The 44,858-nt window shown below is 64.1% G+C and carries 32 protein-coding genes; 26 read left to right on the forward strand and 6 right to left on the reverse strand.

Translation table 11 applies throughout. The features are described 5' to 3' along the window. The first annotated feature begins 159 nt into the window (after positions 1-159). From PJK54_RS05720 to PJK54_RS05745, 6 genes are all read left to right on the forward strand, one after another. Entirely contained in the window at positions 160-1,908 is a 1,749-nt protein-coding gene (locus PJK54_RS05720; protein ID WP_077379266.1) for an AMP-binding protein, read from the forward strand. 221 nt (positions 1,909-2,129) lie between these two features. Further along, on the forward strand, positions 2,130-6,296 hold the full coding sequence (gene hrpA / locus PJK54_RS05725; protein WP_271302429.1) for an ATP-dependent RNA helicase HrpA: 4,167 nt from the start codon (positions 2,130-2,132) through the stop codon (positions 6,294-6,296). A 289-nt stretch (positions 6,297-6,585) separates the two neighbouring features. Then, the gene (locus tag PJK54_RS05730; RefSeq protein WP_271302430.1) at positions 6,586-7,830 is read left to right on the forward strand and encodes a beta-ketoacyl-ACP synthase III; all 1,245 of its coding nucleotides are present in this window, start codon (positions 6,586-6,588) and stop codon (positions 7,828-7,830) included. Between the two features lie 142 nt (positions 7,831-7,972). Then, the gene (locus PJK54_RS05735) at positions 7,973-8,728 is read left to right on the forward strand and encodes an MlaA family lipoprotein (RefSeq protein WP_240499592.1); all 756 of its coding nucleotides are present in this window, start codon (positions 7,973-7,975) and stop codon (positions 8,726-8,728) included. 107 nt (positions 8,729-8,835) lie between these two features. Then, positions 8,836-9,987, forward strand: coding sequence for a PP2C family protein-serine/threonine phosphatase (locus PJK54_RS05740; RefSeq protein WP_084209291.1), 1,152 nt, complete (start codon positions 8,836-8,838; stop codon positions 9,985-9,987). After that, entirely contained in the window at positions 9,980-10,534 is a 555-nt protein-coding gene (locus tag PJK54_RS05745) for an STAS domain-containing protein (protein WP_084209290.1), read from the forward strand. Before PJK54_RS05740 ends, PJK54_RS05745 begins: the two co-directional genes overlap by 8 nt. A gap of 116 nt (positions 10,535-10,650) precedes the next feature. Here the strand turns inward: PJK54_RS05745 and tal are convergent, their stop codons facing one another. Then, on the reverse strand, positions 10,651-11,589 hold the full coding sequence (tal, locus tag PJK54_RS05750; RefSeq protein ID WP_077379279.1) for a transaldolase: 939 nt from the start codon (positions 11,587-11,589) through the stop codon (positions 10,651-10,653). 428 nt (positions 11,590-12,017) lie between these two features. Here tal and PJK54_RS05755 point away from each other — a divergent pair, with 428 nt between their 5' ends. The 5 genes from PJK54_RS05755 (at position 12,018) to pstB (ending at position 17,860) form a co-directional block, all read left to right on the forward strand. After that, on the forward strand, positions 12,018-13,235 hold the full coding sequence (locus PJK54_RS05755; protein WP_077379283.1) for a Bcr/CflA family multidrug efflux MFS transporter: 1,218 nt from the start codon (positions 12,018-12,020) through the stop codon (positions 13,233-13,235). Between the two features lie 124 nt (positions 13,236-13,359). Further along, positions 13,360-14,376: a substrate-binding domain-containing protein gene (locus PJK54_RS05760; RefSeq protein ID WP_077379285.1), complete on the forward strand. Its 1,017-nt coding sequence runs from the start codon at positions 13,360-13,362 to the stop codon at positions 14,374-14,376. 129 nt (positions 14,377-14,505) lie between these two features. After that, positions 14,506-15,762 (forward strand): phosphate ABC transporter permease subunit PstC, encoded by a 1,257-nt coding sequence (gene pstC, locus PJK54_RS05765; RefSeq protein WP_077379287.1) that lies wholly within the window; start codon positions 14,506-14,508, stop codon positions 15,760-15,762. A gap of 14 nt (positions 15,763-15,776) precedes the next feature. Then, positions 15,777-16,943, forward strand: coding sequence for a phosphate ABC transporter permease PstA (gene pstA / locus PJK54_RS05770; RefSeq protein WP_077379289.1), 1,167 nt, complete (start codon positions 15,777-15,779; stop codon positions 16,941-16,943). A gap of 113 nt (positions 16,944-17,056) precedes the next feature. Then, positions 17,057-17,860: a phosphate ABC transporter ATP-binding protein PstB gene (pstB, locus tag PJK54_RS05775; protein WP_077379425.1), complete on the forward strand. Its 804-nt coding sequence runs from the start codon at positions 17,057-17,059 to the stop codon at positions 17,858-17,860. Between the two features lie 139 nt (positions 17,861-17,999). On the opposite strand, the gene PJK54_RS05780 is transcribed toward pstB, so the two are convergent. Continuing rightward, a complete protein-coding gene (locus tag PJK54_RS05780) occupies positions 18,000-19,220 on the reverse strand; it encodes an acetyl-CoA C-acyltransferase (protein ID WP_077379291.1) in 1,221 nt (406 codons plus the stop codon). Positions 19,221-19,337: 117 nt separating this feature from the next. On the opposite strand from PJK54_RS05780, the gene PJK54_RS05785 reads away from it, so the two are divergent. From PJK54_RS05785 to PJK54_RS05805, 5 genes are all read left to right on the forward strand, one after another. Further along, the gene (locus PJK54_RS05785; protein WP_077379293.1) at positions 19,338-19,940 is read left to right on the forward strand and encodes a TetR/AcrR family transcriptional regulator; all 603 of its coding nucleotides are present in this window, start codon (positions 19,338-19,340) and stop codon (positions 19,938-19,940) included. 283 nt (positions 19,941-20,223) lie between these two features. Then, a complete protein-coding gene (locus PJK54_RS05790) occupies positions 20,224-21,882 on the forward strand; it encodes an AMP-binding protein (RefSeq protein WP_077379296.1) in 1,659 nt (552 codons plus the stop codon). Between the two features lie 100 nt (positions 21,883-21,982). Next, positions 21,983-22,747, forward strand: a complete 765-nt coding sequence (locus tag PJK54_RS05795; RefSeq protein ID WP_077379298.1) for an SDR family NAD(P)-dependent oxidoreductase — start codon at positions 21,983-21,985, stop codon at positions 22,745-22,747. A 323-nt stretch (positions 22,748-23,070) separates the two neighbouring features. Then, positions 23,071-24,882 (forward strand): acyl-CoA dehydrogenase C-terminal domain-containing protein, encoded by a 1,812-nt coding sequence (locus tag PJK54_RS05800; RefSeq protein ID WP_077379300.1) that lies wholly within the window; start codon positions 23,071-23,073, stop codon positions 24,880-24,882. A 376-nt stretch (positions 24,883-25,258) separates the two neighbouring features. Further along, complete coding sequence (locus PJK54_RS05805; RefSeq protein WP_240499591.1) at positions 25,259-26,491, forward strand: AI-2E family transporter; 1,233 nt, start codon at positions 25,259-25,261, stop codon at positions 26,489-26,491. 142 nt (positions 26,492-26,633) lie between these two features. Here PJK54_RS05805 and trxA read toward each other — a convergent pair whose 3' ends face one another. Both trxA and PJK54_RS05815 read right to left on the reverse strand, forming a co-directional pair. Further along, a complete protein-coding gene (trxA, locus tag PJK54_RS05810; RefSeq protein ID WP_043333971.1) occupies positions 26,634-26,957 on the reverse strand; it encodes a thioredoxin in 324 nt (107 codons plus the stop codon). Positions 26,958-27,208: 251 nt separating this feature from the next. Then, positions 27,209-27,985 (reverse strand): sulfite exporter TauE/SafE family protein, encoded by a 777-nt coding sequence (locus PJK54_RS05815; RefSeq protein WP_077379302.1) that lies wholly within the window; start codon positions 27,983-27,985, stop codon positions 27,209-27,211. 176 nt (positions 27,986-28,161) lie between these two features. On the opposite strand from PJK54_RS05815, the gene cysB reads away from it, so the two are divergent. Continuing rightward, complete coding sequence (gene cysB / locus PJK54_RS05820) at positions 28,162-29,133, forward strand: HTH-type transcriptional regulator CysB (protein ID WP_077379304.1); 972 nt, start codon at positions 28,162-28,164, stop codon at positions 29,131-29,133. Positions 29,134-29,230: 97 nt separating this feature from the next. Here cysB and PJK54_RS05825 read toward each other — a convergent pair whose 3' ends face one another. Both PJK54_RS05825 and pabB read right to left on the reverse strand, forming a co-directional pair. After that, complete coding sequence (locus tag PJK54_RS05825) at positions 29,231-29,857, reverse strand: phosphoadenosine phosphosulfate reductase domain-containing protein (RefSeq protein WP_077379306.1); 627 nt, start codon at positions 29,855-29,857, stop codon at positions 29,231-29,233. 215 nt (positions 29,858-30,072) lie between these two features. Continuing rightward, positions 30,073-31,524 (reverse strand): aminodeoxychorismate synthase component I, encoded by a 1,452-nt coding sequence (gene pabB, locus PJK54_RS05830; protein WP_077379307.1) that lies wholly within the window; start codon positions 31,522-31,524, stop codon positions 30,073-30,075. A gap of 242 nt (positions 31,525-31,766) precedes the next feature. Here pabB and PJK54_RS05835 point away from each other — a divergent pair, with 242 nt between their 5' ends. The 9 genes from PJK54_RS05835 to PJK54_RS05875 all read left to right on the forward strand — a co-directional run bounded on the left by PJK54_RS05835 (position 31,767) and on the right by PJK54_RS05875 (position 44,717). Beyond that, positions 31,767-32,639 carry an alpha/beta fold hydrolase gene (locus PJK54_RS05835; protein WP_077379309.1) on the forward strand — a complete coding sequence of 291 codons (873 nt, stop codon included), beginning with the start codon at positions 31,767-31,769 and terminating at the stop codon, positions 32,637-32,639. A gap of 370 nt (positions 32,640-33,009) precedes the next feature. Then, positions 33,010-33,789 (forward strand): GntR family transcriptional regulator, encoded by a 780-nt coding sequence (locus tag PJK54_RS05840; RefSeq protein WP_077379311.1) that lies wholly within the window; start codon positions 33,010-33,012, stop codon positions 33,787-33,789. A gap of 73 nt (positions 33,790-33,862) precedes the next feature. Beyond that, the gene (prpB, locus tag PJK54_RS05845; RefSeq protein WP_077379313.1) at positions 33,863-34,774 is read left to right on the forward strand and encodes a methylisocitrate lyase; all 912 of its coding nucleotides are present in this window, start codon (positions 33,863-33,865) and stop codon (positions 34,772-34,774) included. A 182-nt stretch (positions 34,775-34,956) separates the two neighbouring features. Continuing rightward, positions 34,957-36,114, forward strand: coding sequence for a bifunctional 2-methylcitrate synthase/citrate synthase (gene prpC / locus PJK54_RS05850; RefSeq protein ID WP_077379315.1), 1,158 nt, complete (start codon positions 34,957-34,959; stop codon positions 36,112-36,114). A gap of 67 nt (positions 36,115-36,181) precedes the next feature. After that, entirely contained in the window at positions 36,182-38,884 is a 2,703-nt protein-coding gene (gene acnD / locus PJK54_RS05855) for a Fe/S-dependent 2-methylisocitrate dehydratase AcnD (protein ID WP_271302440.1), read from the forward strand. Continuing rightward, positions 38,881-40,149, forward strand: coding sequence for a 2-methylaconitate cis-trans isomerase PrpF (prpF, locus tag PJK54_RS05860; RefSeq protein ID WP_077379317.1), 1,269 nt, complete (start codon positions 38,881-38,883; stop codon positions 40,147-40,149). The genes acnD and prpF overlap by 4 nt, the downstream gene beginning before the upstream one ends. A gap of 204 nt (positions 40,150-40,353) precedes the next feature. Further along, positions 40,354-41,967: a bifunctional 2-methylcitrate dehydratase/aconitate hydratase gene (locus PJK54_RS05865; RefSeq protein ID WP_271302431.1), complete on the forward strand. Its 1,614-nt coding sequence runs from the start codon at positions 40,354-40,356 to the stop codon at positions 41,965-41,967. 189 nt (positions 41,968-42,156) lie between these two features. Continuing rightward, positions 42,157-42,750 (forward strand): LemA family protein, encoded by a 594-nt coding sequence (locus PJK54_RS05870; protein WP_077379321.1) that lies wholly within the window; start codon positions 42,157-42,159, stop codon positions 42,748-42,750. A 71-nt stretch (positions 42,751-42,821) separates the two neighbouring features. After that, positions 42,822-44,717 carry a M48 family metallopeptidase gene (locus PJK54_RS05875; RefSeq protein WP_077379323.1) on the forward strand — a complete coding sequence of 632 codons (1,896 nt, stop codon included), beginning with the start codon at positions 42,822-42,824 and terminating at the stop codon, positions 44,715-44,717. Positions 44,718-44,858 lie beyond the last annotated feature (141 nt).

The following is a 44,858-nucleotide window of genomic DNA, read 5'->3' on the forward strand; positions in this document are numbered from 1 at the left end:
CCCCGTCATTTCCTGCGTGTCCGTCCAGCTGCGGACACCACGTCCCGATAAAAACAAGTGTTGCGATCACTCGCGAGGGCTGTCGTCAAGCAGCCGCCAGCGGTCTCCACCGCCTCTCGGGGAATGCACCAGACGAACGATGCCATGGAGCCAAGTGCCATGCGTGATGCCAATCCTGCCGCCCCTGCGGCAGCCCATGATCCGCACCAGTCAGGCTCGGCAGAGGCCGCCGATTCCCTGATTCTCAGCGGTGAGCCGTTGTCCGGTCTCGAGGAGTACCCCTCGATTCTGGAGGTCTTCGAGGCCAGCTGCGCCAATTATGCCGAGCGTCCGGCCTTCAGCTGCATGGACAAGACGCTGAGCTACGCCGATGTGGATCGCCTGTCGCGCGACTTCGCCGCCTGGCTTGAGCATGAGACCGGCCTTGAACCCGGGGATCGTATCGCCATTCAGCTGCCGAACCTGCTGCAGTTTCCGGTGGCCGTGTTCGGGGCGCTGCGCGCCGGTCTGGTGGTGGTCAACACCAACCCGCTCTATACCGAGCGCGAGATGCAGCACCAGTTCCATGACTCCGGCGCACGCGCCATCGTGATTCTGGCCAACATGGCGGACAAGCTCGAGAAGGTGCTCAAGCGCACGTCCATCGAGGAGGTCATCATCACCGAGATCGGTGACCTGCATGATTTCCCCAAGCGCCCGTTGATCAACCTGGCCGTACGCTACGTCAAGAAGATGGTGCCGAAGTACCATCTGCCCGACGCCCATTCGCTGCGCAGCGTGCTCAAGCGCGGCGCGGGGCTCTCGCACACGCGTGTCACGCGAGAGGCCGACGACATCGCGGCTCTCCAGTACACCGGCGGGACCACCGGGGTCGCCAAGGGCACCATGCTGACCCATCGCAATCTGGTGGCCAACATGCTGCAGGCGCGCGGTGTGATCAGTGATGTGCTCAATGAAGGCCAGGAGGTGCTGATCGCGCCGCTGCCGGTCTATCACATCTATACCTTCACGGTGAATTGCCTCTACAGCATGGAGAGCGGCAACCACAGCGTGCTGATCACCAATCCCCGTGACATCGATGGCTTCATCAAGACGCTGGCCAGGACACCGTTCACCGCCTTCGTCGGCCTCAATACGCTGTTCTCGGCGCTGTGCCAGCGCGATGATTTCAAGGCGCTGGACTTCTCGAGCCTCAAGCTGACCATCTCCGGTGGCATGGCCCTGACGCGCAGCGCGGCTGAACGCTGGGAAGCCGTCACCGGCTGCCCGATCGCCGAGGGCTACGGCATGACCGAGACTTCGCCCATCGTCAGCTTCAACCCCCCGCGTGAGCTGCAGCTGGGGACCATCGGCAAGCCGGTGCCCGGCACCGAACTCAAGGTGGTGGATGCCGAGGGCGTGACGCTGGGGCGTGACGCGCCGGGTGAGCTGTGCGTGCGCGGTCCCCAGGTGATGAAGGGCTATTGGCAGCGTGATGACGCCACGCGTGAGGCGATGGATGACGAGGGCTTCATCCGCACCGGCGATATAGCGGTCATCCAGCCGGATGGCTTCGTGCGCATCGTCGATCGCAAGAAGGACATGATCATCGTCTCCGGCTTCAATGTGTTCCCCAACGAGATCGAGGACGTGGTCAGCGGGCATCCGGATATCGTCGAGGCCGCGGCGGTCGGTGTGCCGGACGAGCAGAGCGGTGAGGCGATCAAGCTGTTCGTCGTGTCCAGCAACCCGGATCTCGACCGCGACAGCCTGCGCAGCTGGTGCAAGGAGCAGCTGACCGGCTACAAGGTGCCGCGTTTCGTCGAATTCCGCGATGAGCTGCCCAAGACCAACGTGGGCAAGGTGCTGCGCCGTGAACTGCGTGACAGCGACGACGAAGGAGGCAATACCCCGGTGCGCGAGACCTGAAACCCGGCGTTGAGACGGGCCGCCGGCATGAGCGGGCGGCCACCAAGGTTGGGCGTGGCTACGCGCGGGGCTACAATGGACGGCCCGTCACTCGTTGGCGGGCCGTTTCGTCATTCAGGTCTCGTGGCTCGCTGCCCTGTGCAGTCGGGCGAGAGGCTGAGTTCCCGAGAGTATCCGGCTGCGCGCGTGGCGTGTGGTCGCTGGTTGAGAAGAGGCAGTCCTTGAGCGACACCGCTACCGCACCGTCCGAACATGCGCGTCTTGAAGCCCTTGCGGCTCGCCTCGAACGCGCCCTGAGCCGTGATCAGCGCGAGCTGGGCAAGCGCCTGGCTGGCCTGCGTCGGCGTCTCAAGGAAGGCAAGCCGGTCGATCGTGCCATCAACGATATCGAGAGCCGCCTCGAGGCGAGCATCGCCCAGCGTGCCGCGCGCGAGACGGCGCTGGCGCGCTGGCAGACACCGGCCGCACTCAACTATCCGCCGGAGCTGCCGGTGGTGGAGCGTCGCGAGGACATCCTCGCCGCGCTCGCCGAGCATCAGATCGTGGTGGTCGCCGGTGAGACCGGCTCGGGCAAGACCACCCAGCTGCCCAAGCTGTGTCTGGAGATGGGACTGGGGCGCAATGGCTTGATCGGCCACACCCAGCCACGCCGGCTGGCGGCGCGCTCTGTGGCGGCGCGTCTGGCCGAGGAGCTCGAGACGACCCTCGGCGAGACGGTCGGCTATCAGGTGCGCTTCAACGACACCACTGGCCCGTCGACGCTGATCAAGCTGATGACCGACGGTATCCTGCTGGCGGAAACCCAGCATGATCCGGACCTGAGCCGCTACGAGGCGATCATCATCGATGAGGCCCACGAGCGCAGTCTGAACATCGACTTCCTGCTCGGCTATCTCAAGCGCCTCACCGCGCGCCGCCCGGACCTCAAGATCATCATCACCTCGGCGACCATCGACGTGGAGCGCTTCAGTCAGCACTTCGCGGCCCAGGATGGCACGCCGGCGCCCATCGTCTCGGTCAGCGGGCGCAACTTCCCGGTCGAGACCCAATACCTGCCGCTGGTGCGTGATGCCGAGGATGAGGAAGACCTCAGCCTGCAGGAAGGTATCCTGCGCGCGGTGGAAGAGCTGTCGCTGATCGAGCGCGAGAAGGGCTGGATGCAGGGCCCGCGTGACGTGCTGATCTTCCTGCCCGGCGAGCGCGAGATCCGCGCCACCGCGGATACCCTGCGTCGCGCCCAGCTGCGCGATACCGAGGTATTGCCGCTGTACGCGCGGCTCTCGAACGAAGAGCAGAATCGCGTCTTCCAGCCGCATCGTGGCCGGCGCATCGTGCTGGCCACCAACGTCGCCGAGACCTCGCTGACCGTGCCGGGCATCCGCTACGTGATCGACCCGGGGCTGGTGCGCATCAGTCGTTACAGCTATCGCTCCAAGATCCAGCGACTGCCGGTGGAACCGATCAGTCAGGCCAGCGCCAATCAGCGCAAGGGCCGCTGCGGGCGTATCGCCGAAGGCCTGTGCATCCGTCTCTACAGCGAGGAGGATTTCCTCGCGCGCCCGGAATACACCGAGCCGGAAATCCAGCGCACCAATCTGGCCTCGGTCATTCTGTCGATGCTGTCGCTCAAGCTGGGCGACATCGAGAAGTTCCCCTTCGTCGATGCGCCGGATTCGCGCTTCGTCACCGATGGTTTCCGCCTGCTGCGCGAACTGGGCGCGGTGGATGAGCACAACCGCCTGAGTCGTGATGGTCGCACCCTGGCACGTCTGCCCATCGACCCGCGTCTGGCGCGCATGGTGCTGGAAGGCGCCTCGCGCGGCTGTCTGCGTGAAGTGCTGATCATCGTCAGTGCACTGTCAATCCAGGACCCGCGCGAGCGTCCCGCCGACAAGCGCCAGCAGGCGGATCAGATTCACCACGAGTGGGACGATGACAGCTCCGATTTCGTCAGCTGGCTGAATCTGTGGGAAGGCTTCGAGCTGGCGCGTGATGCCCTGGGAGCCAACCCGCTGCGTCGCTGGTGCAAGGCGCGCTTCCTCAACTATCTGCGTCTGCGCGAGTGGCATGACACCTTCCGTCAGCTCAAGCAGCTGACGCGGGATCTCGGGCTGGAGATGACCAGCAGCCAGCATGCGCGTGACGCCGAGGCACAGGCCGAGGTCACCGCGCGAGTGCTGGCGTCTCCGGGCCAGGGCCGTCGTCCGTCGGTGGCCATTGATCATGAAGCCCTGCATCGTGCGCTGTTGACCGGGCTGCTCTCCAATCTCGGCCTCAAGCAGGAAAATCGCGAGTATCTCGGGGCGCGCAACCGACGCTTCTTCGTGCACCCGGGCTCCGGTGTGGCCAAGAAGTCGCCCAAGTGGGTGATGGCGGCCGAGATGGTCGAGACCACCAGGCTCTACGCGCGACAGGTCGCGGCGATCAAGCCCGAGTGGGTCGAGCCGCTGGCCGAGCATCTGGTCAAGCGCAGCTACAGCGAGCCGCACTGGGAAATGAAGCGTGCCCAGGTGGTCGCCAGTGAGCAGGTCACGCTGTTCGGACTGCCCATCGTCACCGCGCGCAAGGTGCATTACGGCCCGCTGGCGCCACAGGAATCCCGCGAGCTGTTCATCCGCCGCGCGCTGGTCGAGGGTGAATTCCAGACCCGCGCGCCATTCTTCGCCCACAATCGTGGCCTGATGGAGGAAGTCGGGGAGCTTGAGGATCGTGCGCGCCGGCGTGACATTCTCGTCGATGAGGAGACGCTGTTCGCCTTCTATGCCGAGCGGATTCCGGAAGGCATCTACAACGGGCGCGGCTTCGACAAGTGGCGCAAGGATGCCGAGCGCGACAATCCGAATGTCCTGCATCTGGATCTCGATGACCTGATGGCGCGCGATGCCGAGGAAGTCACCGCCGCACGCTATCCCGAGCAGCTGCATCACAATGGCGTCGCCTACCCGCTGAGCTATCACTTTGCGCCCGGCGCGGTGGATGACGGCGTGACCATGACGGTCCCGGCGGCGATGCTCTCCCAGCTGCCGCGCTATCGCATCGAATGGCTGGTGCCGGGACTGCTGCGGGACAAGGCCATCGGCCTGATGAAATCGCTGCCCAAGCAGTATCGCAAGCAGGTGGTGCCGATTCCCAACTGGGTCGATGCCGCGCTTGAGGCGTTGACCCCGGACGACGTGCCGCTGACCGATGCGCTGGCCGAGTTCATGCGCGTCAAGACTGGCCTGCGCCTGCCGTCGGATGCCTGGGCGCCGGAGACGCTGGAGCCGCACCTGAACATGAACCTGCGCATCGTCGATCAGGACGGCAAGGTGCTGGGGGAGGGGCGTGATCTTGAAGTGCTCGAGGCGCGTTTCAAGGACTCGGCGGCCGCCGCGGCACGCGCCATGGCCAGTCGCAGCCGCGATGCCGACAGTGAAGTGCTGGAAGACCTGCCGGAGGCGCCGATCGCGACCTCCCACAGCACCACCCAGGCAGGCATTCGGGTCGAGGCCTATCCGGCGCTGGTGGTGAAGGCGGCGGCGCCCGCCGAGGGCGGCATGAGTGCCAAGGAACGCAAGCTGGCACGCAAGACCGGCAGAAACAGTGCACCGTCAAGTCACTCGCCCGCGAATGCTGCCGCCTCAAGCGAGCAGCAGCTGAGCGTGGAGCTGTTCGATCATCCGGCCAAGGCCGCCGCCGCGCATCGTGATGGCATCACGCGTCTGGCGATGGCGCGCCTGCCGGACCAGGTGCGCTATCTGGACCGGGAGTTCAAGGCACTGGAGCGCTGCGCGCTGCTGTTCGCCAAGGTCGGCACGCGTCGCCAGCTGGCGGATGACTTCCTCTACAGCGTCTTCGAGCAGGTGATGGCCGTCGAGCCGCTGCCGCGTTCGCGCGGTGAGTTGCAGGCGCGTCTGGATGACAAGCGGGCCGAGCTGGTGCCCCACGCCGAAGCACTGATCAAGCCGTTGGAGGCTGCGCTCACGCAGCATCTGGAGCTTTCCAAGCGCCTCAAGGGCAAGATCGACTTCTCGATGGCGCTGGTGGTGGCAGACCTCAAGGCCCAGCAGGCCCGCCTGGTGCACCCGGGCTTCCTCCAGGAGGCGGGTGCCTGGCTGCATCAGCTGCCACGCTATGTGGAGGCGATGCTGATCCGTCTCGACAAGGCCCCGCGTGAGCGCATGCGTGATCAACGTGACATGGAGGCGGTCAAGAGCTTCGAGACACGCCTTGATGCCCGCCTGAGCAAGGCCCGCGAGCAGGGCCTGCCCGATGCGGAGCTGGAGGAGTTCGGCTGGTGGCTGCAGGAGCTGCGCGTCTCATTGTTCGCTCAGCAGCTCGGCACGCTGGAGACCGTCTCCCCCAAGCGGCTGGAGAAGCGCTGGCAGGAATTGATGGCGCGGCGCTGAGTCGAGCCGCCATCCGCTTGCGTGACTGCTGCGTGGAGGCGTGATGCTCGCGTATGGCTCAAGCTGCATACAGAGAAAGCTGTTTAAGAGACGGCTGTTATCATGGGACGGATGCCAGGTTCAGGCGTCCGCCTGGCGCGAGACAGCGTACACTGAAGACAAGGGGGTGACGCTGTCTCGCTGCCGGCGCGGACCTGGAGGCTCGGCATCCGCCGCATGGGATGTCAGCCGCGACGTCACCCGATCAATCGGTGGTCTCCGACGAGAGGCCACTGTCAGGAGTGGATGCATGCCCAACAACGACAATCAGCACGCTGCCGACCCTCGCGCCACCACGGCGGAGCGCCAGCTGGACGCCACTGGCAATCACCGCGTGCTGATCACCGGCACCGGCCTCTACACGCCGGAACATGCCGTCAGCAACGAGGCGCTGGTCGCCTCCTTCAATGCCTGGGTGGCGGCGGACAACGCCGCCAATGCCGAGGCCATCGCTCGGGGCGAGCGCGAGCCGCGTACCGAGTCCAGCGCTGAATTCATCGTCAAGGCCTCGGGTATCCACAGCCGCTACGTGCTGGATGCCGAGGGCATTCTCGACCCTGAGCGCATGCGCCCGCGGCTGCCCGCGCGCGACAATGATCAACCCTCGGTGCAGTGCGAGATGGGCGTGGCGGCCGCGCGTGAGGCGCTGGCCGCGGCGGGCGTGAAGGCCGAGGAACTTGATCTGGTCATCGTGGCCTGCTCCAATCTCGAGCGCCCCTATCCGGCCGTGGCGGTGGAGCTGCAGGCGGCGCTCGAGGCCGGTGGCTATGCCTTTGACATGAACGTGGCGTGCAGCTCCGCCACCTTCGGGATCGAGACCGCGGCCAACGCCATCCGCAGTGGCAGCGCGCAGCGGGTGTTGATGGTCAATCCCGAGATCTGCAGTGCGCATCTGAATTTCCGTGATCGCGACAGTCACTTCATCTTCGGCGATGCCTGCACGGCCGTGGTGCTGGAAGCGGCGGATGTCGCCACGCGCACCGATGGCTTCGAGGTGCTCGGTACGCGACTGGTGACCCGTTTCTCCAACGCGATACGCAACAATTTCGGCTTCCTCAATCGCACCGCGGTGCTTGAGGATGATGTGGCATCTGCCACGACGCTGGAGAGCGCCACGCACCGTGAACAGGCCGATGACAAGCTGTTCATCCAGGAAGGTCGGCGCGTCTTCCGCGAAGTCTGCCCGATGGTGGCCGAGCTGATCACCACGCATCTGGGCGAGCTCGAGGCCGATGGCGGTGATCTTGATCGCATGTGGCTGCACCAGGCCAATCGCCACATGAACGACATGATCGCTCGTCGCGTGCTGGGGCGTGATCCGTCGAGCGAGGAAGCGCCGATCATTCTCGACCGCTACGCCAATACCAGCTCGGCGGGGTCGGTGATCGCCTTCCATCTGCATCATGCGGATCTGCCCGCTGGCAGCCTGGGTGTGCTTTGCTCCTTCGGGGCCGGCTACAGTGCGGGAAGCGTGCTGCTGAAACGCTGTGGATGATACGCGCTGATGGCGTGCTTGAGCGGATGGTGCACTGGCTCCTGGCGTGAGCGGAACGTATAAAGAAGACCGGACCTGACAGCCATGGATGTGGCAAGGACCGCTGCAGGATTCCAACAGACTTACAGGTGATGCGATGCACATGATCAAGACTTCCCTGCCGGCACTGCTGGCCATGTCTCTGCTGGCCGGTTGTGCCAGTACAGGTGACAGCGAGCCGAATCCCCAGGACCCGTGGGAGGGCTTCAACCGCAACGTCTACACCTTCAATGACACCCTGGATCGCTATGCGCTCAAGCCGGTGGCTCAGGGCTACGATTACGTGACGCCGGAGCTGGTTCAGGATGGCGTGGGCAACTTCTTCTCCAACCTCGGGGAAGTGCGCACCATGTTCAACTCGGTGCTGCAGTGGAAGTGGGCGAATGCCGGGATTTCCACGGGGCGCCTGCTGCTCAATTCCACCGTCGGTATCGGCGGGCTGTTCGATCCGGCCAGCGAGCTTGGCTGGACGGTCGACGAGGAAGATTTCGGTCAGACACTTGCCGTGTGGGGCGCCGGCCAGGGGCCTTACCTCATGTTGCCGCTGTTCGGTCCGAGCACGCTGCGTGACACTGCCGGCATGCCGGTGGATTACTTCAATGATCCGATCAACTACCTCGAGGAAGACAAGGTGCGCTATGGCCTGAAAGCACTGGATCTCGTCGATACCCGTGCCGGTCTGCTCGAGCAGGAGAAGTTGATTCAGGGAGATCGCTACAGCTTCATCCGCGATGCCTATCTGCAGCGTCGCAACTTCGAGATCAACGATGGCAAGCTCGGGGATGATCCCTTCGCCAGCGACAGTTTCGATGATGCGGATCTCGATGGTGCCTTTGCACCGGAAGATGACAGCCAGTAAGGGCTGCCGAGTGTCCTGGCGGCACGTCGAGGCACGCGGATAGTGCGATGGCGAGGCGCCAGGGTCTGGCAGTGGATTGCGGCACGGGACGGGCATGAGAGGTTGGCATGGCGGATGAGCAAGGCAAGCGTCTGTTGATCGGTCTGATCGATCTGGTCGGTTCGCGGCGTGATGCGCTGGCGACGCTGTTGACGGATGAGCGTTGTGCAGTGGCGGCCTGTGACAGCATTGCAACGCTGCCCAGTGGGGTCGCGGTGGTGGTGGCGCATGTCGAGGCCGTGGCCAGTCAGGAGTGGGCGCGTCTCGCCGAGTGCCTGCCCACGGTGGTCGTGGCCGAGAGTCGCGGCGATGAATGCCTGTTGCCCGCGGTGGAGGCGGGGCTGGTGGATTATCTGATCGCCCCGCGTGAGCATGGCTCGGTGTTGCGCAGTCTGCTCAAGCGGGCGGCGGAGCATCACCAGCTCGCGCATGAACACGCCAAGGCCCGCGCGCGCCTCGAGGAGCTCAATGAGCATCTCGAGACGCATCTGGCGATGCTGCGTCAGGACCAGCTGGCCGGTGGGCAGATCCAGCAACGCTTGTTGCCGGAAAGTGGGCAGAGAATCAATGGCATCCGCTATGACTATTGCCTGTCGCCCTCGTTGTATCTGTCGGGAGATTTTCTCGAGTATCAGGCGATCGATGAGCGTTTCAGTCTGTTCTATTTCGCCGATGTCTCCGGGCATGGGGCGTCTTCGGCCTTCGTGACGGTGCTGCTCAAGCTATTGTTCGCGCGTGCGATTCGCCACTGGGAGGAACATACGCCGGAAACCTTCGGTCCTGAATGGCTGGCGTTGCTCAACCGTGAGCTGCTGGACAGTGGCATCGGCAAGCACGCGACCGTGCTGTGCGGCGTGATTGACCGTGAAGCGGCCACGCTGCATTACACCCTGGGAGCCCAGCTGCCGATGCCGGTCCTGGTGACTCCGGAGGGTGGGATTCAGGTACTGGAAGGCAGCGGGCGCCCGGTAGGCCTCTTCCCAGGCACCCGCTATCCGGCGTATCGTGTGGCGCTTCCCGCGCGTTTCCGCCTGTGGCTGGCCAGTGATGGTGTGCTGGAGTGCCTGCCGGGCGAGGCGCTGGAGGAACGAACTCAAGCACTGCATCAACGGATACTGAGCAGTGAGGATGTGCAGGGATTGCGCCGCGGTCTGGCACTGGATGGTGAGCTGCCGGATGACCTTACCCTGATGACGCTGACAGGATTCCATGATGGATGAAGGACGTATCCAGGCCGTGTTCGATGACGGCCTGTTCGTGCTCAAGCTGTCGGGTGACGTACGCCTGACACTGTGTGCCACGCTGGACCAGCAGGTTCAACGCGTGGCAGCGGTCGATGGTCTGGAAAGCGTGATCATCGATCTGCGCGAAGCCACCAACATTGACTCCACTGCACTGGGCTTTCTGGCCAAGCTGGCACTGGCCGTGCGGGATCGTCTGATCCTGCCGGCCCAGGTGGTAGCGGCTCACCCTGATGTGATGACCATGCTCAAGGTCATGGGGTTCGATGAGGTGGCCAGTGTCGTGGATGCCAGTCAGCTGGCGGAGGCGGAGCAGGCCGAGCTGGACAGCTCGGGCTGTGATGACGCCACGGCGGAGGTGCCGGTCGAGGGTGGGGCAGAGGCCTCGGCGAGTCAGGAGCAGGCACTGCGCGGCCGTATTCTCGAGGCGCATCGTCTGTTGATGTGTCTCAATGGCCACAATCGCCTGCAGTTCCAGCCCTTGATCGAGCTTCTGGAGAGCGAGGAGCAGCGCCAGCCGCATTGACGATGCGGGGTATCGCCTGAACGCAAGAGCGCCTGCCGTGATTCACGGCAGGCGCTCTTCGTTGCTGCGCCAGAAACACGCCCTTGCTCGACAAGGGCGTGTTCTCGACGTCATGCTCAGTGGCTGCGCAGTTCGGCCAGCAGTGACTCGAGCTTGCGCTGATCCGCCATGAACTTGCGGATGCCTTCGCCCAGCTTCTCGGTGGCCATGGCATCTTCGTTCATGTCCCAGCGGAAGTTGGACTCGGTCAGCACTTCCGGCACGTTGCGCTCGGCATCGGCGGCCTGCAGGCGACGCGCCAGCGGGCCCGTGCTTTCGGCCAGCTCACCCAGCAGCGCCGGAGAGATGGTCAGGCGGTCGCAACCGGCCAGGGCTTCGATTTCGCCGGTGTTGCGGAAGCTGGCGCCCATCACGATGGTCTTGTAGCCGTGACCCTTGTAGTGCTCGTAGATGGCCTTGACGGACTTCACGCCCGGGTCGTTGTCGCCGCTGAAATCGGCATCCGGCTGGTTGGCCTTGTGCCAGTCGAGGATACGGCCGACGAAGGGCGAGATCAGCGTCACGCCGGCATCGGCGCAGGCCTGGGCCTGGGCGAAGCTGAACAGCAGCGTCAGGTTGGTACGGATGCCTTCACGCTCGAGCTTCTCGGCGGCACGAATGCCTTCCCAGGTGGAGGCGGTCTTGATCAGGATGCGCTCCTGACCGACGCCATTGGCGGCGTAGCGCTCGATGATGCGATGCGCGCGACGGATGGTCTCGTCGGCATCGAAGGACAGGCGGGCGCTGACTTCGGTGGAGACATAGCCCGGTACCAGACCGGCGATCTCGGTGCCGATATCCACGGCCACGGCGTCCACGGCATCGTCGATGTCGGTGGCCTTGCGCGCGACCTCGGTCAGGCGCTCGCGACGCGACGGGTCCTGGGCGGCCTGCAGGATCAGCGACGGGTTGGTGGTAGCATCTGTGGGCGCGAAGCGACGAATCGCCTCGAGGTCACCGGTGTCGGCGACAACGGTGGTCATGTCCTTGAGTTGGGAGAGCTTGTCCTGTGCCATGCAAGAGTTTCCTGTACTGAGCGCGGGTCGTCCGATGACGACCTTCATGAAAAGGGAAGACGTGAAGGTCTGGGCTACGAAGCGGGAACGACATGGCCAGAGCCTCGACGATGATACTCCATCGGCCGTACCGCGGGGATGTCGTCGCTGTCGGTGTGAACATGATCACATGGATGTGACAACTTCTTCACGTTCGTTACCTCAACTGTATCAATTGTATGGCGGCGCGCCCACTGTCGCGGTCTACCGGCAGACGTGTCCGCTCATGCCTGCGACAGGCTGGCACCGAGGTGTCGGGGACCCAAGGACGGTGAGGGAGCCGGTGAGCGGGCCGATGCCGGCTCCTGGGTCCATGACGTGCCGCATCGTGAAGGATTCTTCAGCAGGCGCATGATCGCGCCGTTATCGTGAAACTCTCGGGAGGGGATGTGGACAAGCGTCAAACCCGTCAGCTGGCCTTGCTGGTCGCTGCCAACACCGCACTGGCCCCCTTGGCCATCGATGCCTATCTGCCGGCATTGCCGGCCATGGCGGAAGCGCTCGACACCAGCGTCCATCATACGGAGCTGTCGCTGTCGATCTTCCTGCTCGGTTTCTCGCTGGGGCAGTTGATCTTCGGGCCGCTGTCGGACCGCATCGGCCGCAAGCCGGTGTTGCTCTCCGGGATCTTCGTCTTCCTGCTGGCGAGTCTGGCGATCACCCAGGTCGACAGTCTCGAAGGCCTCTATGCGTTGCGATTCGTGCAGGCGCTGGGCGGCGGGGCCTCGGTGGTGAATTCCTCGGCGATCGTGCGTGACTGCTTCAGCGGGCGCGAGGCGGCCAAGGTGCTCTCGACCGTCGCGGTGATCATGATGCTGGCACCGCTGATCGCCCCGGCGATCGGCAGTCTGCTGCTGGGCTTGGCGGGCTGGTGGCTGATCTTCGCCTTCCTGGCCGCCTATGCCGCCTTCCTGCTGGTCGTGCTGCCTTTCCGGCTGCCGGAGACACGCCGCCATCGCGAAGCGGATGAGCCTCCGGCCAGCATCGCGCAGGTCGCTCGCGATTACGTCAGCGTGATGCGCCATGGCCCGGCGATGGGCTATGCCATTACCCAGGCGATGGGCTTCGGTGGCATGTTCGCCTTCATCACCGCCTCCCCGTATGTCTACATGGAGCACTTCGGTGTCACCGCCTCCTGGTACCCGGCGCTGTTCGGGGCCAACATCCTGTTCATGTTCACCGCCAATCGCCTCAACGTGCGCCTGCTGTCACGCATGTCGCCTCCACGGCTGCTGCGCATCGGGATCGGTATCCAGCTGCTCGCGGCCTGTCTGCTGGTGCTGGCATTGGCGCTGGGGCTGGATCATCTGGCGCTGATGGCACCCTTGTTGATGCTCTTCGTCGGGGCCAACGGCATGGTCGCTCCCAATGCGATTTCTTCCGCGCTCGAGTACTTCCCCCGTATCAGCGCCACCGCCAACGCCCTGATCGGCAGCCTGCAATTCGCCAGTGGTGCCTTGATCGGCATGCTGATCGCAGGGCTGGCGCTGGACAGCCTGTGGCCGATGATCCTCGGCATGCTGGGCACGGCGCTGGTCAGCAATATCCTGCTGCGCGTGCTGGCGGGGCGTCGCGCCCTGGCGCGTCATGCCGCCCCCTCGGACTGAGGGTCATTGATCACACGGCGACTCGCGATGACTGTCACACGGTTGTCATGAATGCTTGGCAAAGTGCTCCTCGTAGACAAGAAGCCAACCTCAAGGCTCATTCTTTTCGCAAGGAGTTTCAGGCATGAAGGCGTTCCTCAAGTCAGGTCTCGCAGTCGCTGTTCTCGCCGCATCCGTCGGTGCAGCAGAAGCCCGTGAACAGCTGCGCATCGTCGGCTCTTCCACGGTCTATCCGTTCTCCAGCTATGTGGCGGAAGAGCTGGGTGCCACCAGCGACTTCCCGACGCCGGTCATCGAGTCCACCGGTTCCGGTGGCGGCATGAAGCTGTTCTGTGAAGGGGTCGGGGACAGCACGCCGGACATCACCAACGCTTCCCGCCGCATGAAGACGTCCGAGTTCGAGCGCTGTGAAGAGAATGGCGTGACCGACATCACCGAAGCGATGATCGGCTTCGATGGCATCGCCTTCGCTCAGGCGGTCGGTGATGGCGACATCAACCTGACGCGTGAGCAGATCACCCTGGCGGTCGCCGCTCAGGTGCCGGTCGATGGCAAGCTGGTCGACAACCCCTACACCAAGTGGTCCGAGATCGATTCCTCCCTGCCGGATCGCAAGATCACCGTCTATGGTCCGCCTTCCACGTCCGGTACGCGTGATGCCTTCGAAGAGCTGGTGATGGAAGTCTCCACCGAAGAGATGGAAGGCTACGGCGGTGAGGGTTACACCAACATCCGTCAGGACGGCCACTACATCGCGGCGGGTGAGAACGACAACCTGATCATCCAGAAACTGGTCGAGAACACCGATGCCTTCGGTATCTTCGGCTACTCCTTCCTGGAAGAGAACGCCGACAAGGTCGTCGGTGCCTCCATCGATGGCGTCCTGCCGGAAGCCGATGCCATCTCCTCCGGTGAGTACCCGGTGTCCCGCTCGCTGTTCTACTACGTGAAGAACCAGCACAAGGATGACGTGCCGGCGCAGCAGGCCTACAACGACCTGTTCATGAGCGAGAAGATGATCGGTGAGCTGGGCTACCTGAAGGGCATCGGCCTGATTCCCTTGCCCAAGGATGAGCGTGAAGCCCTGCGTGAGCAGGTGAAGAACCGCACCAAGCTGACCCTGGCTGACCTCAAGAAGTAACTGACGCAGCTGACCCACGACGCGGCCGGTTGCCATTGGCAGCCGGCCCGTTTGCATGACGGTCCGCAGGGATATCGGACAGGCAAGTTGCCTTCACTTTGCGGATAACGCGACTCCGGGACTCGAAAGATGCAGACTCAGCAGATCTTTCTCTTCTTCATTGGCATCGTGGCGCTGTCTGGCCTGATTGCCTTCTTCGTCGGCCGAGGCAAGGCGCAGAAGGTGCGTGCCAGCGGGGCAGAGATGTACGCCCAGCCGGATCAATACGGTTGGTTCACCGCCATCTCCTGTGCCGGCCCGGCACTGCTGGTCGGACTGGCCGCCGTACTGGCGATCGCCACGGCCGGGGTATCCATCGAGGGCGCCGAGCTGCTGGCTGCCAGCCTCGTCGTCGCAGGTGTCGGCATGCTCATCGGTCTGGCGCTGGTGAAGCCTGATTTTCACGCGCGCAATGCGATCGAGACATTGATTCGTTATGTGCTGATCGGGGCGGCGATGATCTCCATCGTCACGACGTTCGGCATTCTGGCTTCCATCATCTTCGAAGCCATCCGCTTCTTCCAGATGGAAAGCTTCTGGACCTTCATCACCGGCACCACCTGGGACCCGGGCAACAGCTTCCAGCTGGCAGCCGGCCGTGGCGAGGGCGTCGAGAGCACCGCCAACTTCGGGGCGGTTCCGCTGTTCGCCGGTACCTTCATGATCACCCTGATCGCCATGCTGGTGGCCATTCCCATCGGCCTGCTGGCAGCGGTCTACATGTCGGAATTCGCCCCGGAGCGCGTGCGTACCGTGGCCAAGCCGGTGCTGGAAGTGCTCGCCGGCATCCCGACCGTCGTCTATGGCTTCTTCGCCGCCATCACCGTGGCACCGCTGATCGTCGACATCTTCTCGCCGCTGGGTATCGAGGCGTCCTACAACAATGCTCTGGCGCCGGGACTGGTCATGGGCATCATGATCATTCCCTTCATCTCCTCACTGTCGGATGACGTCATCACCTCCGTGCCGGACACCATGCGTCAGGGGTCTCTGGCGCTGGGCATGACCCAGGGCGAGACCATCCGCAATGTCATCCTGCCGGCCGCGCTGCCGGGCATCATCTCGGCGTCACTGCTGGCCATGTCGCGTGCGCTGGGCGAGACGATGATCGTGGTGATGGCGGCGGGCATGCGTCCGAATCTGACCGCCAACCCGCTGGAAGACATGACCACCGTGACGGTGCGTATCGTTGCCGCGCTGACGGGAGACCAGGAATTCGCGAGTGCCGAGACATTGTCCGCCTTCGCGCTGGGTCTGGTGCTGTTCGTCGTCACCTTGCTGCTGAACATGGTCTCGGTGGTTCTCATCCGCCGCTTCCGTGAGAAGTACAGCGCCAACAATCTGTGAGGCCGAGACAAGACATGAGCCATTCCTTCGACGATATCTCGGCCCAGCTCAAGGGCCGTCATCGCCGCACTCAGCGCCTGAAGTACATGTCCATGGCGGCGCTGGCCCTGGCGGCAACCTTCCTGGTGGTGTTCATCGGCGACATGCTGATGCGCGGCTATCCGGCCTTCCAGCAGGCGGAGCTCAAGGTACCGGTCACCTACAGCGAGCAGTCACGCGAGATTCCGCTCGCGGCGGTGGAAGAGGATGTGCGTGAGCTGGTCAGCCGCGGCTGGCTGCGTCAGCTGCCACGCGAGATGAAGGCCAACCCGGAGCTGCTGGGCCAGACCCTCGAGACCTGGGTGATCGCGGACGACCGGGTGGATCAGTACCTCAAGGGCCACAAGGCGCATCTCAAGCCCAAGCAGATCGCCGTACTGGATCGCATGGTCGAGAACGGCACGGCCGAGCTCAAGTTCAACATCAACTTCTTCACCACCGGTGATTCCAAGATGCCGGAATATGCCGGTATCTGGTCGGCGGCGATGGGCACGATCCTGACGTTGCTGGTCACTCTGGCCTTCGCCTTCCCGGTCGGCGTGCTGACCGCGGTCTACCTGGAGGAGTTCGCGCCGGACAATCGCCTCACCCAGGCGATCGAGATCAACATCAACAATCTGGCGGCGGTGCCGTCGATCCTGTTCGGTCTGCTGGGCCTGGCGATCTTCATCAACTTCTTCGGCATGCCGCGCTCGTCCCCGCTGGTCGGTGGTCTGACGCTGGGGCTGATGACGCTGCCGGTGATCATCATCACCACCCGCTCCGCGTTGCGCAGCGTGCCGGACACCATTCGTCAGGCAGCCTTCGGCGTTGGCTGCTCGCGCTGGCAGGTCGTGCGGGATCACGTTCTGCCGCTGTCATTGCCGGGTATCCTGACGGGGTCCATCATCGGTCTGGCGCAGGCGATGGGGGAAACCGCTCCCTTGATCATCGTCGGCATGGTGGCCTTCATTCCGGATGCACCGACCTCCATCACCCAGGCGGCCACCGTGCTGCCGGCCCAGATCTTCACCTGGGCAGGTGAGCCGGAACAGGCCTACGTCGAGCGGACTGCGGCGGGCATCCTGGTGCTGCTGTCAGTGCTGATCTTCCTCAACGCCGCAGCCGTCATGCTGCGCAAGAAATTCGAGCGTCGCTGGTAGGTCGATGGATCACGTCCCGCCGAGGCGGGACGCACGACATGACCAGACCCACGACTGAACAAGGAATACGAGACATGAACAGCACCGTCGCCACCCCCGCCAAGCCTGTCGCCATGGCACGCCCCGGCACACCGATCGTGACCAACGAAGAGGCCAATCATGAGCTGGCCATCCGTGTGGAAGACCTCAACCTGTGGTACGGCGAGAAGCAGGCGCTGAAGAACATCAACATCGACATCTTCCAGAAGAATGTCACCGCGTTGATCGGGCCGTCCGGGTGCGGCAAGTCGACCTTCCTGCGCTGCCTGAATCGCATGAATGACCTGATCCGCAGCGTGCGCATCGAGGGTCTGGTCGAGATGGACGGGCGTGACGTCAATGCCCGCAACATGGATGAAGTGGCACTGCGTCGCCGTGTCGGCATGGTGTTCCAGAAGCCGAACCCGTTCCCCAAGTCCATCTATGACAACATCGCCTATGCGCCGACCATGCATGATCTGGTCAGCCGTCGTGCCGACAAGGACGATCTGGTCGAGAGCGCGCTGCGTGATGCCGGCCTGTGGGAAGAGGTGAAGGACATTCTGGATCAGCCGGGCACCTCGCTGTCCGGTGGTCAGCAGCAGCGCCTGTGCATCGCGCGTGCGATCGCGGTCAAGCCGGACGTCATCCTGATGGATGAGCCGACCTCGGCGCTGGACCCGATTTCCACCGCGACCATCGAAGACCTGATGGACAAGCTGAAGACCCAGTTCTCCATCGTGACCGTGACCCACAACATGCAGCAGGCGGCGCGTGTCGCCGATTACACCGCCTTCTTCCACATGGGCGAGCTGATCGAGTACAACGACACCAAGACGATGTTCTCCAATCCGCACACCAAGAAGGCCGAGGACTACATCACCGGTCGCTATGGCTGAGGACTGGCGCCGTCTCGGCGCGAATGATTCCCGAAGATGACAGAAGGCCCGGATCATGGATCCGGGCCTTCTGTCGTGTCTGGCGCTTGTCATGTCAGACGTGCTGGAACGCGAGGTTGGCTCAGCCCCCGTTCCCGGCTCAGCCTTCCAGCTCGACGGCGATCGCGGTGGCCTCACCGCCGCCGATGCACAGTGCCGCGATGCCGCGCTTCTTGCCGCGGCGTTCCAGCGCATTGATCAGGGTGACGATGATGCGTGATCCGGTGGAGCCCACCGGGTGACCCTGGGCGCAGGCTCCCCCGAAGACATTGACCTTGTCGTGCGGGATGTCGTGGGCATCCATCGCCAGCAGTGTCACCACGGCGAAGGCCTCGTTGATCTCGAACAGATCGACATCCTCGGTGGTCCACTCCAGTCGCTTCATCAGCGAATCGATGGCCCCGATGGGGGCCAGCGTGAATTCGCTGGGGTGCTGGGAGTGGGTGCTGTGACCGAGGATACGGGCCTTGACGGCCAGGCCACGACGCTCGGCCTCATCACGTCGGGTCAGCACCAGGGCCGAGGCACCGTCAGAGATGGAGCTGGCATTGGCGGCAGTGATGGTGCCGTCCTTGGCAAATACCGGACGCAGCGTGGGAATCTTGTCGAGGTTGGCCTGGAAGGGTTGTTCATCCTGCTCGACGAGACTCTCGCCCTTGCGGCTCTTGACCGTCACCGGCGCGATTTCCGGGGCGATGTCGCCGGCCTCGGTGGCGGCCATGGCGCGCTTGAGTGATTCGATGGCGAAGTCATCCATGCGCTGACGATCGTAGCCACGCGCATCGGCCACTTCCTGGGCGAACACGCCCATCAGCTTGCCGGTCTCGGCGTCTTCCAGGCCATCGAAGAACATGTGGTCCTTCAGTTCTCCATGCCCGAGGCGATAGCCGCCGCGTGCCCGGGTGAGCAGGTGTGGGGCATTGGACATCGATTCCATGCCACCCGCCAGCATGATGCGGTTGGTGCCGGCACGGATCAGGTCGTGCGCGAGCATGGTGGCTTTCATGCCGGAACCGCACAGCTTGTTGATGGTGGTCGCGCCGATGCTGTCCGGGACTCCGGCCTGGCGCATGGCCTGACGTGCCGGGCCTTGCTTGACGCCTGCCGGCAGTACGCAGCCGAAGATGCCCTCATCGATATCGGCGGGTGTCAGGCCTGAGCGTTCGATGGCAGCCTTGATGGCCACGGCGGCGAGCTGCGGTGCGCTGAGGCTGGAAAGCGAGCCCTGCAATCCGCCCATCGGCGTGCGCGCCCCGGACAGGATCACGATGTCGTCAGCGGCGGTGGTGGGGCTTGGCGTGGTGCGGGAAGCGGTCGTCATGACGGTCTCCAGTGTCTTGTTATTGGAAGATCACCTGTGGCGTTCGGCGTTGTGATCACTGCGTGGCTGTGCTTTGATCCATTCAATCCCATAAACCAAGCAAGCGCTAGTTATACGATGAATGTAGCCACCGCCTCACCCCGTCGCAAGGAGCTGGTACGCATCGCCGCCCGTCTGTTCGTGGAGGAGGGCTTCGATCGCACCACCGTTCGCATGTTGGCCCAGGAAATGGGCATCAAGTCCGGCAGCCTGTTCCATCACTTCGCTGACAAGCAGGAAATCCTGTGCGCGGTGATCGAGGAGGGCATGTTCAGCGCACTGGCCATCGCGCGTGAGCATCTCGCGCGGCTGGAAGCCAGCTCAGCCCCCGCATCACGGCATCAGCAGGCGCGAGAGCGCTTGCTGGCATTGGCGCGGGCGCATCTGGAAACCCTGCTGACGGACCGCAATGCGCATGTCGTGGCGCTCTACGAATGGCGTCGCCTCGAGCAAGCCTCGCGGGAGCATCTCGTGCATCTGCGTGACGAGTATGAAGCCCTGTGGCGCGACGCCATCGAGGTGGCCGTCGCCGCGGGACTGCTCAAGGGAGACGCTCTGCTTCTGCGCCAGTTCATGCTGGGGGCGCTCAACTGGAGCGTACGCTGGTACCGTCCCGAGGGTGAGCGTTCCCCGGATGAGCTGGCCGAGGCGCTGGTCGACAGCCTGTGTCGTCTTCCCTGAGCGAGCGTCCGTTACACGGCGTCTGCTACACAGCGTCTGCAACTTTCGGCCAGTCGAGCGCCACAATGCTTGCCGCACGACAGGCTTGTCGCTAACTTGACGTTTACGTTAACTGTAGATGGCTGGCGCCCAGCCATCTCGATCCGCCCCGGAGCGCCACTCAGGAGCCAGTCACGCCATGACGCCAAGCGATACAACAACAAACCGCACGTCACGCGCCGCCTCTGCTGCATATGTCGCTACATCTGCCGCTACATCTGACGAACCTGCGAATTCATCCGCCATGCAACCCGCTGCCAGCCAGACGCTGAGCGAGTATCTGGAACATTTCGACATCGACGCGTTGCGCGATGAACTCCTGACGTCCTCCGGGCAAGGGCACATGGGCAATGCCTTTGACGCCTGCATCGGTCGGCACCTGCGCGCCGGGCAGGGCGAGCGCATCGCTCTGGTCCACGAGGACGAGCATGGCAAGGTACGCACGCTCAGCTACGCCGAACTGGATCTCGAGAGTGCTCGGATGGCCACGGCGCTGGCTGCGCAGGGCGTCGGACCCGGCGAGCGCGTGGCCTGCATGCTGTCGCGTACGCCTGAGCTTCTGATCGCGCTGGCCGCCACCTGGCGATTGGGCGCCATCTATCAGCCGCTGTTCACGGCCTTCGGAACGGATGCGCTCGCCTACCGTCTGTCGCGCGCCGAGACCAGTGTCGTGATCACCGAGTCCGGTCAGCGTGCCAAGTTCAGGGCGCTTGCGAGCCATCCACCGATCATCTGCGTGCGCGGGGAGGGGGAGGCACTGGATGAGGGGGATCTGGACTGGCAGGCCCTGATGCAAAGCGAGCCCCTGGCGCAACCGCCCGTACAATTGCCGAGTGATGCGCCCTTCCTGCAGATGTTCACCTCCGGCACGGTCGGCAAGCCCAAGGGGGTGGCGGTGGCACTGAATGCGCTGCCGGCCTTCTGGCTCTATCAGCGGCTGGCAGTGGATGTGCGACCCGGCGAGCGCTTCTGGAACATGGCCGACCCCGGTTGGGCCTACGGGCTTTACTACGGGATCACGGCACCTCTGTTGCTGGGTGCCACCACCTACTTCATGCAAGCTCCCTTCAGCGCGCAGGGCGGGCTGGACTTCCTGCAGCGCCACGCCATCGACAACTTCGCGGCGGCGCCCACGGCCTATCGGATGCTCAAGGCCTCCGGGCTCGGGGAGGGGGCCTTCGAGCGCCTGACGCTGCGCGTGGCGAGCTCGGCCGGCGAGCCGCTCAATACCGAGGTGGTGGGCTGGGTCGCCCGTGAGCTTGGCTGCACGGTGATGGATCACTACGGTCAGACCGAAGTCGGCATGGTCTGCTGCAATCATCATGCTCTGGCGCATGAGGTAGTCATCGGCAGCGTCGGCTTCCCCTTGCCCGGCTATCGCCTGGCCGTGCTGGACGCCGAATATCGGGAGCTTGCGCCCGGTGAACCGGGCGTGCTGGCGGTGGATATCGCCAATTCCCCTGCCTATTTCTTCTCCGGCTATACCTGGCAGGAGAAACAGCCCTGTGTCGAAGGCTATTACCTGACCGGGGATGTGGTCGTCGCGGAGCCTGATGGTCGCTTCACCTTCGCCGGCCGTGACGACGACATCATCACCACCTCGGGTTATCGGGTCGGCCCGGCGGATGTCGAGAACGCCATCCTTGCCCATCCCGCCGTCGCGGAATCCGCGGCGGTCGGCAAGCCGGATGACCTGCGCGGCGAGATCATCAAGGCCTACGTGGTGCTGCGCGACGGACATGTCGGGGATGAAGCCCTCGCCGAGGCAATACGCAGCGAAGTACGCCAGCGGCTATCAGGCCACAGCTATCCCCGCGAGATCAGCTTCGTGGACCACCTGCCCAAGACACCCTCGGGCAAGATCCAGCGATTCCTGCTGCGCGCCGAAGCTCGCGAGGAGTGAGACCCGCAGCTGCCGCTACGCCCCTTGCGGGCTGTCGCAGGATGATCGTCATTGAACGACCCGGCAGCGGATGCGCCGGGTGCCATCTGGAGAGTCATGCATGAAGATTGCCGAGCACTGCTTCCTGATCACGGGTGCCGCCTCCGGCCTGGGGGCTGCCACAGCGGACCGTCTGGTGGCCGCCGGTGGACGCGTCGTACTGGCTGACATCTCCGAGGCCGCACGCGAGCATGCCGCGGCACTCGGTGCGTCGGCACGCTTCTGTCATTGCGATATCACCGATTCCGAGAGCGTGAGCGCGGCGCTGGATGTCGCCGAGCAGAGCTTCGGAGCCCTTCATGGCGTGATCCACTGCGCGGGCGTGGTGAGCGTCGCCAAGCTGGTGGATCGCGAGGGGGAACCGGCGCCGCTGGAAGGGTTCGAGAAGACCCTGGCCATCAATCTGAGCGGTACCTTCAACGTGGCGCGTCTCGCGGCGGCCCGCATGGCGCGCAATGTGGCCGAGGGGGAAGACGGAGAGCGCGGCATCATTCTCAATACCGCTTCGGTCGCGGCCTTCGATGGCCAGATAGGGCAATGTGCCTACAGTGCTTCCAAGGCCGGGGTGGCAGGCATGACCCTGCCGATGGCACGCGAACTGGCGCGTCACGGCATTCGTGTGATGGCGATTGCCCCTGGCGTGTTCGAGACACCGATGATGGCAGGCATTCCGGAGCCTGCTCGCGAGGCGCTGTGCGAGGCCGTTCCGTTTCCCAAGCGCCTGGGGCGGCCCGATGAATTCGCTCGCCTGGCCGAACACATCATCACCAACGGCATGCTCAATGGGGAAGTGATCCGTCTCGACGGCAGCATCCGCATGGCCTGAGCCTGCCGTCTCGCGATCACGCACGACGACCTGAAAGCAAGGAATCTCTGGGGGAGATATTGCTCGACCACATGAGTGGTCGGGCTTTTTTGTGTCCGCGTGCCACCAATGTCTCACGGCCACGATCAAACGATCGCTTGACTGACGATCGGGGTGGCGCTAATTTCAAACGAATGTTTGATAGTGGTCGGGTCGATCCCGCGAAAGGATCCCGCTGCCACGCCCCCATTCATGTGCATAGCCACCATTTCCCGCTTTCAGATGCTCGGAAGTGGCTGTGTCAGGTCATCGCCGCCGCGTCGCGACGGCACAAGGAGTACAGCATGCCCGACTATCAGGCGCCCTTGCGCGATATTCGCTTCGTGATGAATGAGCTGCTCGACTACCCCGCGCATTACGCCCGCCTGCCGGGTGGCGAAGATGCCAGTGATGACATCGTCAGCGCGATTCTCGAGGAAGGGGCACGCTTTGCCAACGAGGTGCTGACGCCGCTCAACCAGTCGGGCGATCTCGAGGGCTGTACCTTCGAGGGGGGAGAGGTGAAGGCGCCGCGTGGCTTCAAGGCCGCCTATCAGCAGTATGTCGAGGGCGGTTGGCCGAGTCTGGCAGCCTCACCGGAGCATGGTGGCCAGGGCCTGCCGCCGTCTCTGGCGATGGTGCTCTCGGAAATGGTCGCCTCCGCCAACCTCTCGTGGGGCATGTATCCGGGGTTGTCACATGGCGCGATGAACGCCCTTGAGCACCATGGCAGCGAGGTGCTCAAGCAGACCTATCTGACCAAGCTGGTCGAAGGCCGCTGGACCGGCACCATGTGCCTGACCGAACCGCACTGTGGCACGGATCTGGGGCTGATCAAGACCCGCGCCGTGCCACTGGATGACGCCGATGGCAGCAAGGGGTACGCCATCAGCGGTACCAAGATCTTCATCTCCGCCGGCGAACACGATCTCTCGGAGAACATCGTGCATCTGGTGCTGGCCAAGTTGCCGGACGCGCCGGAAGGCTCACGCGGCATCTCGCTGTTCGTGGTGCCGAAGTTCCTGCCGGATGCCAGTGGCGAGGCCGGAGAGCGCAACGGTGTCAGCTGTGGCTCCATCGAGCACAAGATGGGCATTCACGGCAACGCGACCTGCGTGATGAACTTCGACTCCGCGATCGGTTATCTGGTCGGCCCGCCGCACAAGGGGCTGGCCTGCATGTTCACCATGATGAATGCCGCGCGGCTTGGCGTGGGCATCCAGGGCGTGGCGCTGGCCGAGGCCAGCTTCCAGAATGCGCTGAGCTATGCGCGGGACCGTCTGCAGATGCGAGCTCTCTCGGGGGCCAAGGCGCCGGAGAAGGCAGCCGACCCGATCATCGTGCACCCGGACGTACGGCGCATGCTGCTGACCCAGAAGGCCATCGCCGAGGGCGGACGCATGCTGGTGATGTACGCCGCCCAGCTCAATGATCTTGTCGAGAATGCGTCGGACAGCGAAGAGAAGACTCGTGCCGACACGCTGTTGGGCCTGCTGACGCCCATCGTCAAGGCCTTCCTGACCGAGACCGGCTTCGAGGCGACCAACCATGGGGTGCAGGTGTTCGGTGGCCACGGCTTCATCCAGGAGTGGGGCATGGAGCAGTTCGTGCGCGATGCGCGCATCACGCTGCTCTATGAAGGCACCACCGGTATCCAGGCGCTGGACCTGCTGGGACGCAAGATCCTGATGAGCCAGGGCGAGTCGCTCAAGGTCTTCACCAAGGAGATCCACAAGTTCTGTCAGGCCAGCGATGGCAGCGAATTTTCCTCGCCACTTGCGGAGCTCAACCGCGAATGGGGTGAGCTGACCATGGCGGTGGGCATGGGGGCGATGCAGGACCGCGAGGCGGTCGGTGCTGCCAGTGTCGATTATCTGATGTATGCCGGTTACGTCACGCTGGGCTACCTGTGGGCGCGTGCCGGTGAGACCGCCAGGGCAGCGCTGGCATCTGGCACGGGAGACGCGACCTTCTACCAGGCCAAGCTGGATACCGCACGCTTCTACTTCCAGCGCATCCTGCCGCGTACCCAGGGGCATGCCGCGATGATTCGTGCCGGCGGCGAGACGCTGATGGCACCTGCGGTGGAGGGCTTCGGCAGCGGGTTCGAGATCTGATCTCACGTCCACACGCTGAATTCGGTCTGTTTGTCAGGCAATCATGTGCCTCCAGTCAGTGCGCTCTGACTCGGATTTCTCGGGGAGACTTCGGTCTCCCCTTTTTTGTGGCGGGTCATTCATGCACGGGGTCGCGCCGGTCTGCAGAACATTCTCTTCTCTTTGTGTCCCGCGCTTGGCTTGTGACGGTCAGACGCCCAAGATAGTCGCAGTGACAGCCTGTCCCGCCCAGTGCGCGGGAGATGACATGCGGGTCTCAATTTGCAGTAACTGACAGGATAGGTGGCGCAGGATGCAGGCTAACGATACCCCTGAAGAGGCCGCGCAGGAGTCAGGGCGGTCCTCCCGCTCTGAGCAGGCCTCATCGAGGCCCGAAGTGCCGAGCAGTGAGGGCGGCGACGACGCGCATGACATGATGGTGGGTGAGCCGAGCAGTGTCAGCGAAGGCACTTCCGCCGAGGAGGCCGTGGCACGCATGCAGGTGCCGCGAGACGAGCGTCAGCAGGAAGCGCTGGAGCTTTCCGGGCGTTCTCGCCATGTCCCCAAGGTCCGCAAGGCGCTGGAGATCCATCCGCTGCTGGTCGGCATGGCCGCGCTGGTGGTGATCATCGGTGGCCTCAAGATGGCGGCAGACCTGGTGGTCCCCCTGCTGATGGCGGTGTTTGTCGCGGCGGTCTGTGATGCGCCGGTGCGCTGGCTGGCCCGACACGGCATCGGCCAGCGTTTCGGGGTGCCCATCGTCATCCTGACGGTCTGCATCCTGTTTTCCTCGCTGGCGGCCTTGCTGGTCTCACGCTTCACCCTGTTCAGCGATGAGATGCCCAAGCTGGAGGAAAGTCTGCGGGAGCAGTATCAGAGCATGCTGGAATGGCTGGCAGGCCACGGCGTCTCCATCGCGCCGGCGCGCTTCAGTGAGCTGGTGGATCCGGCATCGCTGACACAATGGGTGCCCAACCTGCTCACCGGGCTGGGCGGCCTGCTGTCTTCCAGTGTCATCATCGTGCTGACGGCCACCTTCCTGTTGTACGAAGCCCTGTCGCTGCGCGACAAGCTGATCACCACTCTGCGTAGCCCGCATGTCAGTCTGCGTCGCTTTACGCTGTTCTCGTTGACGCTGCGACGTTATCTGGCGGTCAAGACGTTGATCAGTCTGGTGACCGGTGCGCTGGTCGGCATCAGCTGTCTGGCACTGGATGTGGAGTTCGCCTTCCTGTGGGCCACGCTGGCCTTCTGCCTCAACTACATTCCCAATATCGGGTCGGCGCTGGCCGCGGTGCCGGCAGTATTGCTGACGCTGGTGATGCCGGAGGGTGGGGCAGTCAAGGCGTTGATGCTGGGCGGCTGCTACCTGGCGATCAATTTCATTCTCGGCAACATGATCGAGCCGCGCGTGATGGGGCGGACGCTGGGGCTGTCGACACTGGCCGCCTTCCTGTCACTGGTGGTGTGGGGCTGGGTGTTCGGCCCGGTGGGGATGCTGTTGTCGGTGCCGATCACCATGACGCTCAAGATCGCCTTCGACTCGCACCCGGGCACGCGCTGGGCGGCACGCCTGCTGGGACCCTCCGCCAGACGCATTCGACGTCGCCGACGCATGGCGGAGGAATAGCGCGTCGGCAAGGCGTTTAGCCCGCGCCCCCTGAATGCAGAAGGGAATGCAGAAGGCCCCGTCACGTTGAGCGTGACGGGGCCTTCTGGTGTTCATCTCGTGCCTGGTGACTGCCGGGGCAGCCAACTTCGAGCGGACCGGTTTAGAGGTTCTGCTCGATGAACTGGCTCAGTTGTCCCTTGGACTGGGCACCGACCAGCGAGGCGACCTTGGCGCCGGACTTGAACAGGATCACGGTCGGCACGCCACGCACGCCTTGCTCGGCGGCGATTTCCGGTGCGTCATCGACATTGACGTTGACGATCTTCAGGCCTTCGCCCTTCTCGTTGGCGACTTCTTCGACGACCGGCGCCATCATCTTGCACGGGCCACACCAGGGCGCCCAGAACTTCAGCAGTACCGGGGCTTCAGCGTTGAGAACTTCCTGTTCGAAGTTGGCGCCGGTGACATCGACGTGATTGGACATCTTGTTTCTCCAGGGGATTCGTTTCGCTGTCTGCGGCATTGCCGGACATGCAGGCTGCGTCCGATGGTAGCGCCACTTTCCATCACTGACAAATGGGCATTGTCCATCGACTCAATAGCACGGGGTTATGATCGTTGGTATTTTTATAGCTGTTTTATTGGTTGGAGGGAATAGCCACGCAGCAGGCAATCACGATTGCCTGCTGCGACATTGGTCTGGATTACGCGTGCAGCAGCAGAGGAAGGGCGGGATCAGAAGAAGGCGTAGCGGATGCCAAGCCCCAGCAGCAGGGTGGTGAGCAGCCCCTGCAACAGGCTGCCGGGCATGTGGCGCGTCAGGCGTGCGCCAAGGCTGATGGCAGGCAGGGAGCCGACCAGCAATGCGCCGAGCAGCAGGAAATCGACATTGCCCAGCCATAGATGCCCCAGGCCTGCGACCAGTGTCAGTGGCACGGCGTGGGCGATATCGGTGCCGACGATGCGTGCGGTACTCAGAAGCGGGAACAGCATGATCAGCACGGCCGCCCCGAAGGCACCGGCGCCGACGGAGGACAGGGTGACGCATACGCCCAGCACGATGCCCGACAGCACGGTCAGCGGTGCCGCATGCCGCACGATGAAGCTTTCCGGACTGATCAGGCCCAACAGGCGTTTCTTGAACAGCAGCACGCCGGCGGTGAGGATCAACATCACGCCCAGCATGCCCTTGATCAGGCCTGCGTAGGCGGTGGGGTCCGTGAAGAAGGCATGCAGCACGCCGATGGTCACCAGCGCGGCGGGGATGGAGCCCAGGGCCAGACGACGGGTGATGGTCCAGTCCACATGCCCCTGGCGATGGTGCGCGAAGGCACCGCCGGCCTTGGTGATGGCGGCGTAAAGCAGATCGGTACCGACCGCGACATGCGGCGGAAAGCCGAACATCAATAGCAGCGGTGTCATCAGTGAGCCACCGCCCACGCCGGTGACACCGACCGCAAAGCCCACTCCGGCGCCTGCCAGTACGTATAGCAGCAGCTGTGTGACATCCATCCCTTGTCTACCCCTTGTCAGGTTACTGCCGTCAATCTACTCTTGACTGTATATTCCCGAAAGGAATCATTGTTCATGATTTTATCGCCCGATCATCTTAGCAGGGTGAACGGCCATGTCCGGGCCACTGTCGCGCTCTCCCGCGTCGACGGGGCTTCTCAGGAGAGTGAAGTCGCATGAAACTCCAGCAGTTGCGTTACATCTGGGAAGTGACCCGACACAATCTGAACGTGTCAGCGACCGCTCAGAGCCTCTATACCTCACAGCCGGGGATCTCCAAGCAGATTCGTCTGCTGGAGGATGAGCTGGGCGTCGAGATCTTCGCGCGCAGTGGCAAGCATCTGACGCGCGTGACGCCGGCGGGTGAGTCGATCGTCGAGCTGGCAAGCCAGGTGCTGCGCACGGTGGAGAACATCAAGCATGTCGCGCAGGAGCACAGCGATGATCGCCGTGGCAGTCTGGCGATCGCCACCACCCACACCCAGGCACGCTATGCCCTGCCGCCGGTGATCGCCGATTTCACGCGCAAGTACCCGGATGTCGCGTTGCACATGCAGCAGGGCACCCCGAAGCAGATCGCCAACATGGTCAGTGAGGGGCAGGCCGATTTCGCCATCTGCACCGAGTCGCTGGAGCTGTTCAACGACCTCATCCTGCTGCCGTGCTACCGCTGGAATCGCTGCGTGCTGGTGCCGAAGGATCATCCGCTGGCCAATGGCGAGGAGCTGACCCTCGAGACACTGGCCAGCTATGCGCTGGTCACCTACACCTATGGCTTCACCGGGCGCAGCCAGCTGGATGATGCTTTCAAGTCACATGGCCTGGCACCCAATGTCGTGCTGACCGCCTCGGATGCCGATGTCATCAAGACCTATGTGCGCCTGGGCATGGGTATCGGCATCGTCGCGCACATGGCGGTGGACGAGGTGGCGGACGAGGACCTGGTGGCGCTGGATGCGACGCATCTCTTCGACAGCTCGACGACCAAGATCGGCATTCGTCGCGGCACCTTCATGCGCAGCTACATGTTCGAATTCGTCGAACGCTTCGCGCCGCACCTGACACGCGATCGTGTCGAGGCGGCACTGGCCGCCGGCCCGCGTCATGAGCACGAGATCTTCCACGATATCGAGCTGCCGGTGCGCTGAGTGCCGGTGGGCTGAGTGCCGCTCGCCTGACCTGCCATTGCGCAAATGAAAACGCCCGCCTCCTGAGAGGCGGGCGTTTTGCGTGTGGCCGACAGTATCAGTGCGCCAGGTGCAGGCCACACTCACGGTTGTCTTCCGCCTTGGTCGGGTCGACGTAGTCGAACTCGTTGGGCAGGTCGTGGGCGACCAGATACTCGTGCATCTGCTTGGAGGACCAGTGGAGCACCGGTGCGACCTTGATCAGGCCATCGCCGTTCAGCGAGACCGGCTGCATGCCGGCACGGAAGGCGGTGTCACTGGCGCGCACGGCGGTGAACCACATCTCGGGGTTCAGCTCACGCAGGGCACGCTCGAAGGGCTCGAGCTTCACTTCACGGGTGAAGGCCTCGTGGCGCGGGTCATCGATATGCGGCGTGAGGCCATCGACGGCTTCACGGTGCGCGCGGGTACGCTGCGGCAGATAGATGATGCGATTCAGGTTCAGCTTGCGCGTCACCTCATCGGCGAAACGATAGGTGGCATCGGTGTTGTAGCCGTTGTCCATCCACACGATGGGGATGTCAGGACGGAAGCGCGTCACCATGTGCAGGATCACCGCCTCGAAGGGGCGGAAGTTGGTGGTGCAGATGGCGTGCTTGTCCAGCGACAGAGCCCAGCGAGTCAGGGCTTCGGGGTCGTTGCCGAATTCGGCATTGATGCGGGCGAGATCGAAGGTATCGGACATGAGGAGTCTCCAGAACGAGGGCACGTCCGATGGAGCGGGGCGCAGGGCTGATCAATGGCCAAAAAAGGCCATCAGCAGAGGCGGGTAGCGCTCAAGGAGACGTGCAGGAATGCGCCTACCCTATCAAAGGCGGGCACTGCTTCCCCAATACGAATTCGTTCGATCGTTATATGCCATCGAGTTATGGCGCTCATGACGCCTTATAACGCAGTCTGTCAGCCGAGTGCTTCCATCAGTCGCTGGATCTTGGCCAGGCTTTCGCGGTATTCGGCCTCTTCCTCGGAATCGGCGACCAGGCCGCCGCCGCCCCACAGGTGTACCTGGCCCTCGGCGATCACCGCCGTGCGGATCGCGATGGAGGTATCCATGTGCCCGCGGATGTCCAGGTAGCCGAGGCTGCCGCAATAGGCGCTGCGGCGAACCGGCTCCAGCTCCTCGATGATCTGCATGGCTCGTATCTTGGGCGCGCCGGTGATGGAGCCACCGGGGAAGGCGGCGCCGAGCAGATCCAGCGCATCGCGCCCTTCCTCCAACGTGCTGGTGATGGTGCTGACGGAATGGTGCACGTTGGCGTAGCTCTCCAACGCGCACAGCGATGGCACCTTGACGCTGCCGGGCGCGGAGACACGCCCCAGATCATTGCGCAGCAGGTCGACGATCATCACGTTCTCGGCGCGGTCCTTGGGACTGGCCAGCAGCTCGGCGGCCAGTCGGGCGTCCTCTTCCGGTGTCGCGCCACGTGCGCGGGTGCCCTTGATCGGCTTGGTCTCGACCGCGCGGTGATTGACCTCGACGAAGCGCTCCGGCGAGACGGAGACGATGGCCATCTCCTCGCCCTTGGCGTCCTGCCAGCTCAGATAACCCGCATAGGGCGTCGGCGTGGCCTGACGCAGGCGCAGGTAGGCATCCCAGCTGTCGCCACTGCAGTCGGCGGAGAAGCGCTGGGTCAGGTTGATCTGGTAGCAGTCACCAGCGTGCAGATACTCCATCACCTGACGGAAGCGTTCGCCGTAGCCCGCGCGATCCAGCAGCGGCGAGAAGGGGGTGTCGAGGGCGAAGTCGGCGCGGCTCGGCGCCGGTTGCTCCAGCCACTCAAGCACCTGCCTGCGCCGTTGGGGCGAGGCGATCAGCCAGCTCTGCTGACGCTGATGATCACTGATCAATGCCCAGTCGTAGAGACCGAGGCGTGACCAGGGCAGGGCGATGTCGTCCTCGGCCGTGGCGGGCAACGTCTCGAGTGCGCGCCCGAAGTCATAGCTCCAGTAGCCCAGCAGGCCGGCGATGAACGGCAGGTCCTCGGCGCTCAGGTCATGCTGGGCGAGCTCTTCGCCTGCCAGCGTCTGCGGCAGCAGGGTCAACAGCTGGCGCTGGGCCTCGATCACCGGCAGGCGGGCGAGGCGCTCCAATGCTTCACTGAACTGGCTCAGGTCACGCATCGACTCCGGCAGTGGGCCGGTGAGCTTGCCGCCATGCGCGCCTTGCTCCAGCACGGCCAGCGGGTCGCTGCTGATGATGTCGAAGCGACCGCCGGCCAGTGAAGGCTGGCCGCTGTCGAGCAGCACGGCGTCGGGGCGCGTACGCAGGCGTGCGAAGCGCGACAGTGTGGAGGCCTCGTCCTCGGCGGAGAGGGCGTAGGGCAGGGCAGTGATTTCGAGCGAGATGGTCATGACAGCTTCCGTTGGCGGACAGGGCATTCTAGGCATCCAGACGCGTTTTGTCCGCCCATGCGTGCGGATTCCGATGAGGGGCTGTCCTTGTTGGCTTGCCGTTCTCCCGTGCGCTGATTAAGGTGCCTGCCTCTGAACGCCCTGCGCCGTCATCGACGACTGCCCCGACGCGTGTGCTGACGTTTGCCCAGTCCTCTTGCCCAGTCGCTTGCCCAGCCCCTGGCACCCTACCGGAGCCCTGCATGCATCCCGAGTTCGAACATGGCCAACATCTGCTGTCACGTCCTGACCAGACCCTCTTCTGGCAGCGTCTGACGCGTCGTGAATCAAATGGTGGGCGTCGCTTGCTGATGCTGCACGGCGCCGGGGTGGCCGGCACGCTGACCTGGGCGCCGCTGGTCGGGCATCTCACGGCCCATGACGAGCTGATCATTCCTGACCTGCGCGGCATGGGGCAGACGGTGTCACCCGATGGCGGTGAACCTCCCTTCACCCTCGAGCAGGTGGTCGAGGATGTGATGGCCTTGATCGAGACGCAGCGCATCACGCATTTCGACCTGATCGGCTACAGCTTTGGCGGGCTGGTCGCCATGCGTCTTGTCCAGCGTCTGCGCGCCGAGCGCCCGGAGGTGAAGGTCGGCGACATCAGCCTGCTGGAACCGGCGCTGCTGGAGCGCGAATGCCACGCCACCATGATCCAGGTGCGCGATGGCTACGCCGAGGCTGCGCATGCGATGCGCGAGGCGGCAAGCCCCGAGGCGGGGATCACCGCGTTCCTCGACCTCATTTCCCCGCATCGCACGCGCAACCCGCGTGCCGAGCGCATGATGGTGGCGCGCCTGGCGCATCGTCATCTGGGCTTCGCCAATGCCCTGGACTGTGTCACGCATGCCGTGCGCGAGATTGACCGCGAGGCTCTGCTGGCTGACGTGCTGGCGGCAGGCGGCGAGGTACGCAGCATGGTCGGTGGCAAGAGCCCCACGATCCTGCGTGACTATCATGCGCTGCTGGCCGAACGTCATCCGGGTTGGCAATCGCTGGAAATCCCCGGCACCGATCATTCGCTGCCCTTCCAGAAACCCCGCCGTATCGGCGCGGAGCTCAGCTTCGGCTAAATCTGAAGGATTGTCGACAAGCCTGCCGATGAAAGGGCGAGTCCCCGAGAGTCGAACGCCCCGTCAGCTTGCGCTGGCGGGGCGTTTTTCGTGCCGTTCATCGTGCCTTGTCGTCCCGCCCGACGGTGCTGGCGGGTTGGCTTGCATGGCGAGGTTCAGGGCAGTTCAGCCTTGTTCTGACAGCAGTTTGTTCAGCAGGGGAGCCGTGTCTAACGCCAAAGGTGTAGAGGATTTGGCGGATTGCATCTTGACCCACACAGGCGCGCTGGCTAGTCTGGCATTCAGTGAATGATTGTCGACAATGGTGCTGAAAGTCCCTCGCCGCCATTGCCTTGCCTCTGTCCCTTGCCAGCCGGATTGCCTGACCGCCATGACCACCGATGCCTTTCACAATGCCACCACCGCTCGAAGCCTTGCGCGCGGCGCGACTGCCGAGCAGGCAGGTCACACCGCTTCCGCGACGGCAGCGACCCCCGAGGTGCGCACCCTGGCCGAGCGTGTCTTCCATCAATTGCAGGACGCCATCGTGCGTGGCGAGCTGGCACCGGGCAGCAAGATCACCGAGCCCGGCCTGGCGCAGGCCTACGGGATCTCGCGCGGACCGCTGCGCGAGGCCATGCGCCGCCTCGAGGTCCATCGTCTGATCGAGCGCGTGCCCCACGTCGGCGCGCGGGTGGTCAAGCTCTCGATGACCGAGCTGCTGGAGCTGTTCGATGTGCGTGAGGCACTGGAAAGCATGGCCGCCCGTCTGGCCGCACGCCACATGACACCGGAAGAGGTCGCGCGGCTGCGCAGCGTGCTCAAGACCCACGAACAGCAGTCGGACCTCAAGACCGGTACCGCCTACTTCCAGAAGGAAGGCGACCTCGATTTCCACTATCAGATCGTGCTCGGCAGCCACAACCACATGCTGATGACGATTCTCTGTGATGACCTCTATTACCTGGTACGAATGTACCGCACCCAGTTCAGCGCCAGTGGATCACGCCCGCAGAAGGCCTTCGTCGAGCATCATCGCATCGTCGATGCCATCGAGTCAGGCGATGAGGAACTGGCGGAGTTGCTGATGCGCCGCCATGTCAGCGCCTCGCGGGAGAACGTCGCCCGCCGCTATGCCGCCACGCTCAAGCAGGAGCAGGGCGAAGAGTGAGCTGACGCACCGCTCACGACTTGAACCGACCGAACAATTCCAACCCCGTCATGGGCCCAGCCCGGGAGATGTCATGTCACGCCATCTGAGTTCCACCGCCCTGCCAAGCCCCGGTGCCCGCTTCCGCGCGGCGCTGGAGGCCAATCGTCCGCTGCCCATCGTCGGCACCATCAATGCCTACACCGCCATCATGGCCGAGCGCGTCGGGCATCAGGCGATCTACCTGTCCGGTGGTGGCGTGGCCAATGCCTCCTACGGTCTGCCGGATCTGGGCATGACCAGCATGAATGACGTGCTGGAAGATGCGCGTCGCATCACCGCCGCCAGCGAGCTTCCGCTGCTGGTGGACATCGATACCGGCTGGGGTGGCGCCTTCAACATCGCGCGCACCATTCAGGAGATGGAGCGTGCCGGCGTGGCTGCCGTGCACCTGGAGGACCAGGTCGCCCAGAAGCGTTGTGGACACCGCCCCAACAAGGCGATCGTCTCCAGCCAGGAGATGGTCGATCGCATCAAGGCCGCTGCCGATGCGCGTCGTGATGACAGCTTCTATCTGATCGCGCGCACCGATGCCTTCCAGAAGGAAGGGCTCGAAGCCGCCGTCGCACGTGCCAACGCCTGTGTCGAAGCCGGTGCCGACGCCATCTTCGCCGAGGCGGTGCATACCCTCGAGGACTACCGTGCCTTCTGTGAGGGCGTCGACGCGCCGATCCTGGCCAACATCACCGAATTCGGCGCCACGCCGCTGTTCAACCAGCGCGAGCTGGGCGATGTCGGCTGCCGGATGGTGCTCTATCCGCTGTCTGCCTTCCGCGCCATGAACGCCGCCGCCCTCAAGGTCTACCAGAACATCCACGACAAGGGTGATCAGAAGGATGTCGTCGACGACATGCAGACCCGCATGGAGCTCTACGACTTCCTCGATTACCACACCTTCGAGCAGAAGCTGGACACCCTGTTCGAGGCCGAAAGCCGCAAGGATTGATGCCAGACGCTCGAGACGGACGCCATGTCTCGCCTCTGGAGGTCATCGGCTTCACGGGCCGGCACTCTCGGCCCGACCGTTTCTCCCTCGCTGGCAGACGCCTGGCCGGCGAGGGGCTTGACGCTTTATGCCCTACAAGAAAAAGAACAACTCAATGACGTCACTGCCAAGGAGATCACGCCATGTCAGATACCATCGCCAACCCGACCACCGCTACTTCGAGCACCAGCGCCCCCAGTGGTCTACGCGGCCAGAGTGCCGGTGAGACGGCGCTGTGCACCGTCGGCAAGTCCGGTTCCGGTCTGCGCTATCGCGGTTACGACTTGGAAGACCTCGCCAGTCACGCAGCCTTCGAGGAAGTTGCCTATCTGCTTCTCAAGGGCAAGTTGCCCAATCAGGCGGAGCTGGATGCCTACATTGCGCGCCTCAAGGGGTTGCGGGGTCTGCCGGACGCCTTGAAGGCGGTGCTTGAGCAGATTCCGGCCAGCGCTCACCCGATGGACGTGATGCGTACCGGGTGTTCGATGCTCGGCAATCTGGAGACCGAAGAGAGCTTCGAGGAGCAGTCCGATCAGGCCGACCGCATGCTGGCCGTGTTCCCGTCGATCATCAATTACTGGTATCGCTTCAGCCATGATGGCGTGCGCATCGACACCGAGACCGATGACGACTCCATCGGCGCGCACTTCCTGCACCTATTGCACGGCGAGGCCCCCAGCGAGTTGCATGCTGCGGTGATGAATACCTCGCTGATCCTCTATGCCGAACACGAATTCAATGCCTCGACTTTCACCGCACGTGTCTGCGCCTCGACGCTGTCTGATCTGCACTCCTGCGTGACGGCAGCCATCGGCTCGCTGCGCGGACCGCTGCATGGCGGTGCCAACGAGGCGGCGATGGCGATGATCGAGCACTGGCGCTCACCGGAGGAGGCCGAGCGCGAGATTCTCGGCATGCTGGAACGCCGCGAGAAGATCATGGGCTTCGGCCACGCCATCTACCGTGAGCGTGATCCGCGCAATGCCATCATCAAGGAGTGGTCTCGCAAGCTGGCGGACGATGTGGGCGATACGCAGCTCTACGCCGTCTCCGAGCGCGTCGAAGCCGTGATGTGGCGCGAGAAGAAGCTGTTCTGCAACGCCGACTTCTTCCACGCCAGCGCCTATCACTTCATGGGCATTCCCACCAAGCTGTTCACGCCGATCTTCGTCTGTTCACGCCTGACCGGCTGGGCGGCACATGTCTTCGAGCAACGCGCCAACAATCGCATCATCCGCCCGAGCGCCGATTACACTGGCCCGGAGCACTGCGACTGGCTGCCCATCGAGCAGCGCGACTGACCCTTTCCTCGGCCAGTCAGCGTGCTGGCCGATCGTTTTCCTGATCGCCTGATGAGTCCGGATGCCCATGAATACCGAGTATCGCAAACCCCTGCCTGGCACGGCGTCACCGGGTACCCCGGTCGACTACTTCGATGCGCGTGCCGCCGTGGAAGACATCGCCCCCGGCGCCTACGCCGGTCTGCCCTATACCTCACGCGTACTGGCCGAGAACCTGGTGCGCCGCTGCCCGCCGGATCAGCTGCGTGACAGCCTCGTGCAATTGATCGAGCGTCGGCGTGATCTCGATTTCCCGTGGTACCCCGCGCGCGTCGTGTGTCATGACATCCTCGGTCAGACCGCGCTGGTCGATCTGGCTGGCCTGCGTGATGCCATCGCCGAGCGCGGCGGAGACCCGGCCAAGGTCAATCCGGTGGTGCCGACCCAGTTGATCGTCGACCACTCGCTGGCGGTGGAGCACGCCGGCTTCGACAAGGACGCCTTCGCCAAGAACCGCGCCATCGAGGAGCGTCGCAACGAGGACCGCTTCCACTTCATCGACTGGACCCGTCAGGCCTTCGAGAACATCGACGTGATCCCACCGGGCAACGGCATCATGCACCAGATCAATCTGGAGCGGATGTCGCCGGTGATCGAGTCGCGCGCCTATGAAAAGGGCCATCAGGTCGCCTTCCCGGATACCCTGGTGGGCACCGACAGCCACACGCCACATGTCGATGCGCTGGGCGTGATCGCCGTCGGCGTCGGTGGGCTGGAGGCCGAGAGCGTGATGCTGGGGCGTGCCTCCTACATGCGCCTGCCCGACATCATCGGCGTGCGCCTCACCGGGCGCCCGCAGCCGGGCATCACCGCCACCGATATCGTGCTGGCGTTGACCGAATTCCTGCGCGCCGAGAAGGTCGTCTCCTCCTATCTGGAATTCTTCGGCGAAGGCGCGGCCAGCCTGACGCTGGGTGATCGCGCCACCATCTCCAACATGACGCCGGAGTACGGCGCCACGGCGGCGATGTTCTACATCGACCAGCAGACGCTGGACTACCTGACCCTGACCGGACGCGAGCCGGAGAACATCGCGCTGGTCGAGCGTTACGCACGCGAGACTGGCCTGTGGGCAGATGAGAGCGGCCATATCGAGGGCGCGGTGGAATATGAGCGCGAGCTGACCTTCGATCTGTCCTCGGTGGTGCGCACCCTGGCGGGGCCCTCCAATCCGCACAGTCGCGTGCCGACCAGCGAGCTGGCCGCGCGCGGCATCTCCGGCGTGGTCGAGCATGAGCAGGACGAGGACGGGCGTGATCTGATGCCGGATGGCGCGGTGATCATCGCCGCCATCACCAGCTGCACCAATACTTCCAACCCGCGCAACGTCATCGCCGCAGGGTTGCTGGCTCGGCGCGCCAATGCGCTGGGACTGACGCGCAAGCCGTGGGTCAAGACCTCGCTGGCGCCGGGCTCCAAGGCGGTGCAGCTGTATCTGGAAGAAGCGGAACTGCTGCCGGAACTCGAGCAGCTCGGCTTCGGCATCGTCGGCTTCGCCTGCACCACCTGCAACGGCATGAGCGGTGCCCTGGACCCGGCGATCCAGCAGGAAATCATCGAGCGCGATCTCTATTCCACCGCGGTGCTATCCGGCAATCGCAACTTCGATGGCCGTATCCATCCCTACGCCAAGCAGGCTTTCCTGGCCTCGCCGCCGCTGGTGGTCGCCTACGCCATCGCCGGCACCATCCGCTTCGATATCGAGAAGGACGTGCTGGGGCATGCGCCGGACGGCTCGCCGATCATGCTCAAGGACCTGTGGCCGAGCGACGAGGAGATCGACGCCATCGTCGGCTCCAGCGTCAAGCCGGACCACTTCCGTCAGGTCTATATCCCGATGTTCGAGGCCAGAGACGACCGCGATGCCTCCACCAGCCCGCTGTATGACTGGCGCGAGATGAGCACCTACATCCGTCGTCCGCCGTACTGGGAAGGCGGCCTGGCCAGCGCGCCGACGCTCACCGGCATGCGGGCACTGGCGGTGCTGGGGGACAACATCACCACCGATCACCTGTCGCCCTCCAATGCCATCATGGCCAGCAGTGCGGCGGGCGAGTATCTGGCCGCGATGGGCCTGCCGGAAGAGGACTTCAATTCCTACGCCACTCACCGTGGGGACCACCTCACCGCGCAGCGCGCCACCTTTGCCAATCCCAAGCTGATCAACGAGATGGCGGTGGTGGAAGGGGCGGACGGCAAGCGCGAGGTCAAGCAGGGCTCGCTCACGCGTCTGGAGCCGGAAGGCAAGGTAGTGCGCATGTGGGAGGCCATCGAGACCTACATGCAGCGCAAGCAACCGCTGATCATCATCGCGGGTGCGGATTACGGCCAGGGATCTTCACGTGACTGGGCGGCCAAGGGCGTGCGGCTGGCGGGCGTCGAGGCCATCGTCGCGGAAGGCTTCGAGCGTATCCACCGCACCAATCTGGTCGGCATGGGCGTGATGCCGTTGCAGTTCGCCGCCGGTACCACGCGCAAGACGCTGGCGCTGGATGGCAGCGAGATCTACGCCGTCGAGGGCGAACCGGCCCCGGGGGCAGCGCTCACGCTGGTGATCGAGCGCACCGCCGGCGACAAGGCAGGCCAGGTCGAACGCGTGCCGGTCACCTGTCGCCTCGATACCCGTGAGGAGGTCTCCATCTACTCCGCGGGCGGTGTGCTGCAGCGCTTCGCTGAAGACTTCCTCAGCTCACAGGCACCGGGCGAGACGGCGGCGGAGGTATCGGCATGAGCCAGCAGGCACAGCTCAGGATTCCCGCCACCTATCTGCGTGGCGGCACCAGCAAGGGCGTGTTCTTCCTGCGCGATGAACTGCCGGAAGCGGCGCAGGTGCCGGGTCCGATGCGTGACGCCCTGTTGCTGCGCGTGATCGGCAGCCCCGACCCCTACGCCAAGCAGATCGACGGCATGGGGGGCGCGACCTCCAGCACCAGCAAGACGGTGATCATCAGTCGCAGCGAACAGCCGGATCATGACGTCGACTACCTGTTCGGCCAGGTCTCCATCGACTCGCCCTTCGTCGACTGGAGCGGCAACTGCGGCAACCTCTCGGCGGCGGTCGGGCCCTTCGCCATCGAGAAGGGCCTGGTGCCGGCCGAGCGCCTGCCGCGTGATGGTATCGCCGAGGTGCGCATCTGGCAGGCCAACATCGCCAAGACCATCATCGCGCGGGTGCCGATGTGCGAAGGGCGCGTCCAGGAAACCGGCGACTTCGCCCTGGATGGCGTGACCTTCCCGGCCGCCGAAGTGGCGGTCGCCTTCCGCGACCCTGCCGCGGGTGAGGGCAGCATGTTCCCCACCGGCAATGTGGTCGATGCGCTGGAGGTGCCGGAATCGGTGGTCGCTGGCGGGCAGATCCAGGCGACCCTGATCAACGCAGGCATTCCGACCATCTTCGTCAATGCCCGCGACCTCGGCTATCAGGGCACCGAGCTGCAGGAGGCGATCAACTCGGACGGCGAGGCGCTCGCACGCCTCGAGACATTGCGCGCCCACGGCGCACTGCGCATGGGGCTGATCAATGATCTCGCTGAGGCGGCCACGCGCCAGCACACCCCCAAGGTCGCCTTCGTGGCGCCGCCGGTGGATCACGTCGTCTCCAGCGGTCGCGAGATCAAGGCCGACGAGATCGATGTGCTGATTCGCGCCGTGTCGATGGGCAAGCTGCACCACGCCATGATGGGTACCGCGGCGGTGGCCATCGCCGCGGCGGCTGCGGTACCCGGCACGCTGGTCAATCTTGCCGCCGCTGGCGGAGCCGATGCTGAGTCTGGGGCTGGGCAGACTGACGCGGCGCGTGACTCGGTGTGCTTCGGGCATCCCTCCGGCACACTCAGGGTCGGCGCGAGTGCCCATCGGCAGACAGAGGCAGGCCAAGTCAGTGATGGCCAGCAAGGCGAGGGCGAGTGGACCGTCAGTGAAGCCGTGATGAGTCGCAGCGCGCGTATCCTGATGGAAGGCTGGGTGCGGGTGCCGGCGGAGACCTTGATGCGCTAGCGCCGGCATTGGCAGGTGATGGTCTACTGTCAATATATCCCTCTTGATATCCCTCCTGCGGCATCTCGATGAAAGCCGGCCTGGCATGCATATGCAGAGGGCCGGCTTTCGCGTCTCTGTGGTATGTGTGCAGGTAGTGGGGGGAAGTACAGGTGTGACGGGAGTCGCATGCGGGCAAAGACGATCCACGACAGGAGGTCATGTATGAACACGCCATCCTCTGAACAGACGGATGAAAGCCGTCTCAGCGCCACTCAAGCCAGTACAAGTCAGGCCAGCGCCAATCAGCGCCCGGACTATGACCCGGAGCTTCAGCAGATCGCCGACTATGTGCTGGGGTATTGCGACGACCCCCCTGTCGCGAATGCGGATGCGGATTCGAATGTGGACGGTCTGGCTGGCAAGCACGAGCGCTCAGGTCCCTCGGCAGAGGCGATGGACACCGCTCGTCTGTGTCTGATGGATACTCTCGGCTGCGGCATCCTGGCGCTGCGCTTCCCGGAATGCACCAAGCATCTCGGGCCGCTGGTGGCCGAGACGCTGGTGCCGCATGGCGCGCGCGTGCCCGGCACCTCCTTCAGTCTCGATCCCGTCAAGGCGGCATGGGACATCGGCTGCACCATCCGCTGGCTGGATTACAACGACACCTGGCTGGCGGCGGAGTGGGGGCATCCCTCGGACAATCTCGGCGGCATTCTGGCGGTGGCGGACCATCTCTCGCGCCAGCGTGTCGCGCTGGGCAAGCCGCCCCTGGTGATGCGCGATGTGCTGGAGAGCATGGTGATGGCGCACGAGATCCAGGGTGTGCTGGCGCTGGACAACAGCTTCAACCGCGTCGGTCTCGACCATGTCATGCTGGTCAAGGTGGCGACCACCGCGGTGACGGCGCGCTTGATGGGGGCGAATCGTGAGCAGTTGCTGTCGGCGCTGTCGCACGCCTTCGTCGATGGCCAGAGCCTGCGCACCTATCGGCATGCGCCCAACGCGGGCTCGCGCAAGAGCTGGGCGGCGGGAGACGCCACCTCACGCGGCGTGCGGCTGGCGGACATCGCCCTGCGTGGCGAGATGGGCGTCCCCGGCGCCCTCAGCGCGCCGCAGTGGGGCTTCAATGATGTCTCTTTCAGTCACGGCAACCGCGATCTCGCCCTCAAGCCTGAAGGCGAGCGACGTCTGACGCTGGCGCGCCCTCTGGGCAGCTATGTGATGGAGAACGTGCTCTTCAAGGTCTCCTTCCCGGCCGAATTCCATGCCCAGACCGCCGCCGAGGCAGCCATCCAGCTCCATCCCGAGGTGCGCGGCCGGCTCGAGGAGATCGAGCGCATCGAGATCACCACCCACGAATCGGCGATCCGCATCATCTCCAAGCAGGGCGCGCTCGCCAATGCGGCGGACCGCGATCACTGCCTGCAATACATGGTCGCGGTGCCGCTGATCTTCGGGGAGTTGAACGCGGATCACTATGAAGATGGCTTCCATGCCGCTCACCCGGAGATCGACCGGCTGCGTGACAGGATGATCGTCAAGGAAGAGGCGCGCTTCACCCGCGAGTATCTGGAAGCCGACAAGCGCTCGATCGCCAATGCACTGCGGGTGGTCTTTTGCGATGGCAGTGCCACCGAGCAGGTGACGGTGGAATACCCGCTGGGACATCGCCGGCGGCGTGAAGCGTCGCTCGTTCCGCTCGAGGACAAGTGTCGGGCCAATCTGGCCACCTGCTTCCCGCCCTCGCGTTGCGACACCCTGATGGCGTTGCTGGCCGATCGCGAACGACTCGACGCACTGCCCGTGCACGAGTTCATGGCGCATTGGGTGCCGTGAGGCTGCCAGCCGCATGATGTCCCGTTGGCAATCAGTCATCCAATTGACTGGTGCCGTCATCCGGTATGGGTAAACTGGAAGCGGATTGCACAGGGCGATCGACTGGGGCGCTTGCAAAGACTCGCCGAAGAGCGGGGCAACGCCTGCCGAGTCTTCATTGCAAAGGCTTCATTACAAGGGGACGCATTCATGAAAACATTTCTGCTGCTGGGCGGAATCGCGCTGATCGTCATCTACGTGATCTCGATCTACAACAAGCTGGTCAGCCTCAAGGCGCGCTTCGAGAATGCCTTCGCGCAGATAGAGGTACAGCTCAAGCGGCGCTACGACCTGATTCCCAATCTGGTCGAGACGGCCAAGGGCTATCTGAGCCATGAGCGTGGCACTCTGGAAGAAGTGATCAATGCCCGCAACAAGGCAATGGCGGCCTTGAATGCCGCAGCGGCGCACCCCGGCAGCATGGACAAGCTGGCCAGTCTGGCCGGCGCCGAGCAGGGACTGGCGGCGAGTCTGGGCAAGCTGGATGTGGTGGTCGAGGCCTATCCGGAGCTCAAGGCCGACCAGACCATGAGCGACCTGATGGAAGAGCTGACCGCCACCGAGAACCGCGTCGCCTTCGCGCGTCAGGCCTACAACGATGCCGTCACCGACTACAACGTCTACCGCCAGAGCTTCCCGCAGGTGATGTTCGCACCGACCTTCGGTCACCGCAGTGATGCAGGCCTGTTGGCCTTCGATGACAGCGTGAAGATTCGTCAGGCCCCCGATGTCAGCTTCTCATGAGCCGACCGACGGATGCTTTCTCCTCAGCGGCTTTCCGGCTGTGATTCTGGTTCGGTAGATGGCGGGCGCGAATGAATTTCTATCACGAGCAGGACAGCGCGCGTCGTCGAACGCGGCTATTGCTGCTGGCCTTCACGGCCATGTCGCTGGTGGTGTCTCTTGCCGCCGGCGCCGTGGTGCATGTCGCGATCAGCAGTTTCCTGGGGCGCCCGGCCACCACGACGTTTGAGTATGTCTGGCCGGTGGCGAGCATCATCTTCCTGTGCAATGCACTGGTCGCCGCGCGTGAGCTGCGGCGTCTGCAGCAGGGCGGTGCGATGGTGGCCGCACGCCTGGGTGGCAAGCTGGTGGATGTCGAGACGCAGGACTCGAGCGAGCGACGGGCACTGAATGTGGTGGAAGAGATGGCGATTGCCGCCAACCTGCCCACGCCGCAGCTGTTCCTGCTGCCGCATGAGGCGATGATCAATGCCTTCGCGGCGGGCTATCGGCCACAGGATGCGGTGATCGCGCTGAGTCGCGGGGCGTTGGAGCAGCTGGATCGCAACGAGCTGCAGGGCGTGGTCGCTCACGAGTTCGCCCATATCGCCAATGGCGATATTCGTCTCAACCTGCGTCTGGCGAGTGCAGTCCACGGCCTGGTGTTTCTCTCCGAGGCGGGGCGCTTCCTGATGGGGGCAGGGCGCATCGGCTTCGTGTTGGGCAGGGGGCGCTCCTCCGGTTCCGACAGGAAAGGCGGCATGCCACAGCTGATGCTGGTGGGTGTGGCGCTGTGGTTGCTCGGCAGTCTCGGCGGGCTGGGAGGGCGACTATTGCAGCGCGGGGTCGCGCGCTCACGCGAATATCTCGCCGATGCCAGTGCGGTGCGCCTGACCCGCTTCCCGGATGGCATCGCCTCGGCCCTCAAGCGTATCGGTGGCATGGGTTGGCAGGGGCGTATCCAGCATCCGCGCGCCATGACCTACAACCATCTCTTCTTCGTCGAAGCGCGCCCGCCATGGCTGACAGGCTGGTTCGACTCGCATCCTCCGCTGGATGAACGCATCAAGCGCCTGGAACCTCGCTGGGACCGGCAGTATCTGAGTGCGCGCCAGCAGCCGGTGCATACCTTCGAGCAGCAGGGCCCCATCGGGGCAGACGTGCTTGGCGGGGTCATGGCGGGTATCGCCGGCGCGGCGGTCATAGGGGAGCTCTCGCGCTCACGAGGAGAACTCGAGAGCCTGACGCTGTCGAGGTTTCTCTGTCCGCAGCTGGTGGTGGCGATGATCGCCCCCTCGGAGCTGACCACACGCGGTGTCTGGCTCACCGAGCTTGAGCGTCAGCATGACTGGCTGGACGGCAAGCGGGCGCGTGAGGCACGGCGCAGGCTCGAGTCCTTGCCGCGGGTCGAGTGGATCCCCTTGCTCAACCGGTTGATACCGCGCTGGCGGGAAGCGGATGAGCGCGCGCATCGCATGCTCAAGGCGCAGACACCTCCGCAGGACATGTTCGTCTGGTGTCTATGGCAACTGCTGCTGGAATCACTGGACCCGCGGATCGATCGCAAGAGCGACTCGCTGGCCCTGCAGCAATGCCAGCCGGCCTGTCAGCACTGGCTCGTGCTGATGGTTGGACTCATCGACGATGAAGCACTGCGCAAGGACATCTTCCTGGACGCCAGTGCGGAACTTGGTCTGGCGCTGGAGTATCCGCAGTCGCAGCCGGGTGGGGATAACCCTGCGCTGCGCTGCCGTCATCTCACGCAGCTGGCGCACCTGCGCCCCATGGACAAGCAACGCTGGTTCGCGGCGCTTGCTCAGGTAGTGCATGCCGATCAGACACTGGCCGATGAAGAGGTGGCCTTGCTGACACTCTTGGCGCGCGTCATGCAGCTGCCGGAAGCACGCCTGGAAGCCGCTCTCGAGATGCAGTCGCAGTCTCGTGGCGGATGGCGGGCGCAGCCGGTATCCCGGCCGGCGGAAGGATGACGCCTTGAGTGGCCACGTCCGTGACAGCGTGATGACAATCTCTTGAAAAAGCCCTTGTGCTCAGCCCGGATCGTGCGTAAAGTACGCATCCGCTGCCGGGGACGCATGGCGTTACCAGCGGTGAAAGAGGTTTGCAGGTGG

The organism is Cobetia sp. MMG027 (genome assembly GCF_027947415.1).
GTDB classification, from domain to species: Bacteria; Pseudomonadota; Gammaproteobacteria; order Pseudomonadales; family Halomonadaceae; genus Cobetia; species Cobetia marina.

Excerpts from the sequence above, each read along its gene's own strand:
- PJK54_RS05720 (WP_077379266.1), top strand. The coding sequence starts at position 160 with ATGCGTGATGCCAATCCTGCCGCCCCTGCGGCAGCCCATGATCCGCAC.
- PJK54_RS05730 (WP_271302430.1), top strand. The coding sequence starts at position 6,586 with ATGCCCAACAACGACAATCAGCACGCTGCCGACCCTCGCGCCACCACG.
- PJK54_RS05735 (WP_240499592.1), top strand. The coding sequence starts at position 7,973 with ATGATCAAGACTTCCCTGCCGGCACTGCTGGCCATGTCTCTGCTGGCC.
- PJK54_RS05740 (WP_084209291.1), top strand. The coding sequence starts at position 8,836 with ATGGCGGATGAGCAAGGCAAGCGTCTGTTGATCGGTCTGATCGATCTG.
- PJK54_RS05745 (WP_084209290.1), top strand. The coding sequence starts at position 9,980 with ATGGATGAAGGACGTATCCAGGCCGTGTTCGATGACGGCCTGTTCGTG.
- tal (WP_077379279.1), bottom strand. The coding sequence starts at position 11,589 with ATGGCACAGGACAAGCTCTCCCAACTCAAGGACATGACCACCGTTGTC.
- PJK54_RS05760 (WP_077379285.1), top strand. The coding sequence starts at position 13,360 with ATGAAGGCGTTCCTCAAGTCAGGTCTCGCAGTCGCTGTTCTCGCCGCA.
- pstC (WP_077379287.1), top strand. The coding sequence starts at position 14,506 with ATGCAGACTCAGCAGATCTTTCTCTTCTTCATTGGCATCGTGGCGCTG.
- pstA (WP_077379289.1), top strand. The coding sequence starts at position 15,777 with ATGAGCCATTCCTTCGACGATATCTCGGCCCAGCTCAAGGGCCGTCAT.
- pstB (WP_077379425.1), top strand. The coding sequence starts at position 17,057 with ATGGCACGCCCCGGCACACCGATCGTGACCAACGAAGAGGCCAATCAT.
- PJK54_RS05780 (WP_077379291.1), bottom strand. The coding sequence starts at position 19,220 with ATGACGACCGCTTCCCGCACCACGCCAAGCCCCACCACCGCCGCTGAC.
- PJK54_RS05785 (WP_077379293.1), top strand. The coding sequence starts at position 19,338 with ATGAATGTAGCCACCGCCTCACCCCGTCGCAAGGAGCTGGTACGCATC.
- PJK54_RS05790 (WP_077379296.1), top strand. The coding sequence starts at position 20,224 with ATGCAACCCGCTGCCAGCCAGACGCTGAGCGAGTATCTGGAACATTTC.
- PJK54_RS05795 (WP_077379298.1), top strand. The coding sequence starts at position 21,983 with ATGAAGATTGCCGAGCACTGCTTCCTGATCACGGGTGCCGCCTCCGGC.
- PJK54_RS05800 (WP_077379300.1), top strand. The coding sequence starts at position 23,071 with ATGCCCGACTATCAGGCGCCCTTGCGCGATATTCGCTTCGTGATGAAT.
- trxA (WP_043333971.1), bottom strand. The coding sequence starts at position 26,957 with ATGTCCAATCACGTCGATGTCACCGGCGCCAACTTCGAACAGGAAGTT.
- PJK54_RS05815 (WP_077379302.1), bottom strand. The coding sequence starts at position 27,985 with ATGGATGTCACACAGCTGCTGCTATACGTACTGGCAGGCGCCGGAGTG.
- cysB (WP_077379304.1), top strand. The coding sequence starts at position 28,162 with ATGAAACTCCAGCAGTTGCGTTACATCTGGGAAGTGACCCGACACAAT.
- PJK54_RS05825 (WP_077379306.1), bottom strand. The coding sequence starts at position 29,857 with ATGTCCGATACCTTCGATCTCGCCCGCATCAATGCCGAATTCGGCAAC.
- pabB (WP_077379307.1), bottom strand. The coding sequence starts at position 31,524 with ATGACCATCTCGCTCGAAATCACTGCCCTGCCCTACGCCCTCTCCGCC.
- PJK54_RS05835 (WP_077379309.1), top strand. The coding sequence starts at position 31,767 with ATGCATCCCGAGTTCGAACATGGCCAACATCTGCTGTCACGTCCTGAC.
- PJK54_RS05840 (WP_077379311.1), top strand. The coding sequence starts at position 33,010 with ATGACCACCGATGCCTTTCACAATGCCACCACCGCTCGAAGCCTTGCG.
- prpB (WP_077379313.1), top strand. The coding sequence starts at position 33,863 with ATGTCACGCCATCTGAGTTCCACCGCCCTGCCAAGCCCCGGTGCCCGC.
- prpC (WP_077379315.1), top strand. The coding sequence starts at position 34,957 with ATGTCAGATACCATCGCCAACCCGACCACCGCTACTTCGAGCACCAGC.
- acnD (WP_271302440.1), top strand. The coding sequence starts at position 36,182 with ATGAATACCGAGTATCGCAAACCCCTGCCTGGCACGGCGTCACCGGGT.
- prpF (WP_077379317.1), top strand. The coding sequence starts at position 38,881 with ATGAGCCAGCAGGCACAGCTCAGGATTCCCGCCACCTATCTGCGTGGC.
- PJK54_RS05865 (WP_271302431.1), top strand. The coding sequence starts at position 40,354 with ATGAACACGCCATCCTCTGAACAGACGGATGAAAGCCGTCTCAGCGCC.
- PJK54_RS05870 (WP_077379321.1), top strand. The coding sequence starts at position 42,157 with ATGAAAACATTTCTGCTGCTGGGCGGAATCGCGCTGATCGTCATCTAC.
- PJK54_RS05875 (WP_077379323.1), top strand. The coding sequence starts at position 42,822 with ATGAATTTCTATCACGAGCAGGACAGCGCGCGTCGTCGAACGCGGCTA.